Source organism: Streptomyces pactum, from assembly GCF_002005225.1.
In the GTDB taxonomy this organism is placed as follows: domain Bacteria; phylum Actinomycetota; class Actinomycetes; order Streptomycetales; family Streptomycetaceae; genus Streptomyces; species Streptomyces pactum_A.
In genome coordinates this window covers 6,645,001-6,702,671 of sequence record NZ_CP019724.1, presented here as the reverse complement: position 1 = coordinate 6,702,671, position 57,671 = coordinate 6,645,001, and the positions used below count along the sequence as shown (strand labels likewise).

The window sequence follows — 57,671 nt, the reverse complement described above, 5'->3', positions numbered from 1 at the left end:
TCGACGGGCTGTCGTCCTTCTACCTGGTCGTGGGCTGGTGCGTCGGCGGCTATCTGTGCGCCTCGATCCTGGCGATCAGCACCGGCGCCCGTCCCGCCAACCCGCGCCGCGCGGCGATCCGGCTGATCGTGATGGCCCTGGTGTCGATCGTCGGCGGGCTCGGCGGCGCGGTGATCATCGGGCCGGTCCTCGGCGCGCTGCCCGGCGGCGTGGTGGACCTGTGGGGGCTCGGCGCGCTGATCACGTTCGCCGTGGGCGCGGCCACCCTCGCACTCCAGGGCGTCTTCGGGATCGTCGGCATCGGGCTGGCGATCCTGCTCGTGGTGATCGCGGGCAACCCGAGCGCGGGCGGCGCCTTCCCGCTGCCGATGCTGCCGCCGTTCTGGAAGGAGATCGGCCCGTGGCTGCCGCCGGGCGCGGGCACCTGGGCGGCCCGCTCGATCGCCTACTTCAAGGGCAACGACACGACCGTCTCCCTGCTGGTGCTGTGGGCCTGGGCGGTCGCGGGGACGGTGATCACGATCCTGGCGTCCGCGCTGCGCCGCGGACGGCAGGAGGCGGAGCTGCCCACCCGGGCCGGCTGACCCGCGGGCCGGCCGACCCACCCCGGGCACGCGGAGCCCCACCGCGGACACGCGGAAGTCCCACCGCGGACACGCGGAGCCCCACCCCGGGCACGCGGAAGTCCCGCCCCTCGCGCGCGGGACGGGACTTCTGCCTGCGATGTGTGTGCGCTCAGCCGATCTGCGTACCGGTGGCCGACAGGGCCTCCGTCACCGGCTGGAAGAAGGTCGTACCGCCGGAGGCGCAGTCACCGCTGCCGCCGGAGGTGAGGCCGATGGCCTTGTCGCCCGAGAAGAGCGAACCGCCGCTGTCGCCGGGCTCGGCGCAGACGTCGGTCTGGATCAGGCCGTTGACGATGTCGCCGTTGCCGTAGTTGACGGTGGCGTCCAGGCCGGTGACCGTCCCGGAGTGCACCTGGGTGGTGGAGCCGCTGCGGGTCACCTCCATGCCGACGGTGGCGTCGGCGGCACCCGAGATGGCCTGGGTGGAGCCGTCGTAGAGGTTCACCTCGCTCGGGTGGTCGACCTCGGCGGTGTACTTGACGAGGCCGTAGTCGTCGTCAGGGAAGCTGGACGCCTCGTTCTCGCCGATGACGTTCCCGGAGAAGTCCGACCAAGTCGTGATGCCCTCCGTGCAGTGGCCGGCGGTGAGGAAGTACGGCTCCCCGCCCTTGGTCACGTTGAAGCCGAGGGAGCAGCGCCCGCCGTTGCCGGTGATGGCGTCGCCGCCCGCGACGAAGGGCTTGTACTCGCCCTTGGTCCGCTTGAGCTCGGCCTTGGCGCCGAGCCCGTCGACCACCTTGGTCAGCTTGGCCCACTCGGCCTTCGAGACCGTGCGGTCGGCGGTGACGACGACCTTGTTGGTGGTCGGGTCGGTCGCCCAGGAGGTGCCCGGGATCGTGGCGTCCTCGGTGAGGGCGGTGCGCGCGCTCTTCAGCTCGGCGAGTGAGTTCTCGACGACTCTCGCCTTGGCGCCGGCCTCCTCGACGGTCTGCGCGGCGGCCTCGTCGAGGACGTTGACCACGAGGCTCTTCGCCTGCGCGTCGTAGTACGTGCCCGCCGCGTCGGTGCCGAGGTCGCCGAGCAGCGTGGAGGCGAGCTTTCCGGCCGCCGTGACCGACAGGGTCTCGGGGGCGGAGGCCTTCGGGGCCTCGCTGGCGTTCGCACTCTGGAAGGTGACTCCCGCGGCGACCAGCGCGGTGATACCCGCGCCGATCACGGCGGCCCGCCGCCTGGGTATGCGTCGGTGCTTCAACTCGTGTCCTCCTGTGGGGGGGTCGGCCCGGGAAGTTGTGGGGACTTCACGGGCCGGAAGGCTGGTTGACGAGCGCTAACTCTCCCAACCCCACAGGGGGCACACAAGGTCGACTTCAGGACGTGCGCACGACAACTTCAGCGCGCACACACGCCCTTCACCATTCATGTCCCTTCCAGCAGGATTCGTGCGGCGAACACTTCAGCAAACGCTACGAGCGAGTAACCGGGAACCGGACGGCAAGACCTGACCCTGTCTCGAATTCACCCCTTGCGCTCCGGCCTCCGAGTGTGCGTCTACACGCGGTGGCGGCACTCCGGCCCGGACGGGAGGGGGCCCTCGCAGCCCGGTCCGGGCAAGAGGAAGCCCCCCAGCCCGCTCCGGACAGGAGGAAGCCCCCCAGCCCGCTCCGGACAGGAGGAAGCCCCCGCACACCGGTTGGTGCACGGGGGCTCGTCGCGCCGCCGACTGCGCTTCGCCGTACGGGCCGCCGGACTAGTAGACGCTGACGCCGTAGGCGTTCAGGGCCTCCGTGACCGGCTGGAAGAACGTCGTACCACCGGAGCGGCAGTTGCCGCTGCCGCCGGAGGTCAGACCGTACGCGGTGCCGTTGCTGCCGTAGAGCGCGCCACCGGAGTCGCCGGGCTCGGCGCAGACCGTGGTCTGGATCAGCCCGCCGACGACGTCGCCGCCGCCGTAGTTGACGGTGGCGTTCAGGGCGGTGACCCGGCCGCTGTGGGTGCCGGTGGTGGAACCGTCACGGATGACGGTGGTACCCACGCTCGGGGTGGCCGCGCGGGTGATGTCCACACCGTTCGCGGTACCGGGCCTGCTGACCGACCCCGAGTACCGCACGATGCCGTAGTCGTTGCCCGGGAAGCTGGAACCGGCCGTCGAGCCGATGACCGAGGTGCGCCCGGAGTTCGAGTACCAGGTGCCCGCGCCGTCGGTGCAGTGACCGGCGGTCAGGAAGTACTCGGCACCGCTGCTGCTGCGGACGTTGAAGCCGAGGGAGCAGCGCCAACTGCTCGCGTAGATGGCGTCACCGCCCTGGATGAGCTTGTTGAACGTGCCGGGGGTGCGCTTGATCGTGAACGCGCCGGCCTTGTCGCCGGCCTCCTTCTTGATCTTCGCGATCTCGGCCTGGGAGACCGTGCTGTCGACCGTGAGAAGCACCCGGCCGGTCTTGCTGTCGACGGCCCAGGCGGTGCCCGGGACGTCGGCCTCGAGCACCGCGCCGCTGGCGCTGTTCAGCTCGGCGGCACTGAAGGTGGCCGGGGTGGGTGCGGCGTTCGCGCTGGGGATCGCGATCGCGGCCGCGGCCACGAGGCCGGAGGATACGGCGATCAGCCGAGTCCGTCTCGTGATGCCGCTGCGGGGGGTGGTGCGCTTGATCCTCACTCTTCATTCCTCCACAAAGGAAGTCGGGGGCCCTCTTGTGGGGTTGGGGCCCGTGAGGCGCAGCCAGGGATGGACGCCCGGGTTCCGGATACGTCGTGACCCTGACAAGCGCTGAGGTTGGAGTATTCGGCCGAACGACCGGTCGGCGCAAGAGTGCCTTTCGGCCGTCAACCTTTGAACGACTTCCGCCAACCCCCGGCGGACCTCAGCGCAGTTCGCGCTCCCCGGCCTCGATGCGGGCGTCCAGCGTGTTCCCCGGCGGCGGCAAGGGGCACACGAAGTGATCGGCGAACGCGCACGGCGGCAGCAGCGCGCGGTTGAAGTCGACCACCGTACGGCCCTCGGCGTCCGGCGCGGCGGGACGCAGGAACCGGAAGCGGTAACTGGTGCTCCCACTGGTGGCGTCGGCGAAGACGGCCCACAGCGAGCCGTCCGCCTCGACGCCCACCTGGAGCGTGAGGTGCCGCCCCGCCAGGGTGAAGGCCAGCTCACCACCGAGACCGAGCCCGCGCTCGCGCCTGTCCGCGTTCGGCACCCGCACGCTGCGCCGCCCGGTGTCGTACGGCGTGCAGCGGCCCGGCACCGACCAGCGCGGATCGTAGGGCGTGGCCGCGATGCCCCGGAACGCCCGGCGCGCCCCGGCGGCCGGGTCGAAGTCGCGCACGCCCCAGACGCCCTCGCGCAACAGGACGACGATCCGCCGCTCACCGCAGGCCACCCGGGCCGCGCTCGCCGGTCCGGGGTCGGCCGTGAGCCGCGCCTCACCGTCGAGGGGCCGCCCGTCCACGGTGAGTCCGTCCGCCCCGGCGGCAGTCAGCAGTACCGCGTCGCCGTCCGCCGTCCAGTTCCCGGGGATGTCCGGAAGTTGCCCCTCCGGATAGTCCTCCAGCCAGTGCGTGCCGGTCAGCGCGAGGGGCCCGTAGGGCGCCGACACCGTCGCGACGCGCTGCTCGTGCCACCGCTTCCACTCGCCGGATGCGTCCGTCGTCATGGGACGACCCTCGCACACCGGACCACCTCAGCAGTTGCAGCCGCAGTCGCAGCCGTCGCAGCCGCACCCGTCGTCACCGCAGCAGTTGCTGCAGCAGTCGCAGCAACTGCAGCAGCCGTCGCACCCGCCGCAGTCGCAGTTGGTGCACCGCCCCTCCTTGCGCTCCCCGCTCCAGGGGTCGTGGTACGTGCCGCAGCACAACTGACACGTACAGGCGAGCCCCAGCCACACGGCACAGCCCGCCAGCAGCCCCCGCCGGTCACGGCGGGGCGGCTCCGGGGGCGTCGGCGCACCGGGGCCGCCCGGGGCTCCAGGGGTACCGGGAGGGGCGTACGGGTGACTGCCGTGGGCGCAGGAGACGGTGCCGAAGGCGCGGTCGACGGAGTTGCCCAGCTCGTGCACGAGCAGCCGGTGCACCAGCCGGCCGTCGCCGAACTCGACCGCACGCAGTGCGAGCCGCACCCCGTGCACGGCGTCGTCGGCCAGCCGCCGGGCCTCCGTGAGCGGGGTCCCGGTGGCGGTGAGCGGGTTCCAGGCGCCCGACGCGGCGTCAGTCTCCCTGTCCTCCACGGCGTCGAGGAGGTGGGCGAGCCGGCCGAAGAGGCGCCCGGCCTCGGCGAGCGGCTCCGCGTTGTGCGGCCGCCCGGCGAGGTGCGCGGTGTGCGCGAACGCGGCGGCGGTCGCGGTCTCGGTCGGCTCGGTGACGGTGAGCAGGGGCGTGCCGGGCCCGGCGAGCGCCTCGATGCCGCCCTGCCGGTCCACGGCGTCGACCAGTACGGCGGTGTCGAACCCGACGGCACCGCCGCCGCGCGCTCCGGCCGCGTCCCAGCCGGTGGCGATGCGGCGGGCGGCGAGGGCCACCGGCCGGCGGGCCAGCAGTCCGTCCCCGTCGGCGACGTGGTCGCGCACCTTGGCGGAGGCCAGCACCAGGGATACGGCCGCCGCGAGCCGGGCGCCCTCACCGTGCGCGACGGACGCGGTGCGCATCCCGCGCAGCGGACACGGCCCCGCCGTACGCCGCCCGGCCCCGGACCCGCGGCCGGCCTGAGCCTCCGTCAAAACCGATATGAGCAGCCCGTCATAGTTCGTCACGATTCGCGCGAACTGGCCGTGATCCTTGCGCAGGGCGAGGCACAATCCGCACAAATGCGCCATCCACTGGCTCGTGAGGCTTTCCCCGAGCCGGTGCCTGCAAGGCCTGACGATTCCGAACACGACATTCCCCCGTGGTCCCTGCGACGTTGAGCTGCGGCATCGTATCGACCGTCGCGTTCACCCGTACGCACCCCGCCTCACCCGTACGCCGGGAAGAATCATATTTCACTCACAGTCAGCATCCGTTTGGGAAACGACCCTTGGGACACAAGGACTCTCGACGGATTCGCTGTGCACCAGTACCGTCACAAACCCCCCGGGCGGCGTCTATCCACTTGGCGCGACGTCCGCATCATGGATGACCATAGGGATGCGGAAGCACGAAAGACCGCTGTGAGAGGAGGCGTCCATGGGATCGGTACGCAAGGCGAGTGCGTGGCTCGGCCTCGTCGACGACAACGATGACGAGCGTTACTACGACGACGACTACACCGAGGGCACCGAGTCCGGGGACGCCTGGGTCACGGACCCGCGGGTGAAGGTGGCCTCGGACGTGGCCGAGGAGAAGGGCCGCCGCATCGCGACGGTCACCCCGGACAGCTTCCGGGACGCACGGGCCATCGGTGAGCTGTTCCGGGACGGGGTCCCGGTCATCGTGAACCTGACGGCCATGGAGGGCACCGACGCCAAGCGCGTGGTCGACTTCGCGGCCGGGCTGATCTTCGGCCTGCGCGGTTCGATCGAGCGGGTGTCCACCCGGGTGTTCCTGCTCAGCCCGGCCGACACCCAGGTCATCAGCGGCGAGCCCGCCGCGCACCGTTCCGACGGTTTCTTCAACCAGAGCTGAGGCGGGGCCGCACACCACGGCCCCGCTCCCCCGCCCCGCCGGGTCCACCCCGCCGGGCCCCCACCGGGTCCGCCCCCGCCGGTCTCCTACCGGAAGGCGTCGAGTCCGGTGAGCGCCTTGCCCAGCACCAACTGGTGCATCTCGACGGTGCCCTCGTAGGTGAGCACCGATTCCAGGTTCGTCGCGTGCCGCATCACGGGGTACTCGAGGGAGATCCCGTTGGCCCCGAGAATCGTGCGGGCCGTACGGCAGATGTCGATGGCCTCGCGTACGTTGTTGAGCTTGCCGAAGCTGACCTGCTCGGGACGCAGGCGGCCGGCGTCCATGCGCCGCCCCAGGTGGTGGGCGAGCAGAATCCCCTTGTGCAGTTCGACCGCCATGTCGGCGAGCTTGGCCTGGGTGAGCTGGAACCCTCCGATGGGCCGCCCGAACTGCTCCCGCGTCTTCGCGTACTCCACGGCCGCCTCGAAGGAGCTGCGGGCCGCGCCCATCGCGCCCCAGACGATGCCGTAGCGAGCGTGCGAGAGACAACTGAGCGGTCCGCGCAGGCCGGTCGCCTCCGGCAGCACGGCGTCGGCGGGCAGCCTTACGTCGTCGAGGACCAGCTCGCTGGTGACGCTGGCCCGCAGGGACCACTTGTGCCTGATCTCGGGCGCGGAGAAGCCGGGGCTGTCGGTGGGCACGACGAAGCCGCGGATTCCGTCCTCGGTCCGCGCCCAGACGACGGCGACACCGGCCACCGACCCGTTGGTGATCCACATCTTGCGCCCGTTGAGCACCCAGTCCCCGCCGCCCTCGCGCTTGGCGTGGGTGCGCATGTTCGCGGGGTCCGAGCCGTGGTCGGGCTCGGTCAGCCCGAAGCAGCCGATGACCTCGCCGGCGGCCATCCGCGGCAGCCAGGCCTGCTTCTGCTCCTCGCTGCCGAAGCGGTGGATGGCGTACATGGCGAGGGAGCCCTGCACGGAGACGAGCGACCGGATGCCGGAGTCGGCCGCCTCCAGCTCCAGGCAGGCGAGCCCGTACTGCACCGCGGTCGCGCCGGCGCAGCCGTGGCCCTTGAGCGACATGCCGAGCGCGCCGATGCCGCCGAGCTCCCGGGCCAGTTCCCGGATGCCGGGCAGCTCGCCCTTCTCGTACCAGTCCGCGATGTGCGGCAGCACGCGGTCGGCGGCCCAGTCCCGCACGGTGTCCCGGATCGCCAGGTCCTCCGGTTCCAGGAGGTCGTCGATGCCGAGGGGGTCGGCGGGGTCGAACGCGGGCGACTTGAGGGACGAGGCCATGGGAACACCCTCCGGGAGGACGTGAAAACTAGCGCCGCTAGTTACGGTTGCACGCCGACGTTACGATGCGGCGCCCCGCACGTCCACCATGCTCTCCCGCCCACGCGCCCCCGTTCACCGCCGACCGGGGGTGAACAGCCGGCCGGTGCGCGGACGGGAGACCGGACCGTTCACACCGACACGCGGGAGTCCACCGGGTCCCGCGGCGCCGGGACGGAGACCGCCTCGCACTGCATGACCCGCGGCAACCGCGACGCCATCACCGCCCCCAGCAACAACAACCCCGCACTCACCACAAGCGTCACATGCAGCCCGTGCACGAACGCGTCGGCGGCCGCCCGCCGCAACGCGACCCCCGCGGGCCCCCCGAGCTGCGCGGCAACCTCGTACGCCTCCCCCAGCGAATGCCCCGCCGCCACCGACGCCGGGGCCGGCACCCCGGGCACGCCCCCCGTCAGCCCGGGCGCGTACGCCGCGTTCATCACGGTGCCCAGCAGCGCGATGCCGATCCCGGCACCCAACTGGTACGACGTCTCCCCGATCGCCGCCGCCCCGCCGGCCTGCTCCTGCGGCGCCTCGCTCAGCATCGACTCGTACGCCCCGAAGAGCGTGGTCTCCAGCCCGAAGCCGAGCAGCACGAACCCGGACAGCATCAGGGCCCAGTCGTCGGCCCGGCCCATCGCCGTCAGCAGCAGCACCGCCACGGCCGTCAGGCAGAACCCGGCGCACACCATCCGGCGCGGCCCGAACCGCCGCAGCATCCGCGCGCCCGCCAGCCCCGCCGCCATGGCCGCGAAGGTAAGCGGCAGCAGCCGCAGCCCGGTCTGGAGCGGGGACAGCCCGAGCACCAGTTGCAGGTACTGCGCCGCGATCAGCTCCAGGCCCACCAGCGCCAGCATCGCCAGCACGATGCACCCCACCGAGGTACTGAACGCCGGCCGCCGGAACATCTCCAGGTCCACCAGCGGATGCGTACGCCGCCGCTGCCGTCGCACGAAGGCGACCAGCAGGGCCGCGCCCACCACCAGCGGCAGCACGGTGAACACGCTCGCCGCCGGCTCCCCGCCACCCAGCCGCTTCACACCCAGGACGACGCCGAACAGGCCGACCGCCGCCATCAGCGCGCCGACGACGTCCCAGGGCCCGCGGCCGTCGCCCTTCGACTCGGGCAGCAGCAGCCGCCCCACCGGAAGGCTGACCAGCATCAGCGGGATGTTGACGAGGAAGACCGAACCCCACCAGTAGTGCTCCAGCAGGAAACCGCCGAGCAGCGGGCCGACCGCCGCGCCGACCGCGGCCACGGCGCTCCAGACGCCGATGGCCAGCGCCCGCTCCCGCCGGTCGGGGAAGACCTGGCGCAGGATCGACAGGGTCGCCGGCATGATCATCGCGCCACCGACGCCGAGCAGCGCGCGAGCCATGATCAGGACGTGGGCGCTGTCGGCGAGGGCGGCCAGCGCGGAGGCGACGCCGAAGAGCGCGTAGCCGAGCAGCAGGACCCGTCTGCGGCCCACCCGGTCACCCAGCGTGCCGAACAGGATCAGCAGCGAGGCGCAGACGAGCGGATAGACGTCGACGATCCAGAGCAGTTCGATCGCGCCGGGCCTGAGGTCCTCGGTGACGGCGGGGACCGCCACGTGCAGCACGGTCGCGTCGACGGCGACGAGCAGCAGGCTGACGCAGAGGACGACCAGAACCACCCAGCGGTTGGCACCGGCCCCGGCCGCCCGACGGCGCAGCGCGGCGGCAGCCGTGGTCGTCCCGGACATGTACGTACCTCCAAGATGTTCCCTCGCGTCCGGCGGGCCACGCGGGGTGGGGACTCCCCTGCGGCTCGGCCGGAGAGGAGCGGGGGCTCCGGGCCGTGCAACGGAACGCGAGTGACTCGCCAGAGTACGCGAGAGAGGGCTCCGCACACGTGGCGGGCCTCACACATCCCGCGTCACCTGTGTGGCATGCGCCACTGCGGCCGCGGCCCCACCCGCCCCGGCCGGCGGGCCGCCACCACGCCCGGCGGATAATCGAGCCCGTGACCGATCTTGGAACGCGCACGGCGGGCCGCCCCGGTGCCCTGCGCCGGGCCGCCCCGGCGCTCGTCGGGTACGCGGCAGTGCGCGCCCTGGGCCTGCTCACCCTGGCCCTGTGGAGCGCCGCGCGCGACAAAAGCGCGTACACGCTGCTGACCGCCCGCTGGGACTCCCTCTGGTACACCAGGGTCGCCGAGCTCGGCTACGGCTACGAGGTGCGCCTCCCGAACGGCGACGTGCACTCCGACCTGGCCTTCTTCCCCCTGCTGCCCTGGCTGGAGCGGATCGGCGCGGCGGTGACGCCGTTGTCGTACGCCGACGCGGGTTTCCTCGTCGCCGTGCTCGCCTCGCTCGCCGCGGCCTGGGGGGTCTTCGCGGTGGCGGAGCACGTGTACGGCCGCCGGGCGGGCGTGTGCGCCGTACTCCTGTGGGCCGTGCTGCCGGTCGGGATCGTGCAGTCGATGGCGTACAGCGAGTCCCTGTTCACGGCACTGGCCGCCTGGTCGCTCTACGCGGTGCTGACCGGGCGCTGGGTGACGGCGGGGGCGCTGGCCGCACTGGCCGGGCTGACCCGCCCGGTCGGGCTGGCGGTGGCGGCGGCGGTGTGGGCGGCCGCGGTCGTGGCATTCGTGCGAAGCCGGTGCACCGTCGGCCCGGACGGCGCCCGCGGCCCGGAGCGCGCCCCGGGGGACGGCGCGCGGCGCGCACTCGGCATGCTCCTCGCGCCCCTGGGCGCCGCCGGTTACGTGCTGTGGGTCGGACACCGCACGGGCAACGGCCCGCTCGGCTATCTCGACGTCCAGGCCGGCTGGCGCAACGGCTTCGACGGCGGCGTCGCCTTCGCCCGCTTCGTCGCCGCGAAGTTCACGTCGTTCCCGTCGGCCCTGGCGGGCGTCGGCCTGATCGCCGGGGTCGCCCTGCTGGTCTGGCTGTACGTCGTGTGCGTACGGCAGCGCCAGCCGCTCGCGTTGCTGGTGTACGCGGGGACCGTCACCGTCCTCTCCCTGTGCGCGTCGAGCTACTTCGGCTCGAAGCCCCGGCTGCTGATGCCCGCCTTCCCGCTGCTGCTGCCCCTCGCCGTCGCCCTGGCCCGACCGCGCGCCTCCAGGTCGGCGCTGGTCGTGGGGGGTGTCGCGGTGGCGTCGGCGGTGTACGGGGCGTTCTGGCTGAACGGCTCCGGCCCGCCCTGACCGGCCCGGGCCGGCCCGATGGCCGCCGGGAGAATTCCGCACCAGCATTCGGTGAACGAATTCATAAGCACGATAAAACCGCCGACCGGACCGATCAAAGGAATTGAAGTCCGCAGTGCGGCCTGATTACGGATTCCTCGAAAACAAACCACCGCCTGAGAGGAATCCCACATCACATCGTCATCACAAAGCCGTTGATTCGTCCGGGATCACTCCTCACTCGCTGTAACGTCGATTGGGTGCGTACCGAACGGAACCTCACCCGTCTGGACCGGGTGTTCGCGAGACTGGACCGGGAGCCGGAACGACCGGCCCACCTCGATGTGCCGGAGATGAGCCGGCACAGGATTGCGCTGTTCGCCGGGACCCTCGCGTTCTATATCGCGATCGTGTGGGCCGTACTCATCACCTCGTGGCTGGTCCGGCTCGACTGGCAGGTCATGTTCTTCCGGCCCTACCAGCAGTGGCCGGAGATCCACGCGTTCGTCGACTACTACGTGGTGCTCGGCCAGCGCGGCCCCACCGCGGTGATGGTCGCGGCGTGGCTCGGCTGGCGCTCCTGGCGGCAGCACACGCTGCGGCCCCTGCTCGCGCTGGGCGTCTCCCTGCTCCTGCTGAACGTCACGGTGGGCGCCGCCAAGATCGGTATGGGCCGGCTCGGGCCGCACTACGCGACCACGATCGGCGCGAACGAGATGTGGCTCGGCGGCGATATATTTCCGAGCGGTCACACCGCGAACGCCGTCGTGACCTGGGGCATCCTGGCCTATCTGGCCTCGACGCCGAGGGCGCGGCGCTGGCTGTCGGCCCTGTCGGCGGTCACGTCACTCGGGGTGGGCATGTCCACCGTCTACCTCGGTACGCACTGGCTCAGCGACGTGCTCCTCGGCTGGGCCGCGGGGCTGCTGATCCTGCTGGCACTGCCCTGGTTCGAGCCGCTGATCACCCGGTCCGAGGCCTGGATCCTCGGCCGGCGCGACCGCTGGTTCGCCCGCCTGGGCCGTACGGCGGCGACGCGGCGGCCGGTCGGCCCGCCCGCGGTCCTCACGCCGCCCGCCTCCGGCCGGGCCGAGCCCCCGGCCCGCGAGCCGGTCGCCGCGCCCCGCACCCGGGCCCCGGCGTACCTGGCCCCGGGCCCGCACACGGCCCGCTCGGACCGTACGCCGGTGACCCCGGCCGGCAGCCGCCGGCCGCCGCACGCCGACCGCCATCCGCGCGGCGCGGCCCCGGCCGCGCGCCCCGTGTCGGGCGGCTGACCGACCGTCCGCACCACGGCGCGAGGGCCGGTACGCACAGCCCCTCCCCCGCGCGTCAGCCCTTCCAGGACCGCGCCACGCGGCCGTCCTTCACCTCGAAGTTGAGGCGGCCCACGCGGTACTCCATGGTGATGACCGCCCCCGGTGCCAGTGACCGCACCGTCGACCAGCCACGCTCTCGCGCGAGCCGTTCGGCCGCGCCGGATTCGAGGCCGACGTAGGCGTCCGGACTGTCCTGTGGTTCGGCCGGGGGTGTCGGAATCGGTGCCATGCCGCCACGCTAAGCCCTGCTCCACGACCGGGGAAGCCCAGGCCGGTAACACGGACCACAGACACACCTACGGTCACATTTCTGTCACAGGATCACGGTCCCTGTTTTGGTCGAACTCCGTCACACGGACGGACGGTTTTGTGCGCCTTGCGCGGGCACGCCGGGTGAATTGCCGCGTGTCGCGTCGCCTCATCGAATAGACGGACGGAAAAGGCCTTCGAAGCGGCCCCGGAGCTCCCCTGCATTTCGCGTTCGAACGGCTGCGAACGGACTTGCGGATGACTTGCGGATGACTTGCGGAGACCGGACATCAGCACAGGAAACACATCGCCCGCTCACAGGTTTCCGTCGTCGGCCCCGGGCCGCTCGGACCGGCACAGGGCGCGGGTCAGCCGGTCCCGTCCGGTCCGGATCGCCTCCGTCAGCCCGGCCGGCTCCAGCACCTCGAAGTCGAAGCCGAGCATCATCAGGTGCACCACCATCACGTCGAGGCCCCCGGCGCCCGTGCGCAGGAGGCAGGTGTCCGGGCCCTCCTCCTCCAGGACCCCCGCGGTGGGCGAGATCCGCTCGGCGGCCTCCTCCCGGGACACCAGCAGCCGGACGACCGCGTGGGTGGCGTACGCGCGCGTGGAGACGCCCTCGGAGACATAGGCGGCCAGGTCCTCGGCAGGCGGCTCGCGCGGGACGAAGCGGGGGCCGTGCGGCGGCTTCGGGGTGACGCGGTCCACCCGGAAGGTGCGCCAGTCCGCGCGGTCGAGGTCGAAGGCGACCAGGTACCAGCGGCGCTCCGAGCACACCAGCCGGTAGGGCTCGACGCTGCGGCGGCTCTCGGTGCCGTCGTGGCCCCGGTACCCGAAGCGCAGCCGCTCGCCGTCCCGGCACAGGTTGGCCAGCTCGGTCAGGACGTTCGGGTCGACGGCGGAGGGCCCGGGGCCGCTCAGCATCGGCACGGTGAAGGCGTTGAGGGCGCCCACGCGGCGCCGCAGCCGGTTCGGCAGCACCTGCTCCAGCTTGGCGAGGGCACGGACGGAGGTCTCGCCGATGCCCTCGACGCCCTGTCCGGCGGCGGTGCGCAGCCCGACGGCGACGGCGACCGCCTCGTCGTCGTCCAGCAGCAGCGGCGGCAACTCGGCACCCGCGCCGAGCTGGTAGCCGCCGCCGGTGCCGGGGCTGGCGTTGACCGGATAGCCCAGCTCGCGCAGCCGGTCCACGTCCCGGCGTACGGTGCGCGGGGAGACGCCGAGGTGGTCGGCCAGGTCGGTGCCGGACCACTCGCGGTGGGCCTGGAGCAGGGAGAGCAGGCGCAGGAGTCGTGCCGAGGTCTCGAGCATGGCGCCGAGTCTGCCAGCGGTCGCGGACAGGTTCTGTCCGCGGTCGTTCGCCGGTGGTCGTCCTGGAGGTGGTCGTTCGCCGGTGGTCGTCCCGCACGCGGTCGTCCGCCGGTGGTCGTTCGCCGGTGGTCGTCCCGCACGCGGTCGTCCGCCGCTGGTCGTCCCGCACGCGGTCGTCGTGCGCGCGACCGTCCCTCTCCGCGGTCGTCGTGCGCGCGGGCGCCCCTTCCGCGGTCGTCGTGCGCGCGACCGTCCCTCTCCGCGGTCGTCGTGCGCGCGGGCGCCCCTTCCGCGGTCGTCGTGCGCGCGACCGTCCCTCTCCGCGGTCGTCGTGCGCGCGGGCGCCCCGTCCGGGGTCGTCGTGCGCGCGGGCGTTCCTCCCGCGGTCGCTCTCCTCGCGACCGTTCCTCCCGCGGTCGTCCTCTCCCCGGGCCGTCACCGCTCCAGCGGGGTGACCGAGAGTGACAGGTCGTTGTCCCGGGTGTAGTACGGGCCGGCCTCCACGGGGCCGTACGGCGTCCGCACCCGCGCGCGTGGATAGATGAACAGGGGGTGCTTGTCGGCGACGTCGTCCAGCAGCCGCGCGAGGCGCACGACCGGCCCGGGCTCACCGGCGGGCCGCAGCCACAGGTCCCACTCGCCCGGCGCCAGGGTGTCGTAGGGCACGGTGAACCCGAACTCCGCCCGGTCGGTCGCGACCTCCAGCCGGCGTACGTCACCCTCCGGGGCGCCGGATCCGGCCCGCAGCTCGACGTGGGCGCCGGGGGTGAGCTGGGTGCCGTACACCCGTCCACGCACCGTCAGTCCGCCGTCCGCGAGGCCGAGCTCCCCCGTCTCCGCGTGCGGGGCGCGCAGCCAGCTCCGGACGGTGAGGTTGCCCTGCCGGGTGGCGTACGGGATGCGGACGGCGACGTGGCCGAGCAGTCCGCCGGGGGTGCGGTCGGCGAGGGAACGCAGGTCGGTGACGCCGGGCACCAGGCGCCGCGGCTCGCCGTCGGACAGGCGCGCGTAGGCGTCCCAGCGGCCCTCGGGCAGGGCCACGCTGCTGGGCAGCGCGGCGCGCAGCCGGCCCGCGGAGGCCGGGGCCAGCGGCAGGCTGACCGTGTCGCCGGCGGCCTCGGCGTCGCGGCGGCGCAGTATGAGCAGGGCCGCCCGGGTGTCCTCGTGCGCGGCGACGTCGAAGGTCAGGCCGCCGGCGGAGTCGCCGATGCAGTCGGCGCGCAGCGGGGCGGCCGGTGGGGCCGGCGGCGTCATGCGGTGCGGTTCCTCCCTGGGCTTCTCGTCGTCCGGTTAGACCCGGAACCCCGCCTTCTGGTTGCTCGTGTCCGATTGCGATGTGGTCACGGCCGGAAGGCGGGGCGGACGGCCTGCCGCGGTGGGCCCAGGGTGCGGTGACGCGCGGCGGACCGGTGGCTCAGAGTTCGAGACGCCGGCCGGGCAGGATCACGTCGGGGTCGGCGCCGATGACGGCCTCGTTGGCGGCGTACAGGCGCTGCCAGGTGGTGCCGTGCCGGTCGGCGATGCCGCTCAGGGTGTCCCCCCGACGGACGGTGTAGTCGCCGCGGGAGGCGCCGCGGTCGGTGTGGGCACTCTGCCGGGCCGGCGCCCTCGACGGCTCGGCGGCGGGCTTCGAGGGCTCGGCGCGCTCGGACGGGGCCGTCCGGGGCGGGGCCGTCCGGGGCGGGTTGGCGGCGGCCGGTGCGCCGCCCCGGGCCCCGGCCCGGGAGGAGCAGGTCGGCCAGGCTCCCCAGCCCTGGGCGCGTTGGACCTTGGTCGCCACGGCGATCTGCTGGGACTTCGTCGCCTTGTCGGCGGTCGGCGCGTAGGCGGTGCCGCCGTACGCGCGCCAGGTGGCGGCGGCGAACTGGAGTCCGCCGTAGTAGCCGTTGCCGGTGTTGATGTGCCAGTCGCCGCCGCTCTCGCACTGGGCGATGCGGTCCCACACTCCGCGGTCCGCCGCTGCGGCACCGCCGGTCGCGGCCAGCAGTCCGAGGGGCGCGAGCAGTGCCGCCCCGGCGAGGACCGCCGTCGTACGATTCCTGAGAACGTTGCCGCGAGTGGTGGTATCGGCACATTCGGACATGCGTTTCCCTCTCCACGGACCCGGGGTCCCCCAAGGCGGGGCACGCTCGCCGCGCACAGCACGCGGTCGTCGCGCTCCGCCCCGTCCGCCGGTGGCCGTGGTGGGGCCGGTGGTGCGTTCGGCGGACGTACCCGAGCGGTGCTCGTTGCACACGGCGGAGGAATCTATGGAGCCCGTCCGGCCGGATCAACCAACGGCCCGTCACTCCAGGCCAGTCCTCCGTTACCTTGGGTATCAGCGATTTCCGGACACCCACTTCATTCGCTGATTTCCTGATTTGTCGACCAACCGGCATGACGATCTGTGACCCACCTCACCGGTTCAACACCCTTGCGCTTCAAACCAGTTGACGGTGAGTGAGCGATTCCGGCCGACAGATGACCGTGCGCGCCGGATGGTTCGATTCCGTTGGCCATGGGGCGTGACTCCCGCCACAGATCGCCCGTTGTCTGTGCATGAGCCGGGGACCCGCCCGGACCACGGCCCGGGAGCCCCCGGTCCGGCCACGCACCGCATCCCGAGGGAGCCCCCCGTGCCGCGCATGCTCGACGTCAGCGACGACGTACGCGCCGAGATCGGCGACGAAGAAGCCGACCGCCTGCTCGCCGGGGAGTCCGCCCCGGGCAGCTACGACTGCACGTCCTGCCGCACCCCGGGCGACTGCGAGCAGGAGCGCACCAGCACCGTTCTCTTCATCGGGGACGAGACCGCCGTCCTCGCCTTCGCCCACGCCGGCTGTCTGCCCTCGCAGGTCGTCAAGGTCACCGAGGAGCAGCTCCAGGGCGCCGTGAAGTCCATCAACGCCGACACCGCCCGCCCCGGGCCCGAGCAGGCCGCGCCGGAGAAGGTCGCGCCCGAGCAGGCCGTGCTCGGCGTCACCAGCGGGCTGATCCTGATCGCCGGGGAGCTGCACCCGGCCCTCGTGGTGGAGCCGACCGGCCCCATCGCGCGGCCCGGCACGTCCGGCGTCGGCGACGACTTCCTGCCGCTGCTCATCGAACAGGGCTTCATGCCCGTCACCAAGCTGTCCACCACGCCGGCCGTGCTGCACGGCTGGTCGGTGCTGCTCGCGATGGGCCAGCTCCACGCGGTGCTCCAGCCGGGGACGAACGGCGGCCGGCCGGTGGCGTGGTGGCAGGCGCACCAGCCCCTCCAGGTCACCGAGGGCTGGCGCACGGCGGTCAACAAGCACCAGCAGGTGCTGATGTTCGCGGCACCCGTCGGCTCGATCGGACGGCAGCCGCGCGAGGACCTGCTGCGGGACGCGCTGGACAAGGCGGCGGCGAACGGACAACTGGTCGCGGCGGCACTGCCGCTGGCGGGAACCTGAGCACCGCCGTCCGTGCGACTGCCGGACGGCCACGGCCTGGGCCGCATCTCTTCCAGCGCAAGGTCGTTTGGACATACGTGTACGCATACGACGCCTTCCACCGCCAGGGCGGCCCCTCGGCCACGCCGATCTACGACGCGCTCTACGCCGAGTACGTCAGGTCCTTCCGATCGTTGCCGGGCGATCGCAGCGGCGAGGAGGAGCTGGGATTCACGTCCTTCCGGAGCATCCCGCGCAGCAGGGGCGCGTACAGCGCCTACAGCTCGGGGGCCCACAGCGCCCGCGTCGGCCAGCAGTCGGTGTGGCAGCGCGTCGGCACGCACCACGTCCCGGCCGCCCTGCCACCGGCTCCGCGCAGAGGCGCCTGACAACCACCGAGACGACGAGAGAGGGCGACCCCGGCCGGGGTCGCCCTCTCTCGTCGTCTGCGCCGGTGCTCCTACTTCTTCTTCGCGCCGCGCTTCTCGCGCACCCGCACCGAGATGTGGATCGGCGTCCCCTCGAAGCTGAACTCCTCGCGCAGCCGGCGCTCGATGAAGCGCCGGTAGCCCGCCTCGATGAAGCCGGAGGCGAAGAGCACGAACCGCGGGGGCTTGGTGCCCGCCTGCGTGCCGAACAGGATGCGCGGCTGCTTGCCGCCCCGGACCGGGTGCGGGTGGGCGGCGACCAGCTCGCCGAGGAAGGCGTTCAGCCGGCCCGTCGGGACACGGGTCTCCCAGCCGGCCAGGGCCGTCTCGATCGCCGGGACCAGCTTCTCCATGTGCCGGCCGGTCTGCGCGGAGACGTTGACCCGCGGCGCCCACGCCACCTGGCCGAGCTCGGTCTCGATCTCCCGCTCCAGGTAGTAGCGGCGCTCCTCGTCGAGGGTGTCCCACTTGTTGTAGGCGACGACGATCGCGCGTCCGGCCTCGACGGCCATGGTGACGATCCGCTGGTCCTGGACCGAGATCGACTCGGAGGCGTCGATGAGGATGACGGCGACCTCCGCCTTCTCGACGGCGGCGGCGGTGCGCAGCGAGGCGTAGTAGTCGGCGCCCTGCTGGAGGTGGACCCGCTTGCGGATGCCCGCCGTGTCGACGAACTTCCAGGTCACGCCGCCCAGCTCGATCAGCTCGTCGACCGGGTCGCGGGTGGTGCCGGCCAGCTCGTTGACGACGACGCGCTCCTCGCCCGCCACCTTGTTCAGCAGCGAGGACTTGCCGACGTTGGGGCGGCCGATCAGGGCGATGCGGCGCGGGCCGCCGACGGCGGTGCCGAAGGTCTGGGCCGGGGCCTCGGGCAGGGCCTCCAGGACGCGGTCCAGCATGTCGCCGGTGCCGCGGCCGTGCAGCGCGGAGACCGGGTGCGGCTCCCCCAGGCCCAGCGACCACAGGTAGGAGGCGTCGGCCTCGCCGCTCTGGCCGTCCACCTTGTTGGCGCACAGCACGACGGGCTTGCCGGCCTTGCGCAGCAGCCGTACGACCGCCTCGTCGGTGTCGGTGGCGCCGACCTTGGCGTCCACGACGAAGACGACCGCGTCGGCGGCCTCGATGGCGTACTCGGCCTGCGCGGCCACGGAGGCGTCGATGCCGAGGACGTCCTGCTCCCAGCCGCCGGTGTCGACGACCTTGAAGCGGCGGCCGGCCCATTCGGCCTCGTAGGTGACGCGGTCGCGGGTGACGCCGGGCTTGTCCTCGACGACGGCCTCGCGGCGGCCGATGATCCGGTTCACCAGGGTCGACTTGCCGACGTTGGGACGGCCGACGACGGCGAGGACGGGCAGCGGGCCGTGCCCGGCCTCCTCGAGCGCGCCCTCGACCTCCTCGGCGTCGAAGCCCTCTTCCGCGGCGAGCTCCATGAACGCCTCGAATTCGGCGTCGCCAAGCGCCCCGTGGTCGTGCTCCTCGCCCGAGCCCTCGGAGTGGGTGTGGTCGTTCATGAAGTCCGTACCTCGTTCATCGTGGTGATCGTGGCGCACCCTGCTTCGCCGGGCGGGCCACTACTCAGTGTCGCCTAGCGCCCGGTGAGGCGCCTGGCGTTTTCCAGGTGCGCGGTGAGCTGCTTCTGGATGCGTTCGGTCGCCTCGTCCAGCGCCTTGCGGGTCCGCCGTCCGCTGCCGTCGCTCGCGTCGAAGGGGTCGCCGAAGACCACGTCGACGCGCGAGCGCAGCGGAGGCAGCGCCTTTATCAACCGCCCGGGCCGGTCGGTGCTTCCCAGCACCGCGACCGGGACGATCGGCGCGCCGCTGCGGACCGCGAAGTACGCGAGCCCGGCGCGCAGCGCGGCGAAGTCGCCCTCGCCCCGGGTGCCCTCCGGGAAGATGCCGAGCACGCCGCCGTTGTCCAGGACGCCCAGCGCCTGGGTGATGGCGGTGCGGTCGGCGGTCGAGCGGTCCACCTTCACCTGGCCGATGCCGAGCAGGAAGGGGTCCAGCGGACCGATGAACGCCTCCTTCTTGATCAGGAAGTGCGTCGGCCGGGGTGCCACGCCCATGACCATCGGACCGTCGATGTTGTGCGAGTGGTTGACGGCGTAGATGACCGGGCCGGCCGCCGGCACCCGCCAGGCGCCCAGCACGCGCGGCTTCCAGAACCCGTACATCAGGCCGACGCCGATGCGCCGCCCGATCTCGGCGCCCCTCTCGGAGGGAACGGGCGGGGTGGAGGGTGCGGTCACTTCCCCGCCCGCTTCTCCTCGACGAGGGTGACGACGCACTCGATGACCTGCGCGAGGGTGAGGTCGGTGGTGTCCACCTCGACCGCGTCGTCCGCCTTGGCCAGCGGCGACGCCTTGCGGCTGGAGTCGGCCGCGTCCCGCTTGATCAGGGCCTCGCGGGTGACGTTGACGTCGGCACCCTTGAGCTCACCGCTGCGGCGGGCGGCGCGTGCCTCCGCCGAGGCGGTGAGGAAGATCTTGAGGTCGGCGTCCGGCAGCACGGTCGTCCCGATGTCCCGGCCCTCGACCACGATGCCGTGCGGCGCGGCGGCGGCGATCGTGCGCTGCAGCTCGGTGATCCGGGTCCGCACCTCGGGGACGGCGCTGACCGCGCTGACCTTGGAGGTGACCTCCTGGGTGCGGATCGGGCCGGCCACGTCCACGCCGTCGACCGTGATGGCGGGGCCCGCCGGGTCGGTGCCGGAGAGGATCTCGGGCTTGCCGGCCGCGGCGGCGACGGCGTGCGGGTCGCCGGTGTCGATGCCGTTGTTGACCATCCACCACGTGATCGCCCGGTACTGGGCGCCGGTGTCCAGGTAGCTCAGGCCGAGCTGTGCGGCGACGGCCTTCGACGTGCTCGACTTGCCCGTGCCGGAGGGGCCGTCGATGGCGACAATCACGGCCGGGGCGGTCGGGGCGGCGCCGTTTTCCACGAGGGGACACCTTCCTGGTGCGGTGCGGTGGGTGGGGTGCGGGACGCGAACGCGTCCCGCACAAGGTTACTGGCTCCGCGGGACCCCTCCGACAGCCGCCCGGGACCCGGTCGTCACTGCCTGATCGCCCAGCCCCTTTCCCTGAGGGCCGCCGTCAGCACCGGAGCGGCCTGGGGCTCGACCATGAGCTGCGTCAGACCGGCCTGCTGCCCGGTCGCGTGCTCGATCCGTACGTCCTCGATGTTGACCCCGGCCCGTCCCGCGTCCGCGAAGATGCGGGCCAGTTGGCCGGGCTGGTCGTCGATGAGGACCGCCACGGTCTCGTAGGCCCTCGGTGCGCTGCCGTGCTTGCCCGGGACCCGTACCTGCCCGGCGTTGCCGCGCCGCAGCACCTCGGCGATGCCGGTGCCGCCCTCGCGGCGCTTGTCCTCGTCGGAGGACTGCAGGGCGCGCAGGGCCCGCACCGTCTCCTCCAGGTCGGCGGCGACGTCGGTGAGCAGGTCGGCGACCGGTCCGGGGTTGGCGGCGAGGATGTCGATCCACATCCGGGGGTCGGAGGCGGCGATCCGGGTCACGTCGCGGATGCCCTGCCCGCACAGCCGTACGGCGGCCTCCTCGGCGTGCTCGAGCCGGGCCGCGACCATGCTGGAGACCAGGTGGGGCATGTGGGAGACGAGCGCCACGGCACGGTCGTGGGCGTCCGCGTCCATCACCACCGGCACCGCGCTGCAGTGCGAGACCAGCTCCAGGGCGAGGTTCAGCACCTCGGTGTCGGTGTCCCGGGTCGGGGTCAGCACCCAGGGGCGGCCCTCGAAGAGGTCACCGGTGGCGGCCAGCGGTCCGGACTTCTCGCGGCCGGACATGGGGTGCGTGCCGATGTACGCCGTCAGGTCCAGCCCCCGCGCCTCCAGCTCGCGCCGGGGGCCGCCCTTGACGCTGGCCACGTCGATGTACCCGCGGGCGGCGCCGCGCTCCATGGCGTCGGCGAGCACGCCGGCCACCAGGGCGGGAGGGGCGGCGACGACGGCGAGGTCGACCGGCCCGTCCGGTGCCTCGTCCGTGCCGGCGCCGAGCGCGGCGGCCGTACGGGCCTGCTCGGGGTCGCGGTCGGCCAGGTGGACGGTGACGCCCCGCCGGGTCAGGGCGAGGGCGGCGGAGGTGCCGATGAGGCCGGTGCCGATGACGAGTGCGGTTCTCACTGGGCGATGTCCTTGCGCAGGGCCGCGGCGGCGCCGAGGTAGACGTGGGCGATCTCGGCACGGGGCCGGTCGGACTCGATGTGGGCGAGGACCCGGACGACGCGGGGCATGGCGCCCTCGATGTCCAGCTCCTGGGCGCAGATCAGCGGGACGTCGGTGATGCCGAGCTTGCGGGCCGCGGCGGCCGGGAAGTCGCTGTGCAGGTCGGGGGTGGCCGTGAACCAGATGCTGATCAGGTCGTCACCGGTCAGGCCGTTGCGCTCCAGGACGGCGGTCAGCAGGGCCGCGACCTGCTCGTCCATGTGCCCGGCCTCGTCCCGTTCCAGTTGGACGGCGCCCCGGACCGCTCGTACCGCCACGGCGATGCTCCTTGCTGACGTGCGTATCGGTTCTTGGTCCGTCCAGCCTAGTCAGCCCGCCGCGTACCGGCCCGGGGCGCCCGTCCCCTGAGACGCTGACCCCGGCCGGAAACCTCTCTTCCCCGCACCCCCGGAGTGACGACATGCCCCACAGCCCGACACGCCGTACGGTTCTCCTCTCCACGGGCGCGGCGGCGCTCGTCGCGGGCTGCGGCGGCGAAGGCGGCGAAGGCGACGCCTCGGCCGCCTCGCCCGGTCGGGAGCTGGCGCCGACGAGCGACATCCCGGTCGGCGGCGGCAGGATCTTCCCCGACGAGAAGATCGTGGTGACCCAGCCGGAGCAGGGCGAGTTCAAGGCGTTCTCGGCGGTCTGCACGCACCAGAACTGCCTCGTGTCGGACGTGCGGGACGGCACCGTCGACTGCGCCTGCCACGGCAGCAGGTTCAGCATCACGGATGGCGCGGTGGAGCGGGGTCCGGCCACGAGGCCGCTGCCCGAGGAGCGGATCGCGGTGCGGGGAAACTCGGTCCGCCTGGCGTGAGGCGTCCGCGCACGCTCCCGGCATGCACCCCGACACCCCTGCGGCCGCGCAGGCCCCGGCTACCCCGCTGGCCCCGGCGGCCCCCCAGGCCCCGGCGCTGCCGGAGATCCTGGTGCGTGACCACACGATCTACGCCTGTGTCATGGGTTCGCGTGCCTTCGGTCGAGGGCCCTGCCGAGGAGCAGTTCGGGTGGGAGCTGGAGCGCTTCTGCGAGCTGGCCCTGCGCGCGAAGCCGAACATCCTGGAGTGCCTGCACTCCCCGCTCGTCGAGCACGCCGACGAACACGGGCCGCGAGCTGCTCGCCCTGCGCGGCGCGTTCCTCTCCCGCCGTTGCGCAGGTCGTGCGTGACCAGGTCCATCTCGACGCCGTCCCGGTCCCACATCCGCGACCTCGTCTCCTCCGGCTCGCGCAGCCCGACCGGGTCGGCGGCGGGCAGCAGGTGCACGCCGCGCAGGTCGACGTCCGAGTCGCGGGAGGGGAAGCCGTAGAGGTGGGCGCCGGAGACGGTGGCGAACAGCACGGGGTAGGGCTGCTCGGCCACCACCGGGGCCAGGTCGATGTCCAGCGCGTCGATCACGCGCTCAAGCGTCCCAGAGCGCTCCGAGGGCGAGCAGGTCATCCCGGTACTCGATGCGGTCGGCCCACCCGGCCGGCCAGGCGTCGGCGCCCAGGTACGCGCCCGCGAAGGCGCCCGCGAGGCAGGCGATGGAGTCGGAGTCGCCCGAGGTGCAGGCACCGCGGCGCAGGGCGGTCAGCGGCTCGTCGACGAAGAGCAGGAAGCAGAGCAGCCCGGCCGCCATCGCCTCCTCGGCGATCCAGCCCTCGCCGACCGCGAGGCAGGGGTCGGTCTCCGGCGAGACGGTGCGCACCGCCTGCTGGAGCCGCTCGAGTACCGCCAGGCACTCGTCCCAGCCGCGCGCGATGAAGTGCTCGGGCGTGGGGTCCTGGGCGCGGCTCCACAGGTCACCGAGCCAGCGCTGGTGGTAGCGGGTGCGGTTGTCGTAGGCGTACGACCGCAACAGTCCGACCAGTCCGGTCGGCTCGGCTCCCTCCGCGAGGAGCCGCACGGCGTGCGCGGTGAGATCGGAGGCGGCGAGCGCGGTGGGGTGCCCGTGGGTGAGCGCGGACTGCAACTGGGCGGCGCCCGCGCGCTGTTCGTCACTGAGGCCGGGGACGAGTCCTATGGGCGCGACGCGCATGTTGGCGCCGCAGCCCTTGGAGTGGACTTGGCTGGCGTCCTGCCAACGGCGGTCCGGGGTCTTGAGAAGGTGGCATGCCTCGAGGCAGGTATTGCCCGGCGCCCGGTTGTTCTCCGGCGACCGGTACCAGTCGACGAACTCCTCGCGCACCGGCCGTTCCATGCGCTCGGGGCCGAGCAGCCCACGGTCCATGGCCGTCCGCAGCCCTTTCCCGAGCGCCAGCGTCATCTGGGTGTCGTCGGTGACGATCGCGGGCCGGGGCAGTTCCATCTCCCGCCACGGGCCGCACTTGGCGAGGATCGACGGGACGTCGTCGAACTCGGTCGGGAAGCCGAGCGCGTCGCCGAGGGCGAGTCCGGTGAGCGCCCCGGTGGCGGCGCGTTTGGTGACGGTGGCCGTGGTCATGCGGGGCGCCCTTCCCGAGGGGTGCGGAGCAGGGGCGGGTGCAGGATGGTGGCCGGGCCCGCGCGGTACAGAGCGGCCGGTTTGCCACGGCCGCCGGTGAGGCGGGCGGCGCCCGGGACGGGTTCGACGAACCCCGGGGTGGCGAGGACCTTGCGGCGGAAGTTCGGCCGGTCGAGGACGGCGCCCCACACGGTCTCGTAGACCTGCTGCAGCTCGCCGAGTGTGAACTCGGCCGGGCAGAAGGCGGTGGCCAGGCAGGTGTACTCCAGCTTGGCGCCGACGCGTTCCCGGGCGTCCGCCAGGATCCGGTCGTGGTCGAAGGCGAGGTCGCGGGCCGCGTCGTACGGCGTCCAGCGGGCCTCGGCCGCGTCGGTGCCCGCGTGCGGTTCCGCGGGGTCGGGCAGCAGGGCGGCGAACGCGACCGACACGACCCGCATCCGGGGGTCTCGGCCGGGCTCGCTGTAGGTGCGCAACTGCTCCAGGTGCGGCGCGCTCACGCCGGCCAGGCCGGTCTCCTCGGCCAGCTCCCGGCGGGCCGCCTCCTCCGCCGACTCGTCCGGCAGCAGGAAGCCGCCGGGCAGTGCCCAGCGGCCGGCGTACGGCTCCTGCCCCCGCTCGACGAGCAGCACGTGCAGCGCGCCCGCGCGGAGCGTGAGGACGGCGAGGTCGACGGTGACGGCGAAGGGTTCGAAGGCGTGCTTGTCGTAGCCGTGCACAGGCGGCCACCCCCTTTAATAGTCACTGCGACTATAAAGGGGGTGGCCGGCCCGTCACAACCCTCGCGGCGCCTAGAGGTCGACCTCCTGCATCAGCATCCCGACCTCCGTGTTGGACAGCCGGCGCAGCCAGCCCGACTTCTGGTCGCCCAGGGTGATCGGGCCGAAGGCGGTGCGCACCAGCTTGTCGACGGGGAAGCCGGCCTCCGCCAGCATCCGGCGGACGATGTGCTTGCGACCCTCGTGGAGGGTGACCTCGACCAGGTAGTTCTTGCCGGTCTGCTCCACCACCCGGAAGTGGTCCGCGCGCGCGTACCCGTCCTCGAGCTGGATGCCGTCCTTGAGACGCTTGCCGAGGTCGCGCGGGATCGGGCCCACGATGTGCGCGAGGTAGGTCTTCTTCACGCCGTACCGGGGGTGGGTCAGGCGGTGGGCCAGTTCACCGTGGTTGGTGAGCAGGATCACGCCCTCGGTCTCGGTGTCGAGCCGGCCGACGTGGAACAGCCGGGTCTCGCGGTTGGTGACGTAGTCACCGAGGCACTGCCGGCCCTCCGGGTCCTCCATGGTGGAGACGACGCCGGCGGGCTTGTTGAGCGAGAAGAACTGGAACGACTGCGTCGCGACGGTCAGGCCGTCGACCTTGACCTCGTCCTTCTCCGGGTCGACCCGCTTGCCCTGCTCGAGGACGATCTCGCCGTTGACCTCCACCCGAGCCTGCTCGATCAGTTCCTCGCAGGAGCGCCGGGAGCCGTAGCCCGCGCGCGCGAGGACCTTCTGCAGCCGCTCGCCCTCCTGCTCGGCACCCGGGAAGGTCTTGGGCGGCCTGACGTCCTTCTTGCCCGCGTACCGCTCCCGGTTGCGCTCCTCGGCCCGCGTCTCGTACTCGCGCGACGTGGCCGGGACCGAGCGCCCCCGCTGCAGGGGCTTCTTCGGCCCGCCCTTGGCACCGCCGCGCGCCGAGGGGCCGCGGCCCGACTTCGGGCCCTCGTTCGTGGCGCCGGGGCCCACGTCGTAGCGCCGCTCCTCCGGGCGCGGCCTCTTCGGACGGCCGCCCTGCTTGTCTTCGCGGTTGCTACCGGTGCCGCGGGGGTTACCGCGGCCACCGCTGCTCCCGCCGCGGCCGCCGCTGTTGCCACCACGGCTCCCGCCGTTGTTTCCGCTGCTGTTCCTGCCGCTGCTGCTTCGCATCAAAGTTCCGTCTTGTCGTCTGCGTCCTCGGAATCCGGGGCGTCCGGATCGAACGACGGGACCCCTTCCAGTGTCTCGGCCTCGATCGCCGCCGCCTCCGGGAGGAAGGGCGCGAGCTCCGGGAGCTCGTCCAGGCCGCGCAGGCCCATCCGCTCCAGGAAGTAGTTCGTCGTCACGTACAGGATCGCACCTGTTTCGGGTTCCGTGCCCGCCTCCTCCACCAGCCCCCGTTGCAGGAGGGTGCGCATCACGCCGTCGCAGTTCACGCCGCGCACCGCGGAGACACGGCCGCGGCTGACCGGCTGGCGGTAGGCGACCACGGCGAGGGTCTCCAGCGCGGCCTGGGTGAGCCGGGCGTGCTGGCCGTCCAGAACGAAGCGCTCGACGGCGGCGGCGTACTGGGGGCGGCTGTAGAAGCGCCAGCCGCCCGCGATCAGGCGCAGCTCGAAGCCCCGGCCCTGGACGGTGTAGTCGTCGGCAAGCTCGCGCAACGCGTCCGCGATCTGCCGGCGCGGCCGCTGGAGTATCCGGGCGAGGTGCTCCTCGGTCGCGGGCTCGTCGACGACCATGAGGACGGCTTCGAGGGCGGGCCTGAGTTCGAGGCCGGCGACGGCCTCCGGCCCGCCCACGGCCTCCGTGGTCTCCTCACTCACGCCTTCCGCTCCTCCTCGGTCTTCTCGGGCGGCCGGTCGAACTCGTCGGTCACCACCGGCTCGGTGTCGCCGTCCCCGCCCGTCCAGCGCACCAGCAGGTCGCCGAGCGCGGTTTCCTGGTCCAGCTCGACGGCCTTCTCCCGGTACAGCTCCAGCAGGGCGAGGAAGCGGGCCACGACGGTCAGGGTGTCCTCGGTGTCCTCGACCAGTACCCGGAAGCTGGCCTCGCCCAGCTCCTTCAGCCGGGCGACGACGACCCCGGCCTGCTCCTGCACGCTGACCAGGGGCGCGTGGATGTGCTCGACGTACACCTGCGGCTGGGGCTTGGGCTGCATCGCCTTCACGGCCAGCTTGGCGAAGCCCTCCGGCCCGATGCTGATGACGACCTCGGGCAGCAGTTCGGCGTGGTGGGGTTCCAGGCCGACGGTACGGGGGTGACGGCGGGCCTCGGCCTCGAGCCGGTCGTTGAAGATCTCCGCGATCTGCTTGAACGCGCGGTACTGCAGCAGCCGCGCGAAGAGCAGGTCGCGGGCCTCCAGCAGTGCGAGGTCGGCCTCGTCCTCGACCTCGGCGGCGGGCAGCAGCCGGGCCGCCTTCAGGTCGAGCAGCGTGGCCGCGACCACCAGGAACTCGGTCGTCTCGTCGAGGTCCCAGTCCGGCCCCATCGCCCGGATGTGCGCCATGAACTCGTCGGTCACCTTGGACAGCGCGACCTCGGTGACGTCCATCTTGTGCTTGGAGATCAACTGGAGGAGCAGGTCGAAAGGACCCTCGAAGTTGGCGAGCCGCACCTTGAAGACACCGCCGCCGCTGTCTTCGGGCGCGCCGTCGGGCAGGACGCGGGGCGCCTCTCCGGCTTCCGCCGGGTACTCCGCCCCGCCTCGCGGCGGAGCCACACGCGTCACGGACGCGGCACCGGCCCCCGCCGCCCCGCCGGACTCCGCGGGACCCCGCGTCAGGCTCTGGCCGCCTGCGGGACCGTGCGCCGCCCGGGAGGCCTGCGGAGCGGCGGCGGACGCCTGCGGCCCGGTTCCCGGGGCGACGACGGGCTTCGCCACCCCGACGGACGCCTGCGGTGTTCCCACCGGGAGGGCGGACCCCACCGCCCCGCCCTGCGATGCCTCGGAGGACCTTGGCGACCCACCTCCCGCCGCCACCGCGGGCACCGCCTCGGCGGCCTCCGACGCCGTGGCGGACGGCTGCCGCCCGGCCCCCGGCGCCCCTGCGGACGTCGCGTGAGCGGCCTCCGACGCCGCAGCGGACGGCGGTGATGCGGCCTCCGACGCCGCAGTGGACGGCTGCCGCCCGGCTCCCGGCACTGCGGCGGGGACTGCCTCGGCGGCCTCCGACGCGACAAGGGGCAGTGCGGCCTCCGGCACAACAAGGGACGACCGCGGCCCGGCCCCCGGCGCCAGCCCGGGCGCCGCATCAGCGGCCTCGGATACCGCGGCGGACGGCTGCGGTGTGGCGTCCGGCACCACGGCGGACGGCTGCGGAGTGGTCCCCGGCACCACGGCGGACGGCTGCGGAGTGGTCCCCGGCACCACGGCGGACGGCTGCGGAGTGGTCCCCGGCACCACGGCGGACGGCTGCGGAGTGGTCCCCGGCACCACGGCGGACGGCTGCGGAGTGGTCCCCGGCACCACGGCGGACGGCTGCGGAGTGGTCCCCGGCACCACGGCGGACGGCTGCGGAGTGGTCCCCGGCCGCGGGGGCGTCGCGGCTTTCGGCTCGTGCCGTGCCCCGGTCTCCGTGCGGGCGCGCTCCGCCTCCGGCGCGGTGGCCGAGCGGGTGGTCTCCGCAGCGGCCGTGTCACTCCGCGGCGAGGCTTCCGAGCTCGTGGTCTCCACCGGCTCCTCGGACGGCGCCGCCCGCGCGACCGCGGGTTCGGGCGGCTCGATGCCGGGCGGCACCGTCCCGGGCGCCTCGTGCGTCCCGGGGAGCGGCGGGACCGGCGGAGCCACCGGCGGCTCTCCCGGTCCTCGCCCCAGCGCACGCCGACGGCCGGCGCGGGCGCCGGGACGGGGGGCGTCGTTCGAGGTCATGGCCCCCGCAGGCTACCGCTACCGCCCGCGCAGCCGTCGTACGAGGATGCTGGCGTCCCCGCGGGTCTCGAGGTCGGCCAGGACGACGGCGACCGCCTCGCGGACGATGCGGCCGCGGTCGACGGCCAGCCCGTGCTCGCCCCGGAGCACCAGGCGGGCGTGCTCCAGATCCATGAGTTCCTCGGCGGAGACGTACACGGTGATCTTCTCGTCGTGGCGCTCACGGCCGCTGGGACGGCGTGCGGCGGCCCGGCCGCGCTTGCGGGACTGGCCGGCGGCGGCAGAACCTTCCTGCGCGCCCGTGCCCGGCCCGGGGACCCGCGCGGAGCGGTCCCCGCCCCGGCTGCGCGACTCGCCCGCCGGGCCCGGTTCCGCGTCCGCCGCGGCATGCTCCGCGCCCTCGCCGTCCCCGCCCTGCGCGGGCACCGACTGCGGTGCGTCCTCGGCGGCGGCCTGATCGCTCTCCCCCGCCGGCGCCGGCACCCGGGCTTCGCCGCCCGGCGGCCGCCGCGGGGAGGACGCCTGGAGCGCCATTCCCCCTGTCGTACGGAAGAGTTCGTCGGCCCCCGGCAGACTCACTCGGCGTGACACCGGGCGAGCACCTCCCTGGCGAGCTGGCGGTAGGCGGCGGCACCGACGGAGTTGGAGGCGTACGTGGTGATCGGCTCGCCGGCGACCGTGGTCTCCGGGAAGCGGACCGTGCGCCCGATGACCGTGTGGTAGACGTGGTCGTCGAACGCCTCGACGACACGCGCGAGCACCTCACGGCTGTGCACCGTGCGCGAGTCGTACATCGTGGCGAGGATGCCGTCGAGCTCCAGGTCGGGGTTGAGCCGCTCCTGGACCTTCTCGATCGTCTCGGTCAGCAGGGCCACCCCGCGCAGCGCGAAGAACTCGCACTCCAGCGGCACGATCACCTTGTGCGCGGCCGTCAGCGCGTTGACGGTGAGCAGGCCGAGCGAGGGCTGGCAGTCGATCACGATGTAGTCGTAGTCGTCCATCAGCGGCTTCAGCGCCCGCTGCAGCGTGGACTCGCGCGCGACCTCGCTCACCAACTGCACCTCGGCCGCCGACAGGTCGATGTTGCTGGGCAGCAGGTCCATGTTGGGGACCGCGGTCTTCAGCAGCACCTCGTCGGCCGCCATGCCCCGCTCCATGAGCAGGTTGTAGACGGTGAGGTCGAGCTCCATCGGGTTGACACCGAGGCCGACCGACAGCGCGCCCTGCGGGTCGAAGTCGACGAGCAGCACCCGGCGCCCGTACTCGGCGAGCGCGGCACCCAGGTTGATGGTCGACGTGGTCTTGCCGACGCCGCCCTTCTGGTTGCACATCGCGATGATCTTCGCGGGTCCGTGTTCGGTCAGCGGGCCCGGGATCGGGAAGTAGGGCAGCGGGCGTCCGGTCGGACCGATGCGCTCACGGCGCTGGCGGGCCGCGTCGGGCGCGAGCGTGGCGGCGTACTCGGGATCCGGCTCGTACTCCGCGTCCGGGTCGTAGAAGTGCCCCTCGGGCAGTTCGTCGTAGTCGGCGAAGTGGTTGCGGGACGCGCCACTTCCGTTGCCGGCCATGGCGTTCACGTGTTGGCCATCCATACTCATGTGTGCTGTCTGAGTTGCCTGCGGACTCTGGTGGGCTGCGAAGGTGCGTACAGCGACGGAGCCGACAGCCTCGAGACGCCCGGGGCCGTGGGCCCGTGCAGGCGTTCCTGGTTGACCACCCCCGGGAGTAAATGTCGACTCATTCACAAGTCGTCTTACCTCCTTGGTGACCAGGAAACTTCTAGACAGGTCAGCGTGGCACCATGCCGACGTTCGGCGACTCTATGGCGTGTCGGCCGTCCGCAGCAACACAATCCGCCGGACCCGGCCCGATGTGTCGGCAATGAAACATCCCCCTGTCAAGGGCGTACGGCCGTCGCACAGCAGGTTTCACCGGTGCGCGAATCGGTTGAAGCGTTACGTTCGAGGCGAGTTGACCGAGAATCGCAAAGTGACCATACACACACCCGGCCGGACCTTGTCGGGCAAGGTCCGGCCGGGTGTGCGGGGTTGACGGCGACTGTTGACGTATCGCCTTTCCCGGTTGATGACTTAGCCGATTTACCGGCTGCCGGGAGCAGCCGGCGGCCGGTGCGCGGTCAGGCGAGCAGCGAGGCGAGCTCGGCGTGCTCCAGGCCGTGCGCTTCGGCGACCTCCTTGTAGACGACCTTGCCGTCATGGGTGTTGAGACCCTTGGCCAGCGCGGGGTCACGGCGCAGCGCCTCGGCCCAGCCGCGGTTCGCCAGCTCCACGATGTACGGCAGCGTCGCGTTGGTCAGCGCGTACGTGGAGGTGTTCGGCACCGCGCCGGGCATGTTGGCGACGCAGTAGAAGACCGAGTTGTGGACCGGGAAGGTCGGCTCGGCGTGCGTGGTCGGGTGGGAGTCCTCGAAGCAGCCGCCCTGGTCGATCGCGATGTCGACAAGGACACTTCCCGGCTTCATCCGGGACACCAGCTCGTTGGTGACCAGCTTCGGGGCCTTGGCGCCCGGGATCAGCACGGCACCGATCACGAGGTCGGCGTCCAGGCAGGCCTTCTCCAGCTCGAAGGCGTTGGAGACGACGGTCTGGATCTTCGTGCCGAAGATCTTGTCGGCTTCCTTGAGCTTGTTGATGTCCTTGTCGAGCAGGGTCACGTGGAAGCCCATGCCGATGGCGATCTGCGCCGCGTTCCAGCCGGAGACACCGCCGCCGATGACGACGGCCTCGCCGGCCAGCACGCCGGGGACACCGCCGGGCAGCACGCCGCGGCCGCCGTTGGCGGCCATCAGGTGGTAGGCGCCGACCTGGGGGGCCAGTCGGCCCGCGACCTCGGACATCGGGGCCAGCAGCGGCAGCGCGCGGTTCGGCAGCTCGACCGTCTCGTAGGCGATCGCGGTGGTGCCGGACTCGATCAGCGCGTCCGTGCACTCCTTGGAAGCGGCCAGGTGCAGGTAGGTGAAGAGCGTCTGGTCCTTGCGGAGTCGGTGGTACTCCTCCGCGATGGGCTCCTTGACCTTCAGCACCAGGTCGGCGGTGGCCCAGACCTCGTCTGCGGTGTCGAGTATCCGCGCGCCGGCCGCGACGTACTCGTCGTTGGGGATCGAGGAGCCGACACCGGCGTCACGCTCGATGACGACCTGGTGACCGTGGCGCACCAGCTCGTGCACGCCGGCGGGGGTGATGGCCACCCGGAACTCGTTGTTCTTGACCTCGCGGGGGATACCGACCTTCACGTCGATCACGGTCCTTGGCTCAGAGGGTTGGGCTATTACTACACGTACCCGCGCACACGTGGGCACAACGGGAGAGACCGCAAGAACGTGCGGCAGAGCCAGTCTAATGAAGGCGTTCCCGCTGTCCAGCCTTTCAAAGCATCAATCTTCAGACGATGCGCTGCGGATTTCGCAGGCCTCGGCTGGATCTTCCCTCAGCATGCGATCCGCTGCGCTCCGATGCAGGCCGGCAGCGGTGGGATCACCGAGGCGGTCGAGCGTGTCGGCCAGCCGCAGGTGCAGCGCGGCCTGGAGCCGGACGTCCTCGGCCCGGCGGGCCCAGTCGACGGCCTCCTGGCAGGTGCGCAGCGACTCCTCGGGGCGTCCGGCGTACTCCTGGACACGGGCCAGCTCGCTCAACGCCCGCGCGTGCGCGGCCACATCGCCCGCCTTGCGGTACCCGGCGACCGCGGCACGCCAGCCCCGCAGCGCCTCGCCGTAGCGGCCGGCGTAGGTGTGGGCGGTGGCGAGCCGGCCGTAGACGCGGGCGGCGTCGGCTCGCTCGTCCCGGGCGAGCCGCTGGGCGAGGGCCCGGCCGAACCAGTCGGCGGCCCGGTCGTAGTCCCCGAGCTCCAGGTGGGCGCCGCCTACGGATTCCATCGCGCGGCCGGTCGCGTACGGGTCGTTCGCCTCGCGTCCGGCGTCCAGCGCGGCCCGGTAGCGCACCAGCGCCTCGGCGGTACGGCCGGTACGGGCGTCCAGGTCGGCCAGGTTCAGCAGCGCCGCCGCCTTCTCCCGGGGCAGCGCGCGGCGTTCGGCCACGTCGAGGACGAGGCGGTGGATGCCGTACAGGTCGGGTGCCGCCGCCTGGGTGCCGAAGTGGGCCACCATGGTCCGCACGAGCTGGGACATCAGCCTCCGGGCGAGGGTGTCCAGCTCCCCGTCGGCGACCGCGAGCCGCGCCGCGGCCAGCAGGGCGGGCCGGCGGATCCGCAGCCAGTCGGCGGCGGCCCTCGGATGCGGGAAGCGCAGGGCACGCGGCATACCGAGGAGCTTCTCGCGGGCCTGCGGGCTGTCGGTCTCGGTGACCGCCCGGCAGGACTGGAGCAGCCGCACCGTCCGCTCCAGCATGCGGGCGCGGGCGAGCTGGAGCTCGGCGGGCCGGTCGTGGGTCTCGGCGAGGGCCCTGAGCTGGGCGTGCAGACACCCGGGGACCTCGTACTCGGGCAGCGGCGAGTCGACCGCCCGCAGCACGCCGAGGGCGACGAAGTCGTCCAGGGTGGTGCGGGCCCCGTTCACCGAGCAGCCGGAGAGCGCGGAGGCGGTGTGCGGGTCGACCAGGCCGGCCGGGGCGAGGGAGAGCAGCCGCAGCATCCGGGCGGCGGGGCTGGGCAGGGACGCGTAGGCGAGGCGGAAGACGCGGCTGAGGGCGGTACCTTCGTCGCCCTCCGCGTGCACGTGCTTGGCGAGGTCGGCGACGGCCGCCTGGGGGCGGGCGGCGAGCCAGCCGCCGGCCAGGGTCAGCGCGGCGGGCTGGGCCTGGCAGACCTCGACCAGTTGCTCGGCGGCCCGGGGGTCGACGGTGATGCGGACCGAGCCGGTGTGCCGGGACAGCAGTTCCACGGCCGACTTGGTGTCCAGGCCGCCCAGCGCGCAGGGGCGGACGTCGGCGATTCCGGTCAGCGGGCCCTCGGCGACGGCGACGGCCAGGCAGTCCGGGGTGTCCGGCAGCAGGGCGTCGACCTGCTCCGCGTCGGCGGCGTCGTCGAGCAGGAGCAGAACCCTGCGGTCGGCGAGGGCGGTGCGGAGCTCGTCGGTGAGGTCGTCCTCGTCGGCCCCGGGCGGGGAGGGGCGGTCCAGCTCGCCCAGCAGGTCCCGGGCGAGCCGTCCGACGGGCACGCGCGTGCCGTCCGGTTCGCTGAGCCGGGCGCGCAGCACGCCGTCGGGGTAACCCTCCGCGACCTGCGCGGCCAGTTCCTCGGCGAGCGCGGTGCGGCCGGAGCCGGGCCGGCCCGCGATGAGCAGCACGCGCGCGCGGGGGGCCTTGCGGCCGGAAAGGGTGTCCAGGCCCGCGCGCTCGATGTCGGCACGCAGCTCCTTCAACTCCCGGGTGCGGCCCAGGAACCGATTCTCCTCAGCAGCGCCCTCCGACAGCCGTACGCCGTCCGTGTCCACCGCCTGATCCGTCACGGGCCACACTCCCGATCCCACCGCACGCCGGCGCCCGCCGGAACCCCGGTTCGGGCGTTTCCCGAGCCTAGTTCACGCTCTGCTACGTTCCCGGCGGAGCGCGGCGGGCACATCCCCCGATCGGATCAACCGATGGTCACACCACGTCGCTGAGGGCTCCCGGACGGGGTGCCGCGGGGCCGCGGGCGGTGCTCAGGCCTCGAACGGACGCGCCGGCCAGGGCGCCTGAGCCGGACGGAGGGTGTCGAGTCCGTCGCCCCGCTCCGCCGCGACCAGCGAGAGCACGCCCACGACCAGGCAGTTGTTGTGCAGCTCCCCCGCGAGCACGCCCCGGACCAGGTCCGCCACGGGCACCCGGGCCAGCTCCATGTCGGCCTCTTCGTCCTCGACCTCGAAGCGCTCGCCCTCGGCCTCGGACAGGTCCCGGGCGAGGAAGATCCGTACGGCCTCGTCGCAGCCGCCCGGGGTGGTGTAGACGTCGGTCAGCACCCGCCAGTCCTCGGCCTTGACGTGCGCCTCCTCGTACAGCTCGCGTTGCGCGGCGTGCAGCGGGTTCTCACCGGGGACGTCGAGGAGGCCGGCCGGAATCTCCCACAGCTTCTCGCGCACGGGGTGCCGGTACTGGCGGATGACCAGGACCCGCCCCTCGCCGTCCAGGGCGAGGACGGCCACGGAGCCGGGGTGGACCTGGTAGTCGCGGGTCGCCACGGAGCCGTCGGGCATGACCACGTCGTCCGTGCGGACGGAGGTCTTGTTGCCCCGGAAGGGGGTCTGGGTGCCCCGGACCTCCCACTCCTCGGGGATGTCCTTGATCTTGCTGCCCGTCATGCCTGACCTGTCCTTCCAGACGTACGCGAAAGCCGGGGCCCGCGCCGTTGAATGCGCGCGCCCCGGCCACCGTACAACTGGTGTGCTACTTCGACGTCTTCCGCTCGACCGCGGCCTTGACCAGCCCGGCGAAGAGCGGATGCGGGCGGGTCGGACGCGAGCGCAGCTCCGGGTGCGCCTGCGTGGCGACCAGGTAGGGGTGGACGTCGCGCGGGTACTCGACGTACTCGACGAGCTTGCCGTCCGGGGAGGTGCCCGAGAAGAGGATGCCGGCCTTCTTCTCCAGTTCCGCGCGGTAGGCGTTGTTCACCTCGTAGCGGTGGCGGTGCCGCTCCTCGACGTACTCCTTGCCGTCGTGGACCTCGCGCACGATGGAGCCCTCGGCCAGCTTGGCCGGGTACATGCCGAGCCGCATGGTGCCGCCCATGTCGCCCTCACCGGCCACGATGTCCAACTGCTCGGCCATGGTGGAGATGACCGGGTGGGAGGTCGCCGGGTCGAACTCGGTGGAGTTGGCGTCCGTGATGCCGGCCAGGTTGCGCGCGGCCTCGACCACGATGCACTGCAGGCCCAGGCAGAGGCCCAGGAGCGGGATCTTGTTCTCGCGGGCGTAGCGGATGGCGCCGACCTTGCCGAGCACCCCCCGGTCGCCGAAGCCGCCCGGGATGCAGATGGCGTCGACGTCACCGAGCTGCGCCTTGGCGCCGGCCGCCGTCTTGCAGTCGTCGGACGTGACCCACTTGATCTTCACGCGGGCCTTGTTGGCGAAGCCGCCCGCGCGCAGCGCCTCGGTGACCGAAAGGTAGGCGTCGGGCAGGTCGATGTACTTGCCGACCAGCGCCATCGTGATCTCGTGTTCGGGCTTGTGGACGCGGTCGAGCAGGTCGTCCCAGGTCGTCCAGTCCACGTCGCGGAACGGCAGGTCCATCTTGCGGACCACGTAGGCGTCCAGGCCCTCGGTGTGGATGACCTTGGGGATGTCGTAGATCGAGCGGGCGTCGGGGCAGGCCACCACGGCGGCCTCGTCGACGTCGCACATCAGGGAGATCTTGCGCTTGATCGCGGTCGGCACCTCGCGGTCGCAGCGCAGCACGATCGCGTCCGGCTGGATACCGATGTTGCGCAGCGCGGCGACCGAGTGCTGGGTCGGCTTCGTCTTCAGCTCGCCGGAGGGGCCGATGTACGGCAGGAGCGAGATGTGGACGACGAAGACGTTGTCGCGGCCGACCTCGTGCCTCACCTGGCGGACGGTCTCCAGGAACGGCAGCGACTCGATGTCGCCGACCGTGCCGCCGACCTCGGTGATCACGACGTCCACCTCGTCCGTCGCCATGCGGCGGATGCGGTGCTTGATCTCGTTGGTGATGTGCGGGATGACCTGCACCGTGTCGCCCAGGTACTCGCCGCGCCGCTCCTTGGCGATCACCGTGGAGTACACCTGACCGGTGGTGACGTTGGCGGAGCCGTCGAGGTCGCGGTCGAGGAAGCGCTCGTAGTGGCCGATGTCCAGGTCGGTCTCGGCGCCGTCGTTGGTGACGAACACCTCACCGTGCTGGAAGGGGTTCATCGTGCCAGGGTCGACATTGAGGTACGGGTCGAGCTTCTGCATCACGACGCGCAGACCGCGTGCTTTGAGCAGCATGCCGAGGCTGGAGGCGGTCAGCCCCTTGCCGAGCGAGGAGGCGACACCCCCGGTGACGAAGATGTGCTTGGTCGTCGAGGATTTGGGCGGCATGGCCAAAGGGGGGCTCCCGTGGTCGCGGTCTGGGGTGCGGTGCGTTCGTCGTCCGACCCGGTCGTACCGGGTTGTCGTCGGCGGCGCCGTCGCTGCGGTTCCGGGGTTTTTCTCCCACCGGTCCACGGGCTACCAGCGTATCAGCGCCTCGGGGCGATGGCTTCCGGCCACCCTCCGCGCACGCCCGGACACGCAGGCGCGCGGCTCACCGTTTCCTCACCCGGTGGTCACCCTTTCGGCGGACCCGGGTTGCCCGGAGCGGCACACAGATCATCTACGTGCGTCGTATCCTGCTCGGACGTTCGCTGCCGAGCCCGCCCGGCGACATGGCACCACCCCTCGCCCGTCAGCACCGGAACAACGAGAGCTCGTCAGTTCGTTGAGCAACAATTGTCGTTTGCGGCACAGCGTTTGGCTTCACCGCCGGACGGCTGCTTTGCTTCATGGCTCAACGACACATGACACACCCCCTTGACCGCACTAGCGACCGCCCCCACGCGGGGTGACGTGGCCGTTCGACTGGAGTTGCACGTGGCCGGGCGCATCGAAGATTACGCACTCATCGGAGACATGCAGACCGCCGCCCTGGTCTGCCGGGACGGCACAGTCGACTGGCTGTGCCTGCCCCGCTTCGACTCGCATGCCATCTTCGCCGGTCTGCTGGGCACCGGGGAACACGGCTTCTGGCGGCTCGGACCCGCCTACGCCCCCGGCGCCGAACCGCCCACCGCGGACCGGCGGACCTATCGCGGCGACTCGCTGATCCTGGAATCCGAGTGGGACACCCCGCGCGGCACGGTCCGGGTGACCGATTTCATGCCGCCGCGCGACGGCGCGCCGCAGCTCATCCGGATCGTGGAGGGCGTCTCCGGCCGGGTGCCGATGCGCTCGGAGTTGCGGATGCGGTTCAGCTACGGCCGTGTGGTCCCCTGGGTGCACAAGCACGAGGGCCGCACGGTGGCCGTCGCGGGCCCCGACTCCGTGTGGTTCGACACAGAGGTCGAGAGCTACGGCAAGGCGCTCACCACGTACGCGGACTTCACGGTCGCGCCGGGTGACCGGATCGCGTTCACCATCTCGTGGGAGCCCTCGCACAAGGAGCCGCCGCCGCTGCCGGAGCCGGAGCAGTCGCTGGAGGCGACGGAGGACTTCTGGCGCGACTGGGTCGACCACTGCACGTACCACGGCCCCTACCGGGAGGCCGTGGTCCGTTCCCTGATCACGCTGAAGGCCCTGACATACGCCCCCACCGGCGGCATCGTCGCCGCGCCCACCACCTCCCTGCCGGAGGACATCGGCGGCGTCCGCAACTGGGACTACCGCTACACCTGGCTGCGCGACGCCGCGATCACCCTCTCCTCGCTGCTGCGCACCGGATACCGCGAGGAGGCCCGCGCCTGGCGCGAGTGGCTGCTGCGCGCGGTCGCCGGCGACCCGGAGAACCTGCAGATCATGTACGGCATCGCCGGTGAGCGCGAGCTCGGCGAGGCGGAGCTGGACTGGCTGCCCGGCTACGAGGGCTCCGGGCCGGTCCGGGTCGGCAACGGCGCGGCCCACCAGCTCCAGCTCGACGTCTACGGCGAGGTCACCGAGGCCCTGCACCTGGGCCACATGACGGGCCTGGCCCGCAACGACTACGCCTCGGTGCTCCAGCTCAAGCTGATCCGCTACCTGGAGGACCACTGGCAGGAGCCGGACGAGGGCATCTGGGAGGTGCGCGGCCCGCGCCGCCACTTCGTGCACTCCAAGGTGATGGCCTGGGTCGCCGTCGACCGCACCATCAAGCTGATCGAGTCCGGTGACGCCGACGGCCCGCTGGAGCGCTGGAAGCAGTTGCGCGACGACATCCACCGCGACGTGTGCGAGAAGGGCTACGACAAGGAACGCAACACCTTCACGCAGTCCTACGGCTCCCAGGAGCTGGACGCCTCGCTGCTGCTGATCCCGCAGATGGGCTTCCTGCCGCCGGACGACAAGCGGGTCATCGGCACCATCGAGGCCATCCAGCGTGAGCTGTCCACGTCGGACGGCTTCATCCTGCGCTATCCGACGGAGGGCGGCGACGAGGGCGTCGACGGCCTGCCCGGCGACGAGGGGGCCTTCCTGGCCTGCTCGTTCTGGATGGCCGACGACCTGGCGATGATCGGCCGCGTGGACGAGGCCCGCAAGCTCTTCGAGAAGCTCCTCGCCCTGCGCAACGACCTGGGCCTGCTGGCCGAGGAATGGGACCCCCGGCTCCAGCGCCAGGTCGGCAACTTCCCCCAGGCCTTCAGCCATGTGCCGCTGATCGACACGGCCCTGCGGCTCACGGCGAGCGGGGCGTACGGAGGCTGACCGGCCCGGCCGCCCGCAGCCGCCCCGGCTGCGGGCAGTCGTGCCCCCCGCGCGCCCGGCCCGCCCGACACCGGCAGTCGCGCCCGCACTCGCACTCGCACTCGCACTCGCACTCGCACTCGCGGCACCGGTACCGGCAGATCCCGGAGATGTGCCCGCCCCGCGCCCCCGGGTACCGTCCGCTCATGAACACCCCCAGCGCACCCCCACCCTCGGGGATCACCGTGCAGCGCGCCCTGGAACTCCCCGGCCTCCGCAGCGGCCTCCCGGAGATCCTCGCCGGCGCCGACCGCCTGCACCGCACCGTGCGCTGGGTCCACGCCGGCGAGGTACCCAACATCGCCTCCCTCCTCAAGGGCGGCGAACTCCTCCTGACCACGGGTTACGGCCTCGGCACCCGCCCCGCCGAGCAGCGCGCCTTCGTCCGCACCCTCGCCGAACGCGGTATCGCGGCCCTGGTCGTCGAACTCGGCCCGCGCTTCGCCCGCCTGCCGGCCGCCCTGGTGGACACCGCCCGCGCGGCCGGCCTCCCGCTCGTCCAGCTCCACCGAGAGGTGCCGTTCGTGACGGTCACCGAGGAGGTCCACACCGAGATCGTCAACGGCCACTACGCGCTGCTCCAGCGGGCCGAGGAGGTGCACCGCCGCTGCACGGAGGCTCTCCTCGGCGGCGGCGGAGTACCCCAGGTGCTCGGCATCCTGGCCGACTTCGGTGACAACCCGGTCTTCCTGGAGACCACCGACGGCCGCCTGCTGTACGCCGCCGGATCCGGCCCCGAGGGCGCCGACCCGCTCCAGGTCTGGGAGGGACTGCGCGGCCCGCACAAGGACGCCCCTCCCCCGGCGGGCTCGGTCCTGGTGGACGTGCCCGGCGGCGGCCCCGGCACCGGGTCGGTGCGCGCACGGCTCGTCCTGCTGCCCGTACGGTCCCCGCTGGCGCCGGTGCACCGGATGGCGGCGGAGCGGGCGGCGGGCATCCTCGCCGTGGTGCTGATGCAGGCGCGGCAGGAGGAGGAACTCGCGGCGCGCGGGCGCGGTGACTTCCTCACCGACCTCGCCGAGGGCCGGATCACCGCGGAGGACGCCCCGGCACAGGCCCGCGTCCTGGGCTTCAAACCGGGCACCGGACCGCTGCTCCCCGTGGTGATGCGGCTCGGCGAGAGCCTGTCCCCGGCCGGCGGCGGCTGGGCGGTGCTGGCGCGCGCGGTCGCCGAGGAGCTGGCCTCGGTCGGGGTGCCGGTCCTGCTGGGCGTACGGCCGGTGGAGGGCCGGGTTCCGCTGCTGCTGGGCCTGCGCTCGGAGTCGGAGCGAGCTGCGGTCACCGACCGGGTCGCGGCGGCGCTGCGGGCGGGCGTGGAGCGGGCCGGGATGCAGCCGCCGGGGGCGCAGCCGCCCGTCGTGGTCGCCGGAGTGGCCGGCGGCTGGGCGGCGGCGTCGGCGGGCCTCAGGCACGCGGCTCAGACGGCGACCGCGGCCCAGGGTCTCACCGGCCGGCCCTGGTACGACGCCCGGCGCCTCGACATCGACCTGCTGCTGTGGCGGCTGCGCGAGCATCCGGACCTCGCGGCCTTCGTGGACCGGGCGATCGGTCCCCTGCGCGACCACGACAACCGCTCCAAGCCGCCTCTGCTGCCCACCCTCCAGACGTACTTGGCGCACGCGGGCCGCAAGGCGGAGACGGCGCGGGAGCTCCACCTCAACCGGCAGACGCTCTACAACCGCCTGGCGCGGATCGGGGAGTTGCTGGGCACCGACCTCGACGACCCGCAGACCGTCCTGGCGTTGAGCCTGGCCCTGCGCGCCCGCCGGCACGTGCCCTGAGGCGGCACGCCTGGGCAGTACACCTAGAGCAGCGGCGTCGGCTGCGTCAACTCGTCGTAGACACTGAGGACCTGGGCCACGGTCTCGTCCTCGGTGGGCCAGGTGGCCGCCTGCCGTACGCCCCTGTCCTTCAGCTCCTCGCACCGTCCGGGTTCGGCGAGCAGCCGGACGACGGCGTCCGCGAGGGCCTCCGCGTCACCGTCCGGGAAGAGCTCGGCGGCGTCGCCGACGAGCTCGGGGATGCCGCCCACGTCGCTCGCGACGAGCGGCACGCGCGCGTGGAGGGCCTCCTGGGCGAGGACGGAGCGAGCCTCCCGGCGGCTCGGGAGCAGGGCCAGGTCGGCCGCCGCCAGAAGATCGGTGACGTCGTCGCGACTGCCGATGAGCACCACCGGCAGCCCCTCGTCCTCGATCCGCCGCTGCAACTCAGCGCGCAGGGGGCCCTCCCCCGCGACGACGACCAGCGGTACCGGGTCGAGCCGGCGCCAGACACGGGCGGCGTCGAGCAGGACGTCGTAACCCCGGTGCCACTCCAGGGAGCCGACCGCGACCAGCAACGGGCGGCCGATGGCGCCGAGGCCGGCCCGGATCTTCGGGCGCCGCCGGTCGGGATCGTCGGGCTCGGCCGGCGGGCACGGCCGGGCGGGGAGCGCGACGGGTCCGAGGCGGGCGTCCCGCGCGCCCGTCCGCCGCGCCCGGTCGACCAGCTCCGAGGTGGCGCCGAGCACCACGGTGGCGGCCTTCATCACCCGTCGTTCCAGCACGCGCAGCAGTTGGGCGCGCGCTCCCTCGGCATGGACCCGGTCGTGCCAGGTGACGACGAGCGGGGTGCGGACCCGCCGTCCACCGACGGCCAGCGCGGCGCGGAAGGAGGCGTGCAGCCCGTGCGCGTGCACCAGGTCGGCGTCCGCGCACACCGCGCGGAGCGCGGCCACGGACACGGGATCACTGCTGCGCGGCACGTGCACGTGTTCGGCTCCGGCGCCGGTGAAGTCGTAGGTGCGTTCCGCATCGGCGGGGGCGCACACCGTCACTTTCACGCCCCGTGCGACGAGCCCCGCGGCCAGGGAGCGCACGTGTGTGCTACTGCCGGCGTTGCCGCCGCCCAGCACCTGCACGGTGCGCAGCGGCGACTGGCCGTGCGGCGAGTGGCTGCTCACGGGGGTCACGTGGCCGGGAACTCCTGGATCGGCGGGGGACGGTCACGAAGAACGTACAGAAGGATGGTGCGGAGGGGACGTGCCGCGCGGCTTCCGGCGCGATACTCCGTCAAGGATGCCAGGCCGTACGGGTGTTCCGGGAACGACGACCGTCCCGCGCGGGCGACCGTCGGGGCAACGGGACGGGGTCGGTTCACTCACACGAGTGAACGTGCCGCCTCGCTCACCTTCTCCCCGTACGCCGCGGCGGCCACGAGTGCGACCGCGTGCGCGGCGAGCGCCGCCCGGCCGTTCCCGGCCACCACCGCGACCCCCAGGGCCGCGCCCAGCGCGTGCGCTCCGGTGTCGCCGAGCATCGTGCGCTCGGCGAGGTCGTCGGGCAGTACGGCCACGGCGGCCCCCATGGCGGCGGCGGCCGTCTCCGCTCCGGGTCCCCCGCGCAGCAGGCCCGGTGCCCCGAGGGCGAGGACCGCCGCGCCGGCCCGTCCGGGGCGTACGTCGACGAGGTTGACGAAGTGCGCGGTTCCGGCGACGACGACGCCCGCGAGCACCTTGTCCAGCGGCCGTTCCTTCAGCACCGCCCCCGCGGCGAGCCCCGCCGCGGAGATCCCGACCAGCTTCACCGCTCCGCTGGTGACCTCGCCGTCCCGCAGCGCCGACAGATGGGCCCGGAAGCCACGCCGGGGATCCCCGGCGCCCATCGCGTCGTCGTAGGCTCCACAGGCCCCCGCGGCGAGCACGGCGGCCCCGGCGGCGGGCCGCACCCGCGCCGTCGCCAGCGCCGCCGCCACCGCGGACGCGGGCCCGGCGTACAGGTCCACGGTCCGTCCGGTGTGGTTCTTCCGCTCCCAGCGTTCCCGGCCGCCCGGCGCCGCGGCGCGCAGCGCGGTCAGGCCGGTCCGCGCGAGGGCGGCGGCGAGGGCGAAGGAGGAGCCGGTCCGGCGGGCGCGCTCGATCATCGGGCCACCCTACGGGACCCCGGCGGACCCCTTCCGCCGAACGCCTCGAGGCACCGGACCGGCGGACGGGACACCCGGACCGACCGCACACCGGACCGGCGGACTGGCCCCCGAGCCGACCGCACACCAGACCAGCGGCACCCCGGGACCGACCGCACACCCGACCAGCGGGCACCCCGGGACCGACCGCACACCCGACCGGCGCACTGGACACCCGGACCGGCGGACTGGACACCCCGGGGCCGACCGCACACCCGACCAGCGCACTGGACACCCCGGGACCGACCGCACACCCGACCAGCGCACTGGACACCCCGGGACCGACCGGTCACCCCCGAACGGTCCGGTCCGACGCCGGTGACCGCGCACGGCCGCCGGAAGCCACGGCGCCCCACGGAAGGGACCCCGGAAACGGCAACCCGACGCCCACCAGACCCAACCGGTACACCCCTTCGCCGTCGCCCGCACCACACCGCCCGCCGGCGGCTGACGTCATCGCCGCCTCCGCCGCGCCGGCGCACGCACCGGGCTGCGCTCACCCGCGCCGCCGGCGGGGCGCGGCCGCTGTCCCGCGACGCGGCCCGCCGGCCAGCGCTACGCGTCCGCCCGCGCCGTGGCGAGCAGTTCCTCCGCGTGAGCGCGGGCCGTCTCCGAGTCCTCCTGGCCGGCCAGCATCCGGGACAGCTCGCGGATCCGCTCCTCGCCCTCCAACACCTTCACACCGGAGCGGGTCACCGACCCGTCGTTCGTCTTCTCCACCAGCAACTGCCGGTCGGCGAACGCGGCCACCTGCGGCAGATGCGTGACGACCACGACCTGCGCGCTCCTCGCGAGCCGCGCGAGGCGCCGCCCGATCTCCACCGCCGCCTTGCCGCCGACACCGGCGTCGACCTCGTCGAAGAGGTACGTCGGCACCGGATCGGTGCCCGCGAAGACGACCTCCACGGCCAGCATCACGCGCGACAGCTCACCGCCGGACGCGCCCTTGGCGATCGGCCGTGGCGGCGCGCCCGGATGCGGGGCGAGCAGCAGTTCGACCTCGTCGGCGCCGGACGGCCCGTAGGCGACCGCTCGCCCGCCGACCTCGACGCCCTCCGGGTCCTCGGTCTGCCGGATCTCGAACGACACGCGCGCGTGGGGCATGGCGAGCGAGGCCAGCTCGGCGGTCACCGCGGCCGCGAACCGCTCGGCGGCGTCCGTGCGCGCGTCCGTCAGTGCCTGCGCCAGTCCGCCCAGTTCCGCCCTGAGGGCGTCCCGCTCGGCGGTCAGCTCGCCGATCCGCTCGTCGTCGCCGTCCAGCTCGGTCAACCGCGCGACGCTCCGCTCCGCCCAGGTCAGCACCGCGGTGACGTCCTCGCCGTACTTCCGCGTCAGCGCGGTGAGCGCGGCCCGGCGCTCCTCGACCGCCGCCAGCCGCAGCGGATCGGCGTCCAGGTCGTCGGCGTACCCCGCGAGCTCACCGGCAACATCCCGCAGCAGGATCCCGACCTCGCCGATCCGCTCGGCGAGCGCGGCCAGCGCCGGGTCGTGCGACCGCACGGCGTCCAGGGCCCGCTGCGCGCCCGCGACGAGCGTCGCCGCGTCGACCCCCTCGGGGTCCTCGGGATTGCCCGCCAGGGCGGCGTGGGCGGCCGTGGCCGCCGACGCGAGCGCCTCGGCGTGACCCAGCCGCTCCGCCTCCTCCGCAAGCTCCACGTCCTCACCGGCGCGCGGCTCGACGGCCGACACCTCGTCGAGGCCGTAGCGCAGCAGGTCGGCTTCCTGGGCACGCTCACGCGCGCGCGTGGTGATCTCGTCCAGCTCCGTGGCGACGGCACGCAGCCGCCGGTAGGCCTCGGCGTACTTGACGAGGGGTCCGGCTACCGCGTCACCGGCGTACCGGTCCAGGGCCTGCCGCTGCCGGGACAGTTTGAGCAGCCCCTGCTGGTCGGTCTGCCCGTGCACGGCCACCAGTTCGTCGGCCAGCTCGGCGAGCATCCCCACGGGTACGGACCGCCCGCCCAGATGCGCGCGCGACCGCCCCTCGGCGGAAACGGTACGGCTGATCAGCAGCGCCCCGTCGTCCAGCTCGGCCCCGGCCTCCTCGGCCCGCACGGCGACCGCGGCGTCCCCGGGCACGGCGATCCGCCCCTCGACGACGGCGTTCTTCGCCCCGATCCGCACGAGCGCCGCGTCCGCGCGTCCGCCGAGCAGCAGGCCCAGGCTGGTGACCACCATGGTCTTGCCGGCACCCGTCTCACCGGTGACAGCGGTGAACCCGGGCGACAGCTCGACCACGGCGTCGTCGATGACTCCGAGCGACCGTATCCGCATCTCCTCAAGCACGGACACGACCATACGAGGTCCGGGGCCGGGAGCGCACACAGGCCACCCATGTCACCCCGGGGAGTGCGTGCCGCCCAGGGGCGCGGCGCTGTGCGGGCGGCGGCTGCGCCGCGGGGCGCGACCAGCCACGACGCACCCGCACCCGCCGGAGTCGGGAAACCACCCCATCGAGTCCGCTGGCGCGGCGCCCCCGCCACACGCTAGTGCGGCGCCCCGCGCCACCCGGACACCGGCAGCGCGAACTTCGCCACCAGCCGGTCGGTGAACGACGCGTGGTGCAGCCGGGCCAGCCGCACCGGCACCGCCCCTCGCCGCACCTCCACCCGGGCCCCCGGCGGCAGGTCCACCGTCCGCCGCCCGTCACACCACAGGACCCCCGGCGGAATGTGCGGCAGCACCTCCACCGCCAGCACCGAATCCGGTGAGGTCACCAGCGGCTTCGCGAACAGCGCGTGCGCGCTGATCGGCACCATCAGCAGCGCCTCGACCTCGGGCCACACCACCGGCCCCCCGGCGGAGAACGCGTACGCCGTCGACCCGGTCGGCGTCGACAGCACGATGCCGTCGCAGCCGAACCCGGTCACCGGCCGCCCGTCGATCTCCAGCACGACTTCCAGCAGTTTCTCGGCGCCGGCCTTCTGCACGGCGGCCTCGTTCAGCGCCCAGTCGGTGTGCACGATGTCGCCGTTGCGGTGCACGACGACGTCGACGGTCATCCGCTCCTCGACCTCGTACGCCCGGCTCACCACCCGGTCGACGACCTTGTCGAGGTCGTCGCGCTCGGCCTCCGCGAGGAAGCCGACCCGGCCGAGGTTGACGCCGAGCATCGGCACCCCGGAGGCGCGGGCGAACTCGGCGCCGCGCAGCAGCGTCCCGTCACCGCCCAGCACGATCAGCAGCTCGCACCCGTCGAGGCACTGCGGGGTGGCCTCCCCGACCAGCTCCACCTCGCCCGGCAGCGGCAGATCGCACGCCTCGGCCTCCAGGACGCGCACCCCCAGGCCGGCGTTCAGCAGCCCCTTGACCACGAGCTCCGCGCTGCGGATGGCCGCCGGACGCCCGGTGTGGGCAAGCAGGAAAACAGTACGAGCTCGGTTCTGTGTCAACGCGGCCCCTCCGCCACTGCACGGTCAACGTCGGCCGGGTCCAGTTCACCGGCCCCGGCCCGCAACCACAGAAAGTACTCGACGTTCCCGGAGGGACCGGGCAGCGGACTGGCGGTGACCCCCTTCACTCCGAGTCCCAGGTCCCAGGCCCTGCGGGCGACTCCCCGCACGGCCTCGGCCCGCAACTGTTCACCGCGGACCACTCCCCCGCTGCCCAGCCGCTCCTTCCCCACCTCGAACTGCGGCTTCACCATCATCACCAGGTCGGCGTCCGGCCGCGTGCACCGCACCAGGGCGGGCAGTACCAGTCCGAGCGGGATGAAGGACAGATCCCCCACGACAAGGTCCACGGGCTCCCCATCGATCGCTTCCAGCGTCAACTCGCGTACGTTCGTACGGTCCTTGACGGTGACGCGTTCATCCTGCCGCAGAGACCAGGCGAGTTGTCCGTAACCGACGTCGACGGCCACGACGTGCCCCGCGCCCGCCCGCAGCAGTACGTCGGTGAAGCCTCCGGTGGACGCGCCGGCGTCCAGCGCCCGCCGTCCCTCGACGACCAGCCCCCGCGGCACGAACGCCTTCAGCGCGCCGGCGAGCTTGTGGCCGCCGCGCGAGACGTAGTCGGGGTCGCTGTCGTCGGAGGTCACCACGATCGCGGCGGCGGTCTCCACCTGCGTGGCGGGCTTGGTCGCGACGGTCTTGCCGACGGTGACCCGCCCGGCGGCGATGAGCTGGCTCGCGTGCTCGCGCGAGCGCGCGAGCTTCCGGCGGACCAGCTCCGCGTCGAGACGGCGGCGTGCGACTCCTGCCACGTTCGGTTCAGCTCCTGTTTTCGTACGGCGCGTCGGACTCGTGGCCCGAGGGCCTCATCGCGGGGTGGTGGTCGGGTGACGGGCGGGAGCCGGAGGTCCCGGGCGGGCGTCGAGCGCGGTGAGTGCGTCACGCAGCCCCCGGTGTACATCCTCGTACACCTCGACGTGTCCGTCAGTGGCCAGGTGGTCGGCGTCGGCCAGCCGCGCCAGCCGGGCGTCCACCTCGGCGTTTCCGGTGGGAACGCGGGGGACGCCCAGGGGGGCGGGAGCGGCGGGCTCGTGTTCGGGGCGTGCCTCCTCCGCCTCCTGGGGCTCCCGCTCCGGTGCTGCGTCACTCATGCCCCGACGCTACCGCGTACCGCTGCGGTACGGTCGGTCCCGATGGCGACGACTGAGGAGTGCCGCGCCGCACTCGACAAGCTCTCGGACAACATGCGGAACGCCGAAGGGGACGCGCGGTCGGCCACCGAGCTGGACCGCTCGGTGAGCTGCCACATCACCGACCTGGACGTCACCTTCGCCGGACGCATGGCGGACGGCCGGATCGACGTACGCGAGACCCTTGAGGGGCCGCCGCGTGAGAAGGCCGAGATCAGGCTGGCGATGACCGGCGACGACCTGGTGGCCCTGGTCGGCGGCGAGCTGAACTTCGCCAAGGCCTGGGGCTCGGGCCGGGTGAAGCTGGAGGCGGGCCTGCGGGACCTGTTCCGCCTCAGGAAGCTTTTGTAGCCGCCGCAGCCGCCACCTTCTCGCTCGCCTTCACGTCCGCCTTCTGGTCCGCCTTCTCACTCGCCTTCTGGCCCGCCTTCTGGTCCGTCTTCTCGAGCCGGGCGCCGCCCCCGCCCCGTGCCTTGCGCGCGGCCGGAACCACCAGGGGCGTACCCGTCTCCGGGTCGTCGATGACCTGGCAGCGCAGCCCGAAGACCCGCTCGACCAGGTCGGCCGTGACGATGTCCTTGGGCGCGCCCTCGGCGACGATCTCCCCGCCGCGCAGGGCGATGAGGTGGGTGGCGTACCGCGCGGCGTGGTTGAGGTCGTGCAGGACGGCCACGAGCGTGCGGCCCTGCTCCTCGTGGAGTTCCGCACACAGATCGAGGACATCGATCTGGTGCTGGATGTCCAGGTATGTCGTCGGCTCGTCGAGCAGCAGCAGCGGGGTCTGCTGGGCGAGCGCCATGGCGATCCACACGCGCTGGCGCTGGCCGCCGGAGAGCTCGTCGACATAGCGGTCGGCGAGTTCGGAGATGCCGGTCTGGGCCATCGACTCCTGGACGACCCGCTCGTCCTCGGTCGACCACTGGCGCAGGATGCCCTGGTGCGGGTAGCGGCCGCGGCCGACGAGGTCGCCGACGGTGATCCCGTCGGGTGCGATGGACGACTGCGGCAGCAGGCCGAGGGTCCGCGCGACCTGCTTGGCGGGCATCGACTGGATGACCGACCCGTCGAGGAGCACCCGGCCCTCGCTGGGCTTCAGCATCCGCGACAGGGCCCGCAGCAGAGTGGACTTGCCGCACGCGTTCGGTCCGACGATCACGGTGAAGGAGTTGTCGGGTATCTCCACCGACAGCTTCTCCGCGATGACCCGCTGATCGTAGGCGAGGGTGACGTTCTCGGCTGTCAGGCGGCTCACGTTGCTCCTTTGGTTGTTCAGGCCGCTATGGGTGCCGGCGCCGGCGCTCATATCCGGCCCGTCTTGCGTTCGGTGACCAGCAGCCACAGCAGGTACACGCCGCCCAGCACGCCGGTGACCACTCCCACGGGCAACTGGTCGGCTCCGAAGGCCCGCTGCGAGATCCAGTCGGCGCTGACCAGCAGGGCGGCGCCCATGCACAGGGACGGCAGCAGGTTGGGGCCCGGCGTACGGGTCAGGCGCCGGGCGAGCTGCGGCGCGGTGAGCGCCACGAAGCTGACCGGCCCCGCGGCGGCGGTGGCCGCGGCGGTGAGCAGCACGGCGGCCACCATCAGCAGCGCCCGCACGCGCTCGACGCGCACTCCGAGGGCGTACGAGACGTCGTCGCCCATCTCCATCATCCGCAGCGCCCGCCCGTTGGTGAGAACGAGTGGGACGAGTACGGCGCACAGCACGAGCAGGGGCCAGACCTGTCCCCAGTCACGGCCGTTGAGGGAACCGGTCATCCAGACGACGGCGCGGGAGGCGTCGACGATGTCGGCACGGGTGAGCAGATAGCCGTTGACCGCCGTGACGATCGCGGACATGCCGATGCCGACCAGGACCAGCCGGTACCCGTGCACCCCTCGCTTCCAGGCGAGCAGGTAGATGGCGAGGCCGGTCACCAGGCCGCCCGCGAGCGCACCGACGGTGACCTGCGCCGAGCTGCCGGAGAACAGGACGATCATCGTGAGGGCGCCGGCGGTCGCGCCCTGCCCGAGGCCGAGCACGTCCGGACTGCCGAGCGGGTTGCGCGAGATGGCCTGGAACAGCGCACCGCCCAGCCCCAGCGCGGCGCCGACCAGCAGTCCGACCAGGACGCGCGGCAGCCGCAGTTCGTTGACGATGAACTCCTGGCTCGCGTTGCCCTCGCCGAACAGGGTCCTGACCACGTCGGCGGCCGGTATCTCGAAATCGCCCGTGCCGATGAGCACGACGCTCGCCGCCAGGGCGACGGCCAGCAGCAGGGCGACGACTACGGTGGCGCGGACGTCCAGGCGGAACGAGAGCCCACCCGGGCTTCGCACGGCACGGTTGGTCTTCACGGCTTTCCCGGTCCTCACGGCTTTCCCGGTCCTCACGGCATTGCCGGTCCTCACGGCCTTCCCGTTCCTCACAGTTGGGCCGTCCTCCGCCGTCGTACGAGATAGATGAAGACCGGCCCGCCCAGGACCGCGGTGACGATGCCGACCTGAAGCTCCGAGGGCCGGGCGACGATCCGGCCCAGGACGTCCGCGCCGAGCAGCAGCACGGGCGACAGGATCGCGGCGTACGGCAGGATCCAGCGCATGTCGGGCCCGGTGAAGGAGCGCACGATGTGCGGGACCATCAGGCCGACGAACACGATCGGCCCGCAGGCGGCGGTCGCGGCCCCGCACAGCACGGTCGCGGCGAGCATGGACAGCGCCCGGGTGCGGTTCAGGTTGGCGCCGAGGGCCCTGGCGGTGTCGTCGCCCATCTCCATGGCGTTGAGCGGGCGGGAGAGCGCGAGCGCGAGGACCGTACCCGCCACGAAGAACGGCAGCACCTCCTCGATGGTGCCGTTCGTCGCCGAGGCGAGCGAACCGACCGTCCAGAAACGCATCCTGCCCAGCGCCGCGTCGTCCATGATCATCACGGCCTGGAGATAGCCGAAGAGCGCGGCACTGATCGCGGTGCCGGCCAGCACGAGCCGCACCGGCGTCGCCCCCCGGCTGCCGCCGAGGAACCAGACGAGCGCGCCGACCCCCGCCGCACCGGCGAAGGCGAACCACACGTACCCGGTCAGCGAGGTGACGCCGAAGAAGGTGATGGCCGTGACGACCGCCGCGGAGGCACCCGCGTTGATGCCGAGCAGGCCGGGGTCGGCCAGCGGATTGCGGGTGAGCGCCTGCAGCACGGCCCCCGCGAGGCCGAGCGCGGCGCCGGCGAGCAGACCGAGCACGGTCCGCGACAGCCGCTCGCTCACCACGATGTCGCTGTACGTGCCCGAGTCGTGGAACAGGCCGTGCCAGACCTGCGCCAGGGACAGGTCCTTGGCGCCGATCGCGAGGCTCGTCAACGCGATGAGCACCAGGACCGCCACGGAGACGGGCAGCCCGACGGCACGCAGGACACGGCGCTTGGAAGGCGGCGCGGGGGCGGTCTCCGCGCGCTGTTCGGGGGGACTGTCGACCAACACGCAGTTAGGTTAGCCTACCCTGCCAACCGATCACGATCCCGAGCATGGTCCCGCCCCGGCCCGGGACTTACTCCCCATCCCCAACGCGCCGAGGTCCCTTCCCGAGCGCGCCGAGGTCCCTTCCCGAGCACGCCGGAGTTCCCTCCCCAACGCGCCAGGGTTCCAGCTCATACACGCCGGAGACCCATCCCCAACGCGCCAAGGTCCCATCCCGAACACGCCGGGCTGCCGTCCCGACGCGTAAGGTCCCCACCTCGGCGGGCAGGCCCGCACCGCGACGGGCAGGCGACTCATCCCGGCGGGCAGGCGACTCATCCCGGCGGACGCGCCCCTCCTCCGGCCCCTCAGCCGGCCCCTCAGCCGGCCCCGGACGGCTGGCTTCCCCGTACGACGGCTCACAACCCCAGTCGTGCCAACGCCTTTCCCGAGTCCAGCTCGCACCCGGCCTCCCCGCCCGCCGTCCAGGCCGCCGCACACAGCGCGCGCAACCCGTCCAGCGCCGCACCCTCGCCCTCCAGCTCCAGCCGCTCCTCACCCGCCGTGGCCGTCCAGCTCCCACACTGGAAGCCGCCGTTCCCGTCCGCGTCCCCCGTGACCTCCGGCTGCCCGGTGAGCAGCCCGCGCAGATCGGCGTCGACGTACGTCGGCCGGTGCCACGGCGGCGCCGCCAGCAGTTGTGCCCCGTCGGTCACGCCGGTCAGGACGAGCAGCGAGTCGACCTCTCCGTTGAACGCGCCCTCGATGTCCGTGTCCAGCCGGTCCCCGACCACCAACGGCCGCTGCGCGCCGGTCCGCAGGATCGTCTCCCGGTGCATCGGAGGCAACGGCTTCCCCGCGACCTGCGGATCGGCGCCGGTGGCGATCCGGACGACCTCCACCGCCGCGCCGTTGCCCGGTGCGATCCCCCGGGCGCCCGGAATCGTCAGGTCGGTGTTCGAGGCGTACCAGGGCACGCCGCGCGCGATGGCGTAGCAGGCCTCGGCGAACCGGCCCCACGGCAGCTCGGGTCCACCGAAGCCCTGCACGACGGCCGCCGGATCGTCCTCCGCCGACTCCACGGGCTCCAGGCCCCGCTCCCGCAGCGCCACCCGCAGCCCGTCGCCGCCGATCACCAGCACCCGCGCGCCCGAGGGCACCTGCTCGGCGATCAGCCGGGCCACCGCCTGCGCCGACGTGATGACGTCGTCGGCGCCCGTCGGTATGCCCAGCTCGGTCAGGTGCCCGGCCACCGCGTCGGGAGTCCGGAGCGCGTTGTTCGTGACGTACGCCAGACGCATACCGCCCGCGCGGGCCGTGGCGAGCGAGTCGACCGCGTGAGCGATCGCGTTCCCCCCGGCGTACACCACGCCGTCCAGGTCGAGCAGCGCCGTGTCGTACGCCTCGCTCAGGCCCCGCCCACTGCCCTCGGGCCTCGTCCTGACGCTCCGGCTCATTGCACATCGCTCCTCGTTCGACGCCTTTTCCCCCGATCATCCCCCATGCCACCGACACACGTACGATGCCGGGATGAACACAGCAGGTCACCCGGAAGCAACGGCGCGCCGGGGCCTGGAACTCACCCCGTTCCGAGGCCTCCGCTACGACCCCGACCGGGTCGGCAGCCTGGCCGCCGTGACATCGCCGCCCTACGACGTCGTGGTCCGCCCCGACGGCCTGCTCCATCTCGAGTCCGCCGACCCGCACAACATCGTGCGCCTGATCCTGCCCCAGGCCGCGACGCCCGAGGCACGCAACGAACAGGCCGCCCACACTCTGCGCCGCTGGATGTCGGAAGGCGTCCTCACCTGCGACCCCGAACCCGGCCTGTACGTCTACGAACAGCGCGACGGCGACGGCATGCTGCAACGCGGCCTCATCGGTGCCCTGCGCGTGTCCGACCCGTCGGAGCAGGTGGTCCTGCCGCACGAGGACGTCATGCCGCACGTCGTAGCCGACCGCGCGGCACTCATGCGGTCCACCCGCGCGAACCTCGAGCCCCTGCTCCTCACCTACCGCGGCGACGGCCCCACCGCGGCCACGACCACCGTCGTGGAACGCACCGCCGAAGAGCCGCCGCTGCTCTCGACGACCACGGAGGACGGCTTCTGCCACCGTCTGTGGTCGGTGACGGACCCCGACGACCTGGCCCGCGTCCGGTCCGAGCTGGCGCGGCACCAGGCGCTCATCGCCGACGGCCACCACCGCTGGGCGACCTACCGCACGCTCCGCGCGGAGCACCCCTCTCCCAGCCCCTGGGACCACGGCCTCGTCCTCCTCGTCGACACGGCCCGCTACCCGCTCCGGGTCCGCGCCATCCACCGCCTGCTGCACGACCTCCCCGTGAGCGACGCCATTGCCGCCCTGGACGGCCACTTCCGCGTCCGCCGCCTCGACACGCCGCTGGCGGAGTCCATGGACGTCCTGGCGAAGACGGCCGAGGCGGGCAACGCCTTCCTCCTCGCCGGCGACGGCGCCTTCCACCTCGTCGACCTGCCGGCCCCCGGCCTGCTTGCCCGCACGGTCCCCACCGACCGCCCCGAGGCCTGGCGGACCCTGGACGCCACCGTCCTGCACGCCACACTCCTCGCCCACGTCTGGCACATCCCCGACGACTCCGCGGCCCACGTCTCCTACATCCACGACACGGCGGCCACCGTCGAGAAGGCGGAACGCGACGGCGGTACGGCGGTCCTGATGCACCCGGTCCGCGAGGAGGTCGTCCGCGAGCTGGCGCGGCAGGGCGTCACGATGCCCCGCAAGTCGACGTCCTTCGGCCCGAAGCCTGCCTCGGGCCTGGTACTGCGCGCGCTGGACCTGTGACACGGCACGGCGAAGGGGCGGGACCGGTACACGGTCCCGCCCCTTCGCCGTCATGTCCCGGACGTCAGCCCTTCTCGCCGTCCGTGCTCTCGCTCTCGGAACCGGCCTCGGACCCGGCCTCGTCCTCAGCCTCGATCTCGTCCTCAGCCTCGGACCCGCCCCCGGCCCCGGTCTCCCCGGGGGAGCTCGCCACGTCGCTCTCGGCCTCACGCTCGTCGAGGGCGTCCATGAACTCCACGCCGTCCATCTCGGCGAGCCGGTCGGAGGCGTCCGTGCTGCCGTCCCGGTCGGACTCCACGGCCTTGGCGAACCACTCCCGCGCTTCCTGCTCCCGGCCGGCGGCCAGCAGCGCGTCGGCGTAGGCGTACCGCAGCCGCGCGGTCCAGGGCTGTACGGAGTTGGAGGCCAGCTCGGGGCTCTGCAGAGTCACGATGGCCGCGTCAAGCTGCCCCATGTCACGCCGGGCACCGGCCGCGACCAGCCGCATCTCGACCTGCCCGGCCTTGTCCAGCTTGTGCACCTCGGGGGCACCGGCCATGTCCAGCGCCTTCTCCGGCCGACCGAGCCCGCGCTCGCAGTCGGCCATGACCGGCCACAGCTCGACGGACCCGGTCATCCGCCGCGCGGCCCGGAACTCAGCCAGGGCCTCGCTGTACTTCTGGTTGGCGTACGCGGCGAACCCGCCCGCCTCCCGTACGGCAGCGACACGGGACGCCAGACGCAGGGCGATCTTGGAGTAGGCGTACGCCGTCTCCGGGTCCTCGTCGATGAGCCGGGCAACCATCACCAGGTTCCTGGCGACGTCCTCGGCGAGCGTCTTGGGCAGGCTCTGCAGCTCCTGCCGTACGTCCTTGTCGATCTCGTCGCCCGTGACCTCCTCGGGGATCGGCAGGCGCTTGATCGGCTCACGGTCACGGTCCCGCTCCTCACGGAAACGCCCACCGCCGCCGTGCCGGTCGTCCCGCCCGCGGAAACCACCGGGCCGCCCGTCGCGGTCATCGCGCCGGGGCCCACGTCCACCGCGGTCGTCCCGGCCACGGTATCCACCACGGTCGCCACCGCGGCTGTCGTCACGGCGACCGAAGCCGCCGCGCTCACCACGATTGTCGTCACGACGGAAACCGCCCCGATCGCCACGGTCGTCACGGCGGTCATCACGACGGAAGGACGGCCGGTCGTCACGGCGGTCGTCACGACGGAACGACGGCCGGTCACCACCCCGGTCATCACGACGGTCGTCACGACGGAACGACGGCCGGTCACCACCCCGGTCATCACGACGGTCATCACGACGGAACGACGGCCGGTCACCGCCCCGGTCATCACGACGGTCATCACGGCGGAAGGACGGCCGGTCACCGCCCCGGTCGTCACGACGCGGCCCACGGTCACGGTCGTCACGACGCCCGTACCCGCCACCACCACGGTTGTCATCCCGCCGATCGTCCCGGCGGTCATCACGGCGGAATCCACCACGCGGCCCACCGCCGTCGTTGCCACGGCCACGGTCGCTGCCACGGCTGTCGTCCCGCCGGCCGAAGCCGCCACGCTCACCGCGGTCGTTGTCACGACGGAAGGAGGGCCGGTCACCACCGCGGTCATCACGACGGAAGGACGGCCGGTCGTCACGGCGGTCGTCACGGCGGAAGGACGGCCGGTCACCGCCCCGGTCGTCACGACGCGGCCCACGGTCACGGTCGTCACGACGCCCGTACCCGCCACCACCACGGTTGTCATCCCGCCGATCGTCCCGGCGGTCATCACGGCGGTCATCGCGGCGGAATCCACCACGCGGCCCACCGCCGTCGTTGCCACGGCCACGGTCGCTGCCACGGCTGTCGTCCCGCCGGCCGAAGCCGCCACGCTCACCGCGGTCGTTGTCACGACGGAAGGACGGCCGGTCCCCGCGCTGACCGCTCCGGTCACTGCGGTCACCACTGTCCCGTCGCCGCTGGTCGCGCTCCGGTCGGTCGTCGGGAGAGTTGGTGGACATCGGGTGACTCCTGTCTTCGGTACTGCAAGCCATTCTCGCGCAGCCGGGTACCCGGTGCGCTCTGGAAAAACGAAAGGACCCCTGGTCCCCAGCTGAACGCTGGGGACCAGGGGTCCTTTCCAAAGATTGTTCGGCGGCGTCCTACTCTCCCACAGGGTCCCCCCTGCAGTACCATCGGCGCTGTAAGGCTTAGCTTCCGGGTTCGAAATGTAACCGGGCGTTTCCCCTACGCTATGACCACCGAAACCCTAATGGTTTCGAGCGAACAAGCACACTCTTTAATTGTCTGTTCAGCTCGAAAGCCGACAACTGTTCGTTGTCTCAGAACTAACACAGTGGACGCGAGCAACTGAGGACAAGCCCTCGGCCTATTAGTACCGGTCACCTCCACACCTTGCGGTGCTTCCAGATCCGGCCTATCAACCCAGTCGTCTACTGGGAGCCTTAACCCCTCAAGGGGGTGGGAGTCCTCATCTCGAAGCAGGCTTCCCGCTTAGATGCTTTCAGCGGTTATCCCTCCCGAACGTAGCCAACCAGCCATGCCCTTGGCAGGACAACTGGCACACCAGAGGTTCGTCCGTCCCGGTCCTCTCGTACTAGGGACAGCCCTTCTCAAGACTCCTACGCGCACAGCGGATAGGGACCGAACTGTCTCACGACGTTCTAAACCCAGCTCGCGTACCGCTTTAATGGGCGAACAGCCCAACCCTTGGGACCGACTCCAGCCCCAGGATGCGACGAGCCGACATCGAGGTGCCAAACCATCCCGTCGATATGGACTCTTGGGGAAGATCAGCCTGTTATCCCCGGGGTACCTTTTATCCGTTGAGCGACGGCGCTTCCACAAGCCACCGCCGGATCACTAGTCCCGACTTTCGTCCCTGCTCGACCCGTCGGTCTCACAGTCAAGCTCCCTTGTGCACTTACACTCAACACCTGATTGCCAACCAGGCTGAGGGAACCTTTGGGCGCCTCCGTTACTCTTTAGGAGGCAACCGCCCCAGTTAAACTACCCATCAGACACTGTCCCTGATCCGGATCACGGACCCAGGTTAGACATCCAGCACGACCAGACTGGTATTTCAACGACGACTCCCCCTGAACTGGCGTCCAGAGTTCACAGTCTCCCAGCTATCCTACACAAGCCGAACCGAACACCAATATCAAACTGTAGTAAAGGTCCCGGGGTCTTTCCGTCCTGCTGCGCGAAACGAGCATCTTTACTCGTAGTGCAATTTCACCGGGCCTATGGTTGAGACAGTCGAGAAGTCGTTACGCCATTCGTGCAGGTCGGAACTTACCCGACAAGGAATTTCGCTACCTTAGGATGGTTATAGTTACCACCGCCGTTTACTGGCGCTTAAGTTCTCAGCTTCGCCCCACCGAAATGGAGCTAACCGGTCCCCTTAACGTTCCAGCACCGGGCAGGCGTCAGTCCGTATACATCGCCTTACGGCTTCGCACGGACCTGTGTTTTTAGTAAACAGTCGCTTCTCGCTGGTCTCTGCGGCCACCCCCAGCTCAGAGAGAAAATCTCATCACCAGGAATGGCCCCCCTTCTCCCGAAGTTACGGGGGCATTTTGCCGAGTTCCTTAACCATAGTTCACCCGAACGCCTCGGTATTCTCTACCTGACCACCTGAGTCGGTTTAGGGTACGGGCCGCCATGAAACTCGCTAGAGGCTTTTCTCGACAGCATAGGATCATCCACTTCACCACAATCGGCTCGGCATCAGGTCTCAGCCACATGTGCGACGGATTTACCTACCGCACGGCCTACACCCTTACCCCGGGACAACCACCGCCCGGGATGGACTACCTTCCTGCGTCACCCCATCACTCACCTACTAACCGCTTGGTCCGGCGGCTCCACCACTTTCCTTTCCCCGAAGGGTCCGGAACGGCTTCACGGCCTTAGCATCACGATGCTCGATGTTTGACGCTTCACAGCGGGTACCGGAATATCAACCGG

General features: G+C 72.4%; 49 protein-coding genes, 2 rRNA genes and 2 pseudogenes (2 of these 53 only partly in view). 13 read left to right on the top strand and 40 right to left on the bottom strand.

Annotated elements, in window-relative coordinates:
* Nucleotides 1–584 carry the 3' portion of an ABC transporter permease gene (locus B1H29_RS28790; protein WP_055416158.1) on the top strand. The gene continues 475 nt to the left of window position 1, outside the view, so 584 of the gene's 1,059 nt are visible here — the last part of the coding sequence; its start codon lies beyond the left edge, outside the window; the stop codon is at nt 582–584.
* A 151-nt stretch (nt 585–735) separates the two neighbouring features.
* On the opposite strand, the gene B1H29_RS28785 is transcribed toward B1H29_RS28790, so the two are convergent.
* From B1H29_RS28785 to B1H29_RS28770, 4 genes are all read right to left on the bottom strand, one after another.
* The gene (locus B1H29_RS28785; RefSeq protein ID WP_055416159.1) at nt 736–1,818 is read right to left on the bottom strand and encodes a S1 family peptidase; all 1,083 of its coding nucleotides are present in this window, start codon (nt 1,816–1,818) and stop codon (nt 736–738) included.
* A gap of 495 nt (nt 1,819–2,313) precedes the next feature.
* Entirely contained in the window at nt 2,314–3,219 is a 906-nt protein-coding gene (locus tag B1H29_RS28780; protein ID WP_055416160.1) for a S1 family peptidase, read from the bottom strand.
* Nucleotides 3,220–3,424: 205 nt separating this feature from the next.
* Entirely contained in the window at nt 3,425–4,210 is a 786-nt protein-coding gene (locus B1H29_RS28775; RefSeq protein ID WP_055416161.1) for a DUF1684 domain-containing protein, read from the bottom strand.
* 27 nt (nt 4,211–4,237) lie between these two features.
* Nucleotides 4,238–5,425, bottom strand: a complete 1,188-nt coding sequence (locus B1H29_RS28770; protein ID WP_079160520.1) for a DUF5685 family protein — start codon at nt 5,423–5,425, stop codon at nt 4,238–4,240.
* A gap of 289 nt (nt 5,426–5,714) precedes the next feature.
* Between B1H29_RS28770 and B1H29_RS28765 the strand changes: the two genes are divergently transcribed.
* Nucleotides 5,715–6,152 carry a cell division protein SepF gene (locus B1H29_RS28765; protein WP_055416163.1) on the top strand — a complete coding sequence of 146 codons (438 nt, stop codon included), beginning with the start codon at nt 5,715–5,717 and terminating at the stop codon, nt 6,150–6,152.
* Nucleotides 6,153–6,238: 86 nt separating this feature from the next.
* Here the strand turns inward: B1H29_RS28765 and B1H29_RS28760 are convergent, their stop codons facing one another.
* Entirely contained in the window at nt 6,239–7,432 is a 1,194-nt protein-coding gene (locus tag B1H29_RS28760) for an acyl-CoA dehydrogenase family protein (RefSeq protein ID WP_055416164.1), read from the bottom strand.
* A gap of 170 nt (nt 7,433–7,602) precedes the next feature.
* Nucleotides 7,603–9,201: an MFS transporter gene (locus B1H29_RS28755; protein ID WP_055416165.1), complete on the bottom strand. Its 1,599-nt coding sequence runs from the start codon at nt 9,199–9,201 to the stop codon at nt 7,603–7,605.
* A 260-nt stretch (nt 9,202–9,461) separates the two neighbouring features.
* Between B1H29_RS28755 and B1H29_RS28750 the strand changes: the two genes are divergently transcribed.
* Together B1H29_RS28750 and B1H29_RS28745 are read left to right on the top strand one after the other, a co-directional pair.
* Nucleotides 9,462–10,649, top strand: coding sequence for a glycosyltransferase family 39 protein (locus tag B1H29_RS28750; protein ID WP_055416166.1), 1,188 nt, complete (start codon nt 9,462–9,464; stop codon nt 10,647–10,649).
* A 239-nt stretch (nt 10,650–10,888) separates the two neighbouring features.
* Nucleotides 10,889–11,905: a phosphatase PAP2 family protein gene (locus B1H29_RS28745; protein ID WP_055416167.1), complete on the top strand. Its 1,017-nt coding sequence runs from the start codon at nt 10,889–10,891 to the stop codon at nt 11,903–11,905.
* Between the two features lie 55 nt (nt 11,906–11,960).
* On the opposite strand, the gene B1H29_RS28740 is transcribed toward B1H29_RS28745, so the two are convergent.
* The 4 genes from B1H29_RS28740 to B1H29_RS28725 form a co-directional block, all read right to left on the bottom strand.
* Entirely contained in the window at nt 11,961–12,176 is a 216-nt protein-coding gene (locus B1H29_RS28740; RefSeq protein WP_055416168.1) for an I78 family peptidase inhibitor, read from the bottom strand.
* Between the two features lie 335 nt (nt 12,177–12,511).
* The gene (locus tag B1H29_RS28735; protein ID WP_055416169.1) at nt 12,512–13,507 is read right to left on the bottom strand and encodes a helix-turn-helix transcriptional regulator; all 996 of its coding nucleotides are present in this window, start codon (nt 13,505–13,507) and stop codon (nt 12,512–12,514) included.
* A 435-nt stretch (nt 13,508–13,942) separates the two neighbouring features.
* Nucleotides 13,943–14,761 (bottom strand): hypothetical protein, encoded by an 819-nt coding sequence (locus tag B1H29_RS28730; protein ID WP_055416170.1) that lies wholly within the window; start codon nt 14,759–14,761, stop codon nt 13,943–13,945.
* Nucleotides 14,762–14,921: 160 nt separating this feature from the next.
* Complete coding sequence (locus tag B1H29_RS28725) at nt 14,922–15,590, bottom strand: transglycosylase family protein (protein ID WP_055416171.1); 669 nt, start codon at nt 15,588–15,590, stop codon at nt 14,922–14,924.
* Between the two features lie 532 nt (nt 15,591–16,122).
* Between B1H29_RS28725 and B1H29_RS28720 the strand changes: the two genes are divergently transcribed.
* Entirely contained in the window at nt 16,123–16,920 is a 798-nt protein-coding gene (locus B1H29_RS28720; protein ID WP_055416172.1) for a hypothetical protein, read from the top strand.
* Nucleotides 16,921–16,997: 77 nt separating this feature from the next.
* Complete coding sequence (locus B1H29_RS28715; protein ID WP_055416173.1) at nt 16,998–17,288, top strand: hypothetical protein; 291 nt, start codon at nt 16,998–17,000, stop codon at nt 17,286–17,288.
* A gap of 71 nt (nt 17,289–17,359) precedes the next feature.
* Here B1H29_RS28715 and der read toward each other — a convergent pair whose 3' ends face one another.
* The 5 genes from der to aroH all read right to left on the bottom strand — a co-directional run bounded on the left by der (nt 17,360) and on the right by aroH (nt 21,825).
* Nucleotides 17,360–18,838: a ribosome biogenesis GTPase Der gene (gene der, locus B1H29_RS28710; protein WP_055416174.1), complete on the bottom strand. Its 1,479-nt coding sequence runs from the start codon at nt 18,836–18,838 to the stop codon at nt 17,360–17,362.
* Nucleotides 18,839–18,912: 74 nt separating this feature from the next.
* Nucleotides 18,913–19,575, bottom strand: a complete 663-nt coding sequence (locus tag B1H29_RS28705; protein ID WP_079160519.1) for a lysophospholipid acyltransferase family protein — start codon at nt 19,573–19,575, stop codon at nt 18,913–18,915.
* On the bottom strand, nt 19,572–20,267 hold the full coding sequence (gene cmk, locus B1H29_RS28700; RefSeq protein ID WP_055416175.1) for a (d)CMP kinase: 696 nt from the start codon (nt 20,265–20,267) through the stop codon (nt 19,572–19,574). Before cmk ends, B1H29_RS28705 begins: the two co-directional genes overlap by 4 nt.
* Before the next feature lie 113 nt (nt 20,268–20,380).
* Nucleotides 20,381–21,466, bottom strand: a complete 1,086-nt coding sequence (locus B1H29_RS28695) for a prephenate dehydrogenase (RefSeq protein ID WP_055416176.1) — start codon at nt 21,464–21,466, stop codon at nt 20,381–20,383.
* Nucleotides 21,463–21,825: a chorismate mutase gene (gene aroH / locus B1H29_RS28690; protein WP_055416177.1), complete on the bottom strand. Its 363-nt coding sequence runs from the start codon at nt 21,823–21,825 to the stop codon at nt 21,463–21,465. Before aroH ends, B1H29_RS28695 begins: the two co-directional genes overlap by 4 nt.
* 143 nt (nt 21,826–21,968) lie before the next feature.
* Here aroH and B1H29_RS28685 point away from each other — a divergent pair, with 143 nt between their 5' ends.
* A complete protein-coding gene (locus tag B1H29_RS28685) occupies nt 21,969–22,367 on the top strand; it encodes a Rieske (2Fe-2S) protein (protein WP_055416178.1) in 399 nt (132 codons plus the stop codon).
* A 142-nt stretch (nt 22,368–22,509) separates the two neighbouring features.
* Nucleotides 22,510–22,700 (top strand): annotated as a pseudogene (locus B1H29_RS38665) (DNA polymerase beta superfamily protein); the annotation flags it as partial.
* 1 nt (nt 22,701) lies between these two features.
* On the opposite strand, the pseudogene B1H29_RS28675 reads toward B1H29_RS38665, so the two are convergent.
* From B1H29_RS28675 to B1H29_RS28620, 12 genes and pseudogenes are all read right to left on the bottom strand, one after another.
* Nucleotides 22,702–22,947, bottom strand: a pseudogene (locus B1H29_RS28675) (DNA polymerase beta superfamily protein); the annotation flags it as partial.
* A 4-nt stretch (nt 22,948–22,951) separates the two neighbouring features.
* A complete protein-coding gene (locus B1H29_RS28670) occupies nt 22,952–23,974 on the bottom strand; it encodes an ADP-ribosylglycohydrolase family protein (RefSeq protein ID WP_055416180.1) in 1,023 nt (340 codons plus the stop codon).
* The gene (locus tag B1H29_RS28665; protein ID WP_055416181.1) at nt 23,971–24,690 is read right to left on the bottom strand and encodes an NUDIX hydrolase; all 720 of its coding nucleotides are present in this window, start codon (nt 24,688–24,690) and stop codon (nt 23,971–23,973) included. Before B1H29_RS28665 ends, B1H29_RS28670 begins: the two co-directional genes overlap by 4 nt.
* Before the next feature lie 72 nt (nt 24,691–24,762).
* Nucleotides 24,763–25,878 (bottom strand): pseudouridine synthase, encoded by a 1,116-nt coding sequence (locus B1H29_RS28660; protein WP_055416182.1) that lies wholly within the window; start codon nt 25,876–25,878, stop codon nt 24,763–24,765.
* On the bottom strand, nt 25,878–26,531 hold the full coding sequence (scpB, locus tag B1H29_RS28655; protein WP_055416183.1) for an SMC-Scp complex subunit ScpB: 654 nt from the start codon (nt 26,529–26,531) through the stop codon (nt 25,878–25,880). The genes B1H29_RS28660 and scpB overlap by 1 nt, the downstream gene beginning before the upstream one ends.
* Nucleotides 26,528–27,850 (bottom strand): segregation and condensation protein A, encoded by a 1,323-nt coding sequence (locus tag B1H29_RS28650; protein ID WP_234392983.1) that lies wholly within the window; start codon nt 27,848–27,850, stop codon nt 26,528–26,530. Before B1H29_RS28650 ends, scpB begins: the two co-directional genes overlap by 4 nt.
* 744 nt (nt 27,851–28,594) lie before the next feature.
* The gene (locus tag B1H29_RS28645; RefSeq protein WP_055416184.1) at nt 28,595–29,110 is read right to left on the bottom strand and encodes a hypothetical protein; all 516 of its coding nucleotides are present in this window, start codon (nt 29,108–29,110) and stop codon (nt 28,595–28,597) included.
* Nucleotides 29,111–29,151: 41 nt separating this feature from the next.
* Complete coding sequence (locus B1H29_RS28640; protein WP_079160517.1) at nt 29,152–30,174, bottom strand: ParA family protein; 1,023 nt, start codon at nt 30,172–30,174, stop codon at nt 29,152–29,154.
* A 539-nt stretch (nt 30,175–30,713) separates the two neighbouring features.
* The gene (gene ald, locus B1H29_RS28635; protein WP_055416186.1) at nt 30,714–31,838 is read right to left on the bottom strand and encodes an alanine dehydrogenase; all 1,125 of its coding nucleotides are present in this window, start codon (nt 31,836–31,838) and stop codon (nt 30,714–30,716) included.
* A gap of 132 nt (nt 31,839–31,970) precedes the next feature.
* On the bottom strand, nt 31,971–33,998 hold the full coding sequence (locus tag B1H29_RS28630) for a tetratricopeptide repeat protein (protein ID WP_055416187.1): 2,028 nt from the start codon (nt 33,996–33,998) through the stop codon (nt 31,971–31,973).
* 192 nt (nt 33,999–34,190) lie between these two features.
* Nucleotides 34,191–34,826 (bottom strand): NUDIX domain-containing protein, encoded by a 636-nt coding sequence (locus B1H29_RS28625; RefSeq protein ID WP_055416188.1) that lies wholly within the window; start codon nt 34,824–34,826, stop codon nt 34,191–34,193.
* 85 nt (nt 34,827–34,911) lie between these two features.
* Nucleotides 34,912–36,561, bottom strand: coding sequence for a CTP synthase (locus B1H29_RS28620; protein ID WP_055416189.1), 1,650 nt, complete (start codon nt 36,559–36,561; stop codon nt 34,912–34,914).
* Nucleotides 36,562–37,092: 531 nt separating this feature from the next.
* On the opposite strand from B1H29_RS28620, the gene B1H29_RS28610 reads away from it, so the two are divergent.
* Both B1H29_RS28610 and B1H29_RS28605 read left to right on the top strand, forming a co-directional pair.
* Nucleotides 37,093–38,895, top strand: a complete 1,803-nt coding sequence (locus B1H29_RS28610) for a glycoside hydrolase family 15 protein (RefSeq protein ID WP_055416190.1) — start codon at nt 37,093–37,095, stop codon at nt 38,893–38,895.
* 185 nt (nt 38,896–39,080) lie between these two features.
* Nucleotides 39,081–40,715, top strand: a complete 1,635-nt coding sequence (locus B1H29_RS28605; protein ID WP_055416191.1) for a PucR family transcriptional regulator — start codon at nt 39,081–39,083, stop codon at nt 40,713–40,715.
* 23 nt (nt 40,716–40,738) lie between these two features.
* On the opposite strand, the gene B1H29_RS28600 is transcribed toward B1H29_RS28605, so the two are convergent.
* The 6 genes from B1H29_RS28600 to B1H29_RS28575 form a co-directional block, all read right to left on the bottom strand.
* Nucleotides 40,739–41,884: a glycosyltransferase family 4 protein gene (locus B1H29_RS28600; protein ID WP_055416192.1), complete on the bottom strand. Its 1,146-nt coding sequence runs from the start codon at nt 41,882–41,884 to the stop codon at nt 40,739–40,741.
* A 188-nt stretch (nt 41,885–42,072) separates the two neighbouring features.
* Nucleotides 42,073–42,834, bottom strand: coding sequence for a hypothetical protein (locus B1H29_RS28595; RefSeq protein WP_055416193.1), 762 nt, complete (start codon nt 42,832–42,834; stop codon nt 42,073–42,075).
* A 594-nt stretch (nt 42,835–43,428) separates the two neighbouring features.
* Nucleotides 43,429–45,171: a DNA repair protein RecN gene (gene recN, locus B1H29_RS28590; protein WP_199832267.1), complete on the bottom strand. Its 1,743-nt coding sequence runs from the start codon at nt 45,169–45,171 to the stop codon at nt 43,429–43,431.
* A gap of 188 nt (nt 45,172–45,359) precedes the next feature.
* The gene (locus B1H29_RS28585) at nt 45,360–46,265 is read right to left on the bottom strand and encodes an NAD kinase (RefSeq protein WP_055416194.1); all 906 of its coding nucleotides are present in this window, start codon (nt 46,263–46,265) and stop codon (nt 45,360–45,362) included.
* Nucleotides 46,262–47,077 carry a hemolysin gene (locus tag B1H29_RS28580; protein WP_055416195.1) on the bottom strand — a complete coding sequence of 272 codons (816 nt, stop codon included), beginning with the start codon at nt 47,075–47,077 and terminating at the stop codon, nt 46,262–46,264. Before B1H29_RS28580 ends, B1H29_RS28585 begins: the two co-directional genes overlap by 4 nt.
* A gap of 54 nt (nt 47,078–47,131) precedes the next feature.
* Nucleotides 47,132–47,416 carry a hypothetical protein gene (locus B1H29_RS28575; RefSeq protein ID WP_055416196.1) on the bottom strand — a complete coding sequence of 95 codons (285 nt, stop codon included), beginning with the start codon at nt 47,414–47,416 and terminating at the stop codon, nt 47,132–47,134.
* 42 nt (nt 47,417–47,458) lie between these two features.
* Here B1H29_RS28575 and B1H29_RS28570 point away from each other — a divergent pair, with 42 nt between their 5' ends.
* A complete protein-coding gene (locus B1H29_RS28570; protein WP_055416197.1) occupies nt 47,459–47,806 on the top strand; it encodes an SCP2 sterol-binding domain-containing protein in 348 nt (115 codons plus the stop codon).
* Here the strand turns inward: B1H29_RS28570 and B1H29_RS28565 are convergent.
* The 4 genes from B1H29_RS28565 to B1H29_RS28550 form a co-directional block, all read right to left on the bottom strand.
* Nucleotides 47,790–48,758 carry an ABC transporter ATP-binding protein gene (locus tag B1H29_RS28565; protein ID WP_055416198.1) on the bottom strand — a complete coding sequence of 323 codons (969 nt, stop codon included), beginning with the start codon at nt 48,756–48,758 and terminating at the stop codon, nt 47,790–47,792. The two genes, B1H29_RS28570 and B1H29_RS28565, sit on opposite strands and share 17 nt — an antisense overlap.
* Complete coding sequence (locus B1H29_RS28560; RefSeq protein WP_055416199.1) at nt 48,755–49,792, bottom strand: FecCD family ABC transporter permease; 1,038 nt, start codon at nt 49,790–49,792, stop codon at nt 48,755–48,757. The genes B1H29_RS28565 and B1H29_RS28560 overlap by 4 nt, the downstream gene beginning before the upstream one ends.
* A 68-nt stretch (nt 49,793–49,860) precedes the next feature.
* Nucleotides 49,861–50,907, bottom strand: coding sequence for a FecCD family ABC transporter permease (locus B1H29_RS28555; RefSeq protein ID WP_055416200.1), 1,047 nt, complete (start codon nt 50,905–50,907; stop codon nt 49,861–49,863).
* A 395-nt stretch (nt 50,908–51,302) separates the two neighbouring features.
* Nucleotides 51,303–52,340, bottom strand: coding sequence for an HAD hydrolase-like protein (locus tag B1H29_RS28550; protein WP_055416201.1), 1,038 nt, complete (start codon nt 52,338–52,340; stop codon nt 51,303–51,305).
* A gap of 73 nt (nt 52,341–52,413) precedes the next feature.
* On the opposite strand from B1H29_RS28550, the gene B1H29_RS28545 reads away from it, so the two are divergent.
* On the top strand, nt 52,414–53,706 hold the full coding sequence (locus B1H29_RS28545) for a DUF1015 domain-containing protein (RefSeq protein WP_055416202.1): 1,293 nt from the start codon (nt 52,414–52,416) through the stop codon (nt 53,704–53,706).
* A gap of 64 nt (nt 53,707–53,770) precedes the next feature.
* On the opposite strand, the gene B1H29_RS38895 is transcribed toward B1H29_RS28545, so the two are convergent.
* Entirely contained in the window at nt 53,771–54,598 is an 828-nt protein-coding gene (locus tag B1H29_RS38895) for a tetratricopeptide repeat protein (RefSeq protein ID WP_079167788.1), read from the bottom strand.
* 57 nt (nt 54,599–54,655) lie between these two features.
* Between B1H29_RS38895 and B1H29_RS38890 the strand changes: the two genes are divergently transcribed.
* Complete coding sequence (locus B1H29_RS38890) at nt 54,656–55,795, top strand: hypothetical protein (RefSeq protein ID WP_208638335.1); 1,140 nt, start codon at nt 54,656–54,658, stop codon at nt 55,793–55,795.
* Nucleotides 55,796–55,827: 32 nt separating this feature from the next.
* Here B1H29_RS38890 and rrf read toward each other — a convergent pair.
* Nucleotides 55,828–55,944: ribosomal RNA gene (gene rrf, locus B1H29_RS28535) — 5S ribosomal RNA — on the bottom strand.
* 106 nt (nt 55,945–56,050) lie between these two features.
* Nucleotides 56,051–57,671 (bottom strand): 23S ribosomal RNA (locus B1H29_RS28530); it runs 1,501 nt beyond the window's last position.

Bases quoted from the DNA above. Each gene is read 5' to 3' on its own strand.
- B1H29_RS28575 (WP_055416196.1), bottom strand. From the start codon at position 47,416: ATGAGTGACGCAGCACCGGAGCGGGAGCCCCAGGAGGCGGAGGAGGCA.
- B1H29_RS28765 (WP_055416163.1), top strand. From the start codon at position 5,715: ATGGGATCGGTACGCAAGGCGAGTGCGTGGCTCGGCCTCGTCGACGAC.
- B1H29_RS28660 (WP_055416182.1), bottom strand. From the start codon at position 25,878: ATGCGAAGCAGCAGCGGCAGGAACAGCAGCGGAAACAACGGCGGGAGC.
- B1H29_RS28550 (WP_055416201.1), bottom strand. From the start codon at position 52,340: ATGAGCCGGAGCGTCAGGACGAGGCCCGAGGGCAGTGGGCGGGGCCTG.
- B1H29_RS28670 (WP_055416180.1), bottom strand. From the start codon at position 23,974: ATGACCACGGCCACCGTCACCAAACGCGCCGCCACCGGGGCGCTCACC.
- B1H29_RS28730 (WP_055416170.1), bottom strand. From the start codon at position 14,761: ATGACGCCGCCGGCCCCACCGGCCGCCCCGCTGCGCGCCGACTGCATC.
- B1H29_RS28640 (WP_079160517.1), bottom strand. From the start codon at position 30,174: ATGAGTATGGATGGCCAACACGTGAACGCCATGGCCGGCAACGGAAGT.
- B1H29_RS28595 (WP_055416193.1), bottom strand. From the start codon at position 42,834: ATGATCGAGCGCGCCCGCCGGACCGGCTCCTCCTTCGCCCTCGCCGCC.
- B1H29_RS28545 (WP_055416202.1), top strand. From the start codon at position 52,414: ATGAACACAGCAGGTCACCCGGAAGCAACGGCGCGCCGGGGCCTGGAA.
- B1H29_RS28740 (WP_055416168.1), bottom strand. From the start codon at position 12,176: ATGGCACCGATTCCGACACCCCCGGCCGAACCACAGGACAGTCCGGAC.
- B1H29_RS28605 (WP_055416191.1), top strand. From the start codon at position 39,081: ATGAACACCCCCAGCGCACCCCCACCCTCGGGGATCACCGTGCAGCGC.
- B1H29_RS28685 (WP_055416178.1), top strand. From the start codon at position 21,969: ATGCCCCACAGCCCGACACGCCGTACGGTTCTCCTCTCCACGGGCGCG.
- B1H29_RS28625 (WP_055416188.1), bottom strand. From the start codon at position 34,826: ATGACGGGCAGCAAGATCAAGGACATCCCCGAGGAGTGGGAGGTCCGG.
- der (WP_055416174.1), bottom strand. From the start codon at position 18,838: ATGAACGACCACACCCACTCCGAGGGCTCGGGCGAGGAGCACGACCAC.
- B1H29_RS28725 (WP_055416171.1), bottom strand. From the start codon at position 15,590: ATGTCCGAATGTGCCGATACCACCACTCGCGGCAACGTTCTCAGGAAT.
- B1H29_RS28570 (WP_055416197.1), top strand. From the start codon at position 47,459: ATGGCGACGACTGAGGAGTGCCGCGCCGCACTCGACAAGCTCTCGGAC.
- recN (WP_199832267.1), bottom strand. From the start codon at position 45,171: ATGGTCGTGTCCGTGCTTGAGGAGATGCGGATACGGTCGCTCGGAGTC.
- B1H29_RS28565 (WP_055416198.1), bottom strand. From the start codon at position 48,758: ATGAGCGCCGGCGCCGGCACCCATAGCGGCCTGAACAACCAAAGGAGC.
- B1H29_RS28620 (WP_055416189.1), bottom strand. From the start codon at position 36,561: ATGCCGCCCAAATCCTCGACGACCAAGCACATCTTCGTCACCGGGGGT.
- B1H29_RS28760 (WP_055416164.1), bottom strand. From the start codon at position 7,432: ATGGCCTCGTCCCTCAAGTCGCCCGCGTTCGACCCCGCCGACCCCCTC.
- B1H29_RS28775 (WP_055416161.1), bottom strand. From the start codon at position 4,210: ATGACGACGGACGCATCCGGCGAGTGGAAGCGGTGGCACGAGCAGCGC.
- B1H29_RS28735 (WP_055416169.1), bottom strand. From the start codon at position 13,507: ATGCTCGAGACCTCGGCACGACTCCTGCGCCTGCTCTCCCTGCTCCAG.
- B1H29_RS28755 (WP_055416165.1), bottom strand. From the start codon at position 9,201: ATGTCCGGGACGACCACGGCTGCCGCCGCGCTGCGCCGTCGGGCGGCC.
- B1H29_RS28645 (WP_055416184.1), bottom strand. From the start codon at position 29,110: ATGGCGCTCCAGGCGTCCTCCCCGCGGCGGCCGCCGGGCGGCGAAGCC.